This is a genomic window from Treponema sp. UBA753 (genome assembly GCF_002297325.1).
Lineage (GTDB): Bacteria > Spirochaetota > Spirochaetia > Treponematales > Treponemataceae > Treponema_D.
In genome coordinates this window covers 1-57,461 of record NZ_DBKJ01000049.1, presented here as the reverse complement: position 1 = coordinate 57,461, position 57,461 = coordinate 1, and the positions used below count along the sequence as shown (strand labels likewise).

The 57,461-nt window shown below is 38.4% G+C and carries 47 protein-coding genes, 1 tRNA gene and 1 pseudogene; 27 read left to right on the top strand and 22 right to left on the bottom strand.

Features of this window, described 5'->3' with window-relative positions:
- Nucleotides 1-107: 107 nt before the first annotated feature.
- The 6 genes from B4C08_RS04215 to B4C08_RS04190 all read right to left on the bottom strand — a co-directional run bounded on the left by B4C08_RS04215 (nucleotide 108) and on the right by B4C08_RS04190 (nucleotide 4,706).
- The gene (locus B4C08_RS04215; protein WP_296663256.1) at nucleotides 108-1,343 is read right to left on the bottom strand and encodes a glycoside hydrolase family 53 protein; all 1,236 of its coding nucleotides are present in this window, start codon (nucleotides 1,341-1,343) and stop codon (nucleotides 108-110) included.
- Nucleotides 1,344-1,444: 101 nt separating this feature from the next.
- Nucleotides 1,445-1,621 carry a hypothetical protein gene (locus tag B4C08_RS04210; RefSeq protein ID WP_296663253.1) on the bottom strand — a complete coding sequence of 59 codons (177 nt, stop codon included), beginning with the start codon at nucleotides 1,619-1,621 and terminating at the stop codon, nucleotides 1,445-1,447.
- Between the two features lie 83 nt (nucleotides 1,622-1,704).
- A complete protein-coding gene (locus B4C08_RS04205) occupies nucleotides 1,705-1,995 on the bottom strand; it encodes a hypothetical protein (RefSeq protein ID WP_296663251.1) in 291 nt (96 codons plus the stop codon).
- 290 nt (nucleotides 1,996-2,285) lie between these two features.
- Complete coding sequence (locus B4C08_RS04200; RefSeq protein WP_296663248.1) at nucleotides 2,286-2,786, bottom strand: carbohydrate binding domain-containing protein; 501 nt, start codon at nucleotides 2,784-2,786, stop codon at nucleotides 2,286-2,288.
- 181 nt (nucleotides 2,787-2,967) lie between these two features.
- Complete coding sequence (locus tag B4C08_RS04195) at nucleotides 2,968-3,408, bottom strand: YkgJ family cysteine cluster protein (protein ID WP_296663246.1); 441 nt, start codon at nucleotides 3,406-3,408, stop codon at nucleotides 2,968-2,970.
- A 14-nt stretch (nucleotides 3,409-3,422) separates the two neighbouring features.
- Nucleotides 3,423-4,706 (bottom strand): deoxyguanosinetriphosphate triphosphohydrolase family protein, encoded by a 1,284-nt coding sequence (locus tag B4C08_RS04190; RefSeq protein ID WP_296663243.1) that lies wholly within the window; start codon nucleotides 4,704-4,706, stop codon nucleotides 3,423-3,425.
- A 77-nt stretch (nucleotides 4,707-4,783) separates the two neighbouring features.
- Here B4C08_RS04190 and B4C08_RS04185 point away from each other — a divergent pair, with 77 nt between their 5' ends.
- On the top strand, nucleotides 4,784-5,407 hold the full coding sequence (locus B4C08_RS04185; protein ID WP_296663240.1) for a 5-formyltetrahydrofolate cyclo-ligase: 624 nt from the start codon (nucleotides 4,784-4,786) through the stop codon (nucleotides 5,405-5,407).
- Here the strand turns inward: B4C08_RS04185 and B4C08_RS04180 are convergent.
- Nucleotides 5,383-8,148 carry an insulinase family protein gene (locus B4C08_RS04180; RefSeq protein WP_296663237.1) on the bottom strand — a complete coding sequence of 922 codons (2,766 nt, stop codon included), beginning with the start codon at nucleotides 8,146-8,148 and terminating at the stop codon, nucleotides 5,383-5,385. The two genes, B4C08_RS04185 and B4C08_RS04180, sit on opposite strands and share 25 nt — an antisense overlap.
- 83 nt (nucleotides 8,149-8,231) lie before the next feature.
- Here B4C08_RS04180 and B4C08_RS04175 point away from each other — a divergent pair, with 83 nt between their 5' ends.
- The 18 genes and pseudogenes from B4C08_RS04175 (at nucleotide 8,232) to B4C08_RS04090 (ending at nucleotide 29,325) form a co-directional block, all read left to right on the top strand.
- Nucleotides 8,232-10,460 carry a DUF4954 family protein gene (locus tag B4C08_RS04175; RefSeq protein WP_296663234.1) on the top strand — a complete coding sequence of 743 codons (2,229 nt, stop codon included), beginning with the start codon at nucleotides 8,232-8,234 and terminating at the stop codon, nucleotides 10,458-10,460.
- 234 nt (nucleotides 10,461-10,694) lie between these two features.
- Complete coding sequence (locus B4C08_RS04170) at nucleotides 10,695-12,377, top strand: 2-isopropylmalate synthase (RefSeq protein ID WP_296663231.1); 1,683 nt, start codon at nucleotides 10,695-10,697, stop codon at nucleotides 12,375-12,377.
- A gap of 108 nt (nucleotides 12,378-12,485) precedes the next feature.
- Entirely contained in the window at nucleotides 12,486-13,907 is a 1,422-nt protein-coding gene (locus B4C08_RS04165; RefSeq protein WP_296663228.1) for an ABC transporter permease, read from the top strand.
- Nucleotides 13,907-15,193 (top strand): ABC transporter permease, encoded by a 1,287-nt coding sequence (locus tag B4C08_RS04160; protein WP_296663225.1) that lies wholly within the window; start codon nucleotides 13,907-13,909, stop codon nucleotides 15,191-15,193. Before B4C08_RS04165 ends, B4C08_RS04160 begins: the two co-directional genes overlap by 1 nt.
- A 49-nt stretch (nucleotides 15,194-15,242) precedes the next feature.
- Nucleotides 15,243-16,031 (top strand): outer membrane lipoprotein-sorting protein, encoded by a 789-nt coding sequence (locus tag B4C08_RS04155; RefSeq protein ID WP_296663222.1) that lies wholly within the window; start codon nucleotides 15,243-15,245, stop codon nucleotides 16,029-16,031.
- Nucleotide 16,032: 1 nt separating this feature from the next.
- Entirely contained in the window at nucleotides 16,033-17,328 is a 1,296-nt protein-coding gene (locus B4C08_RS04150; RefSeq protein WP_296663220.1) for a hypothetical protein, read from the top strand.
- A 103-nt stretch (nucleotides 17,329-17,431) separates the two neighbouring features.
- A complete protein-coding gene (locus B4C08_RS04145) occupies nucleotides 17,432-17,770 on the top strand; it encodes a hypothetical protein (RefSeq protein ID WP_295798419.1) in 339 nt (112 codons plus the stop codon).
- Between the two features lie 58 nt (nucleotides 17,771-17,828).
- Entirely contained in the window at nucleotides 17,829-18,356 is a 528-nt protein-coding gene (locus B4C08_RS04140) for a hypothetical protein (protein WP_296663217.1), read from the top strand.
- A 99-nt stretch (nucleotides 18,357-18,455) separates the two neighbouring features.
- Nucleotides 18,456-19,496 carry an aldose epimerase family protein gene (locus B4C08_RS04135; RefSeq protein WP_296663212.1) on the top strand — a complete coding sequence of 347 codons (1,041 nt, stop codon included), beginning with the start codon at nucleotides 18,456-18,458 and terminating at the stop codon, nucleotides 19,494-19,496.
- Nucleotides 19,497-19,532: 36 nt separating this feature from the next.
- A pseudogene (locus B4C08_RS04130) lies at nucleotides 19,533-20,138 on the top strand (V-type ATP synthase subunit E); the annotation flags it as partial.
- A 131-nt stretch (nucleotides 20,139-20,269) separates the two neighbouring features.
- Nucleotides 20,270-20,818 carry a DUF2764 family protein gene (locus tag B4C08_RS04125; RefSeq protein ID WP_296663209.1) on the top strand — a complete coding sequence of 183 codons (549 nt, stop codon included), beginning with the start codon at nucleotides 20,270-20,272 and terminating at the stop codon, nucleotides 20,816-20,818.
- On the top strand, nucleotides 20,815-22,584 hold the full coding sequence (locus tag B4C08_RS04120; RefSeq protein ID WP_296663206.1) for a V-type ATP synthase subunit A: 1,770 nt from the start codon (nucleotides 20,815-20,817) through the stop codon (nucleotides 22,582-22,584). Before B4C08_RS04125 ends, B4C08_RS04120 begins: the two co-directional genes overlap by 4 nt.
- Complete coding sequence (locus B4C08_RS04115) at nucleotides 22,584-23,879, top strand: V-type ATP synthase subunit B (protein WP_296663203.1); 1,296 nt, start codon at nucleotides 22,584-22,586, stop codon at nucleotides 23,877-23,879. The genes B4C08_RS04120 and B4C08_RS04115 overlap by 1 nt, the downstream gene beginning before the upstream one ends.
- A 24-nt stretch (nucleotides 23,880-23,903) precedes the next feature.
- Complete coding sequence (locus B4C08_RS04110; RefSeq protein WP_273466703.1) at nucleotides 23,904-24,515, top strand: V-type ATP synthase subunit D; 612 nt, start codon at nucleotides 23,904-23,906, stop codon at nucleotides 24,513-24,515.
- Nucleotides 24,515-26,446: a V-type ATP synthase subunit I gene (locus tag B4C08_RS04105; protein WP_296663200.1), complete on the top strand. Its 1,932-nt coding sequence runs from the start codon at nucleotides 24,515-24,517 to the stop codon at nucleotides 26,444-26,446. Before B4C08_RS04110 ends, B4C08_RS04105 begins: the two co-directional genes overlap by 1 nt.
- A 70-nt stretch (nucleotides 26,447-26,516) precedes the next feature.
- A complete protein-coding gene (locus B4C08_RS04100; RefSeq protein WP_295799227.1) occupies nucleotides 26,517-26,939 on the top strand; it encodes a V-type ATP synthase subunit K in 423 nt (140 codons plus the stop codon).
- A gap of 168 nt (nucleotides 26,940-27,107) precedes the next feature.
- On the top strand, nucleotides 27,108-28,205 hold the full coding sequence (ispG, locus tag B4C08_RS04095; protein ID WP_296663197.1) for a flavodoxin-dependent (E)-4-hydroxy-3-methylbut-2-enyl-diphosphate synthase: 1,098 nt from the start codon (nucleotides 27,108-27,110) through the stop codon (nucleotides 28,203-28,205).
- Nucleotides 28,206-28,209: 4 nt separating this feature from the next.
- On the top strand, nucleotides 28,210-29,325 hold the full coding sequence (locus tag B4C08_RS04090) for a tetratricopeptide repeat protein (RefSeq protein WP_296663194.1): 1,116 nt from the start codon (nucleotides 28,210-28,212) through the stop codon (nucleotides 29,323-29,325).
- Between the two features lies 1 nt (nucleotide 29,326).
- Here the strand turns inward: B4C08_RS04090 and B4C08_RS04085 are convergent, their stop codons facing one another.
- From B4C08_RS04085 to B4C08_RS04025, 13 genes are all read right to left on the bottom strand, one after another.
- Nucleotides 29,327-30,946 (bottom strand): hypothetical protein, encoded by a 1,620-nt coding sequence (locus tag B4C08_RS04085; RefSeq protein ID WP_296663192.1) that lies wholly within the window; start codon nucleotides 30,944-30,946, stop codon nucleotides 29,327-29,329.
- A gap of 3 nt (nucleotides 30,947-30,949) precedes the next feature.
- Nucleotides 30,950-32,389 carry an undecaprenyl-phosphate galactose phosphotransferase WbaP gene (gene wbaP, locus B4C08_RS04080; RefSeq protein WP_296091711.1) on the bottom strand — a complete coding sequence of 480 codons (1,440 nt, stop codon included), beginning with the start codon at nucleotides 32,387-32,389 and terminating at the stop codon, nucleotides 30,950-30,952.
- Between the two features lie 59 nt (nucleotides 32,390-32,448).
- Nucleotides 32,449-33,480 carry a glycosyltransferase family 4 protein gene (locus tag B4C08_RS04075; RefSeq protein ID WP_296663189.1) on the bottom strand — a complete coding sequence of 344 codons (1,032 nt, stop codon included), beginning with the start codon at nucleotides 33,478-33,480 and terminating at the stop codon, nucleotides 32,449-32,451.
- Entirely contained in the window at nucleotides 33,477-34,127 is a 651-nt protein-coding gene (rdgB, locus tag B4C08_RS04070; protein WP_296663186.1) for an RdgB/HAM1 family non-canonical purine NTP pyrophosphatase, read from the bottom strand. Before rdgB ends, B4C08_RS04075 begins: the two co-directional genes overlap by 4 nt.
- A 60-nt stretch (nucleotides 34,128-34,187) precedes the next feature.
- Nucleotides 34,188-35,102: a hypothetical protein gene (locus B4C08_RS04065; RefSeq protein ID WP_296663183.1), complete on the bottom strand. Its 915-nt coding sequence runs from the start codon at nucleotides 35,100-35,102 to the stop codon at nucleotides 34,188-34,190.
- Between the two features lie 352 nt (nucleotides 35,103-35,454).
- Nucleotides 35,455-36,438, bottom strand: a complete 984-nt coding sequence (locus tag B4C08_RS04060; RefSeq protein WP_296663180.1) for a DHH family phosphoesterase — start codon at nucleotides 36,436-36,438, stop codon at nucleotides 35,455-35,457.
- A 95-nt stretch (nucleotides 36,439-36,533) separates the two neighbouring features.
- Nucleotides 36,534-36,977, bottom strand: a complete 444-nt coding sequence (locus B4C08_RS04055; protein ID WP_296663177.1) for a hypothetical protein — start codon at nucleotides 36,975-36,977, stop codon at nucleotides 36,534-36,536.
- Nucleotides 36,978-36,999: 22 nt separating this feature from the next.
- The gene (gene argF / locus B4C08_RS04050) at nucleotides 37,000-37,950 is read right to left on the bottom strand and encodes an ornithine carbamoyltransferase (protein WP_296663174.1); all 951 of its coding nucleotides are present in this window, start codon (nucleotides 37,948-37,950) and stop codon (nucleotides 37,000-37,002) included.
- Nucleotides 37,951-38,135: 185 nt separating this feature from the next.
- A tRNA-Met gene (locus tag B4C08_RS04045) sits at nucleotides 38,136-38,208 on the bottom strand.
- 105 nt (nucleotides 38,209-38,313) lie between these two features.
- Entirely contained in the window at nucleotides 38,314-39,279 is a 966-nt protein-coding gene (locus B4C08_RS04040; RefSeq protein ID WP_296663171.1) for an Rpn family recombination-promoting nuclease/putative transposase, read from the bottom strand.
- A gap of 178 nt (nucleotides 39,280-39,457) precedes the next feature.
- Nucleotides 39,458-42,049 carry a helicase-related protein gene (locus B4C08_RS04035; RefSeq protein ID WP_296663167.1) on the bottom strand — a complete coding sequence of 864 codons (2,592 nt, stop codon included), beginning with the start codon at nucleotides 42,047-42,049 and terminating at the stop codon, nucleotides 39,458-39,460.
- On the bottom strand, nucleotides 42,040-43,218 hold the full coding sequence (locus tag B4C08_RS04030; protein WP_296663164.1) for a CapA family protein: 1,179 nt from the start codon (nucleotides 43,216-43,218) through the stop codon (nucleotides 42,040-42,042). The genes B4C08_RS04035 and B4C08_RS04030 overlap by 10 nt, the downstream gene beginning before the upstream one ends.
- A gap of 52 nt (nucleotides 43,219-43,270) precedes the next feature.
- Nucleotides 43,271-44,110: a DNA/RNA non-specific endonuclease gene (locus B4C08_RS04025; protein WP_296663161.1), complete on the bottom strand. Its 840-nt coding sequence runs from the start codon at nucleotides 44,108-44,110 to the stop codon at nucleotides 43,271-43,273.
- 410 nt (nucleotides 44,111-44,520) lie between these two features.
- Between B4C08_RS04025 and galT the strand changes: the two genes are divergently transcribed.
- From galT to B4C08_RS04010, 3 genes are read left to right on the top strand one after another with little or no spacing between them, the layout of a single operon-like run.
- On the top strand, nucleotides 44,521-46,029 hold the full coding sequence (galT, locus tag B4C08_RS04020; RefSeq protein WP_296663158.1) for a UDP-glucose--hexose-1-phosphate uridylyltransferase: 1,509 nt from the start codon (nucleotides 44,521-44,523) through the stop codon (nucleotides 46,027-46,029).
- A 41-nt stretch (nucleotides 46,030-46,070) separates the two neighbouring features.
- On the top strand, nucleotides 46,071-47,108 hold the full coding sequence (gene asnA / locus B4C08_RS04015) for an aspartate--ammonia ligase (protein ID WP_295797512.1): 1,038 nt from the start codon (nucleotides 46,071-46,073) through the stop codon (nucleotides 47,106-47,108).
- Nucleotides 47,095-48,093 (top strand): hypothetical protein, encoded by a 999-nt coding sequence (locus B4C08_RS04010; protein WP_296663155.1) that lies wholly within the window; start codon nucleotides 47,095-47,097, stop codon nucleotides 48,091-48,093. The genes asnA and B4C08_RS04010 overlap by 14 nt, the downstream gene beginning before the upstream one ends.
- Nucleotides 48,094-48,105: 12 nt before the next feature.
- Here B4C08_RS04010 and B4C08_RS04005 read toward each other — a convergent pair whose 3' ends face one another.
- Both B4C08_RS04005 and B4C08_RS04000 read right to left on the bottom strand, forming a co-directional pair.
- Nucleotides 48,106-48,675, bottom strand: a complete 570-nt coding sequence (locus B4C08_RS04005) for a manganese efflux pump MntP family protein (RefSeq protein WP_296663153.1) — start codon at nucleotides 48,673-48,675, stop codon at nucleotides 48,106-48,108.
- Between the two features lie 292 nt (nucleotides 48,676-48,967).
- Nucleotides 48,968-50,455 carry a Do family serine endopeptidase gene (locus B4C08_RS04000; RefSeq protein WP_296663150.1) on the bottom strand — a complete coding sequence of 496 codons (1,488 nt, stop codon included), beginning with the start codon at nucleotides 50,453-50,455 and terminating at the stop codon, nucleotides 48,968-48,970.
- 151 nt (nucleotides 50,456-50,606) lie between these two features.
- Here B4C08_RS04000 and B4C08_RS03995 point away from each other — a divergent pair, with 151 nt between their 5' ends.
- From B4C08_RS03995 to B4C08_RS03975, 5 genes are all read left to right on the top strand, one after another.
- Nucleotides 50,607-51,881 (top strand): flagellar motor switch protein FliG, encoded by a 1,275-nt coding sequence (locus B4C08_RS03995; RefSeq protein ID WP_296663148.1) that lies wholly within the window; start codon nucleotides 50,607-50,609, stop codon nucleotides 51,879-51,881.
- Entirely contained in the window at nucleotides 51,878-54,862 is a 2,985-nt protein-coding gene (locus tag B4C08_RS03990) for an insulinase family protein (RefSeq protein ID WP_296663144.1), read from the top strand. Before B4C08_RS03995 ends, B4C08_RS03990 begins: the two co-directional genes overlap by 4 nt.
- Nucleotides 54,863-54,900: 38 nt before the next feature.
- Nucleotides 54,901-55,122: a hypothetical protein gene (locus B4C08_RS03985; protein WP_295797493.1), complete on the top strand. Its 222-nt coding sequence runs from the start codon at nucleotides 54,901-54,903 to the stop codon at nucleotides 55,120-55,122.
- Between the two features lie 120 nt (nucleotides 55,123-55,242).
- Nucleotides 55,243-56,424, top strand: coding sequence for a hypothetical protein (locus B4C08_RS03980; protein WP_296663141.1), 1,182 nt, complete (start codon nucleotides 55,243-55,245; stop codon nucleotides 56,422-56,424).
- 60 nt (nucleotides 56,425-56,484) lie between these two features.
- Nucleotides 56,485-57,461 (top strand): Clp protease N-terminal domain-containing protein (locus tag B4C08_RS03975; protein WP_296663138.1); only part of this gene is annotated, 977 nt, incomplete at its 3' end.

Here is a 57,461-nt window from a genome sequence, read left to right as displayed (position 1 = left end):
AAAATTTAAAACTCGAAATTGAGCCTAACAATAAAAAAAAGAGAGTGTGAAGTCCTTTCTGTAAATTCAGTAAAAAAAATCCGGATGTTCCTCCGGCAATGGCAATGTCATTCTATTAAAAACACATTCAGGCTTTCTAGGGCTTTTCCTTTAAGATCGAAGAGAGTCTGGTTTTCCCAAGTGTCTTGGATTTTTGAATTTGGAATCCAGTCGCCGCCCCAGTAGAAGACTCCGCAGCCTCCTGCATTGGAAGTGGCTTCCATTATTGCTTTTACAACTGTTGCTTGGTTTTGCGCAGAAGCTTGAACACATTTTTTTCCGCTGTAAGTCTGTGTCTTTAAATTCTTGAGCTGTGTGCTTTTGGAGTCCACAAGATTCTTTGCAGCTTGTATTCCGGCAGGTTCGTACCATACTATGTTGTTTGTGCTGTCTCCATAGGCTTCCATTGACCATGCCCATGAAGTTTCTGCAACTAGAACTTGCTTTTTGTAAGTCTTTTTTAAGTATGCTATGTTTTCGCGCAGCTGCTTTAATGTTCCGTGCTCTTCAAAAGGGTAGTAGCTTAAGCCTATGTAGTCGTAGTCTATGCCTTTTAGGTTTTGCAGGTTTTTGAACCACCAGTCAAAGTTGTCTCCTTTGCTGCTTGCAAGATGAATCATTTTTTTTATGCTTGAATCAATTTCTGAAACTGCGCTGGATGCGGACTGCAAAACTTTTAGGAGATTTTTGTTTCCTTGTGTGTGCTCTGTCCAAGAGTAGCAGTCAATGCTGGAAGTTGTTGTTCCGTCTGATTTTGTAAGAAACATTCCAGAATTTATTTCGTTTCCAATCTGAACCAAATCTGGCGCGCAGTCTTCGCTTTTTAAGTCTGTAAGAATTTTCTTTGTATACTCGCTGACTTTGCTGCAAAGTTCTTCTATGCTTGAAACGTTGTCCCATTCAGCGGGAAGACTTTGTTTTGCAGGATCTGCCCAATTGTCTGAATAATGAAAGTCAAGCAGGAAGTTCAAGCCGTGTTGCTTTATGCGCTTTGCCATTGCGAGTGTGCGCTCGTAGTTATTTTGTCCCGGAGTTGTGTTTTGAGGCGCATTCCAGATTCTAAGGCGAATCCAGTTTACTCCGTGCGCTTTTAGAATTTTAAATATGTCTTCTTTTGTTCCGTTTTCATTGTAGAAACTGCTTCCGTATTCTTCTAGTTGTGAAACCATGGACGCATCGAATCCGCGCATGAAGTCTGAGCTAAGACAGAGAGTTTCATCTGCGCTTTCGGAAGGAGCTGAACAGGCTAGTGATAAAAATAAAACCAGTGCTATAAAAACTGAAAAAATACTTTTGAACTTCATTTTTTACCTCTAAAGTGTTTGTGATTATAGATTCAAACTGAAGTTGCTTCAATGGATTCCCCGGTCAAGCCGGGGAATGACATGGGAATGAAAAATCTGCTTTACTCGTAGAAAACTGTTACTGTGCCTGTTAGACCTTCAAGAGCTGCAATAAATATACCATTCTTTTTATATAAGTTAATTTCTGTTGAGTCTGTTGTTGTGTAAGTTACATTATTGTTATCCCATGTGCCTTTGTCTGAAATTTTTACTTCATTACTCCAAGATGTATCAGTCATAATACTAATCCACCAACTTGATTCAGAACCAGAATATGTTAATTCTGATAACTTTATAGTAATGGATGAAATTGTTTTATTTTCTAAATTACTTTTTGTAACAAGTTCTTTTGGTTCTCCGTCAAATGTAATACTGTTTTCACTTCCAGAATCACCAGATTCCTCTGCTTCTCCTTCAATATAGAATACTGAAACGCTGGCTGTTGCGCTGTTTGTTCCTGCGATGTAGATTCCATTTGCTTTGTATGCGGCGATTGCTGCTGCGTCTGTGATTGTCGCAAGGTAAAGTGAGTTTGTTCCTTCGCCTGACTGCCATTCAAGTTTTGCTTCATTGCTCCAGGAAACGTCAGAGCAGGCCGTGAACCACCAGTCATCGCTTCCTGAATAGTTTACGTTTATTACTTTTATTGTAAGTGATTTTATGCTTAGGTCTGCAAGTTTTTCAGCTGAAACTATTTGCGCTGGTGTTTCCGCATTGAATATTACGCTTTCGCTGTATATTTTTGTTCCATATGAGCTTTCGTCATCATCATCGCTGCTTGAGCTTCCGTTGCTGCAGGAAATGAGTGCCCCCCCCCAGAAGAATTGTAAGGGCTGAAAAAAATACCGCAGTTAAAATGTTTTTCTTTATAGATTTCATAGTCTGTTTCCTTGTTAAAAAAAATTAGTTGAGCTTTACAAGCTCTATGTCGTCAAAATTTCCCCAGTTTTCTTTATTCGCGTCAACAAAAATTCCAATTTCGACTTCTCCGTTTTGGACTGGAATTTCAATTGAATATTGCTTCCACTTTTTCCAGCCAGTGTTTTTTATCTGCGCTGAAATTTCTTTTTGGGAATTGTCAAATCCTCGGGCAAAAAGTTTTATTGTGTTTTCGCCGCCGCCGCCCATCGACCACACAGAAAGCTTGTAAGTTCCGTTGGAAAGTCCTGTAACTTTTTTCTCGAGTGAAGCCGTGAATGCTGTTTTTTTCCAGTAGTGGTAGCTCCATTCGCCTGAATGCGCATTTCCTTTGTTTTTTTCAGCATAGCAGTCTGCGCTGTCTCCTGTTAAGTTCCAGGTGCTTAAATTTCCGCTTTCAAAGGAACTGTCGTTTAAAAAATTCTGAGCAAAGGAAAGTTCTGCTGCGAAAAAGAGCGTCAGAATGGCAGTAAGTGTTTTTTTCATTTTTCCTCCTATAAAAAAATGAAGTTGAAGTTGTGAAGTGAGTGCACTAGGAACAGTTTGATTGAGTAATTGTGCACGGTTTGTTTACACGTGTTGATATAAAAAGTGTAAATCCACTTTTTTGTGCTGTCAAGAAAAATTTTCAATTTTTTTTGCAATTTTTTTAGTGTTGGCTGGTAGGTTAAGTTGTAATCAGATGTTTTTTGTTTTCTTCATATAATTTTAACTGGATGTATGCTTCTTCTTGCGGAATCTCATTGCCTTTATTTATTCCAGGACAGAAAACTTTTTCAGCTTTCCAAGAGGATTTGGTCTCTAGGATTTTTGTCCAAAAAGGGTAGGTTCTGCATTGAACCGGACGCGCGTTGTATGCTTCGCAGCCTTTTTCCTTGTTCCAGAAAATACATTCAGTTTTGTTTTTGTCTTTTAGGCACAAGTATGTTTTTCCGTCTGCATTTTCTAACTTGCGGCAGTAGACTTTTGTGAATTGTTCTTCTGTGAGTTCAGCCCATTTGCAAAGTTTTTCAAGATCTTTTCTGCTTAAAAAAACAACTCCGCCTTCAAGACAGCAGCAGTTTTTGCATTGCGCGCATTTGAATTTTAAATTTTCTGTGTATGCCATTTTATTTTTATGCTCTAAAATGAAATTATTTCTTCAAAAACTTTTATTGCGTACTGGTCGGTCATTCCGCTTATGTATTCGACAATGCACTTTTCCCAGCTTTCGTTGTCGTTTACATCGAACACTTCTTTTGTCTTGTACCGCATGATTTCTTTTTTTTGCGGATTGTAGTTTGTGTATTTTACAAGCCAGTCCGAAAAAGTTTTTTGAAGTTCCGGGGAATAGCGCAGGACATTTTCAACTCGTCTGTTCTGGGCGTAAACTTGAATTTTTATAAGCGTTCTGTAAATGCACGAAAGCACGTTTTCCGCATAACGCTGAAATTCCAAAAGCCGCCAGTTGCTGTAAATGTTTGCAAGGCTGAATCTTTTAAGTTCATGTATAAATTTAAAATACGGCTCGCTGAAGCAAATTCCGTTTTCTGGGGAACTTTGCGCGCACAAGTCTACAATCATGTCGTTTATTAAAACTGTTGTGTTTACGGCTCTGCCTGATCTGAATGCTCCATTTGTTGTATGCAGGGAATATTTTTTGTTTGGACCAAGACCGAGCGTTGCGCCTACAATTTCGCGTAGCTGCCTGTATGCTGCCATGTCCAAAATATGGTATGACCGTGCGTCTTCTATGTCTCTGCCAAGAAATGCTATTTTGTCGCTTGTTTTTACAATGCATCCTTCCCAAGTGAATGGCTGCACAATTCCCGGCCGCTTTATTGAATACAAGTCAATTGCTTCTTCTCGCGGCTTGAGTCCTTGTTGGTCAATTTCTCCGCAGTGGCAAATAAGTCCGTCGCGCACTGCATAAGTCAAGTCAAGGTTTTTTGAAATTCCGTCGGGATCTTGAAGTGTTTCTATAAAGTCTGCAAAAAAAAGGCTATTGCGTTCATGCCAAAATTTCTTTGGAGCGTTTTTTCCTTCCTTCTGATTTTTTATGAGAGAATTTAAAATATCTTCTCCCGTGTGGCCAAACGGAGCGTGCCCTATGTCGTGTCCAATTGCAATTGCTTCCGTCAGTTCTTGGTTCAGTCCCAAGTATTTTGCAATTGTTGCGCTTACACTGGCAACGTGATTTACGTGTTCAATTCTTGTGCAGATATGGTCATTTTGTGGAGCGTAAAAAACTTGTGTCTTGTGCTTTAAGCGGCGATATGCTTCGCAGTGAAGAAGCCTTGTGTAGTCGCGCTCAAATTCTGATCTTATGTCGTTTCCGCGGTTGTAAAGTGTGTTTTCTCGTTTTATGCATTGCTGCCACTTTTGATTTTTTTCATCGGTTTTTACAGAAGCAAAAGAATCTTTCATAAAAAAAGTTTATATTTTATTTTGGATTTTTACAAGAAAACTGGACTTTTTATGTTTAAATAGTTTAATATTTTGGCATGACAAAAAATGAACTTAGAAAGTTTTTGAAAACTGAATTGGCTACAGTAAGCGCAGATGAAAAGTTTGCCGCGTCAAAAAAAGCATGCGACTTGCTTTTTAAATTTGTCTTGAAAAATAATTTTGATATTATACTTTCTTATATAGATTTAAAAAATGAAATTTCTCCACAAGAAATGAACTGCGCGCTTATGATGAAAAATAAAATCGTTGCAGTTCCAAAAGTTGTTCCTAAAACTCAAAAGATGAATTTCTACATTCTTGACAATTCAATAAAAATTCTTAAACAGCTTGAAACTGGAGCATTTGGAATTAGCGAGCCGATTGAAAAAAAACAAAACTTGTTCAATGTTGAAAACTTTGCGCAAAAGAAAATATGCGTTGTTGTTCCGGGCGTGGCTTTTGGAAAAAATGGACAGAGGCTTGGGCATGGAATGGGGTTTTACGATATTTACCTTTCTAGTTTAAAAAAGAAGTGCGCCCAGAATAATTGTGAGCTTTTTCTAGCTGGATTTTGCTTCGATTTTCAGATTAAGGAAAATATCCCTGTTGATGAAAATGATACTTTTATGGATTCAGTTTTTTCAGATAGAAAATGCTATTTCTTTGAGTCCGCGGAATAAACTTTCATCAATGGCTCTTCTGGAAAATATTTTTCCATTGCATCTAAAAAGTCTTGCGGCGTAGAATTTTCAATGTAAAGATAATTTGTCAAGTACTGTTCTTTTTTCTGAAACATGGCCATGGCTTTTGCTGTTCCGCTGTTGGTTTGTGTTGCGGAAAGATTTTTTTGCTTCCACTGAATTTTTATTTTTTCGCAAGCCCATTTCTTGAGTTCTTCTTCAGAAAGTTCTTTGATGAGCTTTTTTCTTGCAATTTTGTAAGCGTCAAAAAATATTCCTGTCCTTTTTAGTTTGTCTGCTTGAATTATTCCGACTGGAATTTTTATTGAAGCTTCTTCTGTCTTGCATAAAATTTCGTTTCCAAGAACAGACTGAATTTCTGTGCACAGCGTTGAAAGCAGCGAGTTGAAAATTTCTACATCTTCATCTGTGTTGTCTGGCGAGTTAAAATAAATCTGAGCTGGGTCAAAAAAGTTTTTTGTTGGAACAAGTCTTGGAGATTCTTTGGGCGCAAGTTTCGCAGGAAGATTTGTTGTGTAAATGTGCTTGAGTTGAACCTTTCTTTCTTTGTTTTTGAATGAAGGCTTTGGAATTTCTTGTGTTTTTCGCTCGGACTGTTCTTTTAGAATTTCAAATGTGCCTTGGCAATATTTTATGGCGTTATCAAATTCAATATCGCCGCAAATTACTATCGAATACAATGAAGCGTCCAAAAGCTTTGTGTATTCTAAAAGCAATGCTTGGTACGACGATGAGCTGCGTTCTTTTTCATCTATTTTAAAAAGTTTGCTGAATGGAGTTGAGCGGTAAAGATATGAGAGTGCATTTGATTTCATTTGAAAGCCCAAATCTGCATTTTTCATACGCTGTTCATATTCTTCTTCTCTAAAAAGCAAATCAGCTTGAACTGGAGAAACTGTTTCATAAATCAGTGCGTTTGAAATTTTTTTGAGTGCATTTTCTAGTTCTTCTTTAAATACTTCAAATGAAATGTAAGAAGTCTCTTCGTTTGTTTGACTTGCTATTTTTTCTATTTTAGAGTTTTTTGCAAGTGCAGAAATTAAAACAGCTCTTAAATTTTTTTCTGATTCTGGAGATGCCGATTTTCCACCTGAAATTGAAATGCAAACCGCGACAGTTTTTGAGTTTGGATTTTCTTTAACTGAAACAGGAATTCCGTTTTTTAATTCTTGGTGTTTTATGGTTTCTATATTGTTAAAATAAAAGAAATCTGCTGGCCTTATTTCTATCGTTGGGTTTTTGTCTGCTTTGGATTTTTCAAGTGCTGTTTGCATTTCTTGCTTTGCTTTTTTTGCAAGAAGCTCATTTGTATACCAGGAAGCGTTTTCTTGTGTTACAAGTTCGTATCCGTTTTCGTCAAATGATTTTTTGTTTTTTTTATAAACAGTGTTGTTTACGAGCAAAAAAATATAAGGCTCTTCTTTTGAAATTGTTTTAAAAATATTCTCCGATGTTTCATTTTTTACTTGAAAAACGGATTTTTTAAAGTTCTGATAAAAAGTTTCAGGTGATTCAAATTTATTCATTGCCCAGAATTCTGCAAGTTTGGAAATTAAATTGCTGGAATTTCCTGCAAGCTCTTGGTATTTTTTTATTATTTCATCTTGAGCAAGTTCTATTTCATCTTCGGTAAGACTTGCGCATTCTGCTGTTCCAGCTAAAAAACTCTGCGCTTGGTCTGCAATGTTTTTTTCTTTCGGAGGCTCTTCGATTAATGCTTGCAAAATAAATCTTGTGTTTCCATTTTTTATTGCAGAGGCTGCTGTTATAAAATCTGCGCTTCTTATGTTTAGTTCTGGAATTTGTGGAACTGTTGTTTTGTATTTTGATTTTTCATTGTTGAAAGCGCATGATAAAATATCTGCCTGGCTTTGAGAAAGTGAAGTGTATTGAACAACAATCTGCGTAAGTTCTGGTGAAAACTCATTTGCTGCAAGAACAAATTTTTTACTTTTGCTTTGCTGCGAATCTTCAGTTTTGAGTTTTTTAAAGGCTGAATCTGTGCTTTTTGAATTCCAGTCTTTAAATGCTTCTTGAGAAATTTCTAGCACTTTTTTTTCTGTTGTATTTCCTGTGATAAAAAGCGCGCTGTTGTATGGTGTGTAAAATTCTTTCAAGATAAAATTATATAAAATTGCTCTTGCTTGTTTTGCATTGTAGCCTGAAAAAATTGCCGGGTAAATTCCAGAGTCGTGTTTCCATGGCTCTTCGTAAAAAATACGCGAGTCAATTGCGCTGTTTATAAATCCTGTTGTGCTTTTTGAATATGCAAGGCTTTCTTTTTTCATTTGCGCTAGCTCATATTCAATGTCTTTGTCGCTGAAATTTGGTAAATAGGCGCATTGTGCAATTTGCTCTAAATAAAGCTTTAAATTTTCAGGCGGAACTTTTGCTTTAAATATAGAAGAATCCGCGTTGCATTCTGACTGCATTGAAAACGCTTTTAATATTTCTTTTGCTTTTCCGGATTTTGAAAAAAGCCTTGTGTACAATGGAAAAAATCCTGCAGTGGATGAAGTTTGACTTGAAAAGCCTGCTTTTACAACAAGCTCAACATTTAAAAGCGCGCTTGTTTCGTCAGGGATTATAAAAACTGTGAGTCCGTTTTGAAGTGTTGAAATACTGAGTACCGGCTTGTTTCCCTTTGCTGATTCGGCTTGGGAAAAAACAAACTCAATGCAGAAAAAAAATGCGGCGCATAAAAAATACTTTTTTATCATGGTTTTATTATAACATTCATGCTTGCTTTTTCCAATTGAAATATTTCTTGGCTTTTCTTAACTTGTCGTATATAATAGAATTTATGCTAAAAATAACTCCGGCTTCTAAAATAGATAATTTAAAAAAAATAAATCCTGATTTTATAAAAGGAAAGCGAAATCCTACATCTGAAGAAATTGCAATTCTGGAAAAAAATGGAAACTCTTCATCCGATCCTGAATGGAAAAATTTTTTTGTAAGTTCTGAATATGGAAAATTTAATCCATCTCAAATTCGGCAAAGCGATTTTTCTGGAACTGTTATTATTGGAGAACTTTTCGATTCTGAAATTTCGTTCCATGATTTAAAGTTGCGGACAGGAATTTACAGTTCAAATTTAAAGAATGTTTGCATTGGTGATAACTGCGCTGTTCAAAATGTAAGGTATCTTGAAAATTACAAAATCGGATCACGTGTAATTCTCTTCAATATAATGGAAATGTCCTGCACGGAGCATTCAAAGTTTGGAGAAGGGCTTTTAAAGGAAGGTGAACCTGAGTTAAATAGGATATGGATTGGTGTTGGCAACGAAAATAACCGACGTGCAGTTCTTCCTTTTTCTGATATGATTCCGGCTGACGCTTTTTTATGGTCAAGATTCCGTGAAGACAAAGAACTTATGCAGCGTTTTGTTGAGCTCACTGAATTTGAAAAATCAAAAGAGCTTGGAACTTATGGAATTGTAGAAGATGATGTTGTCATTAAAAATTCAACGCTTTTAAAAGATGTAAAAGTCTGTTCATGCGCTTACATAAAAGGCGCTCTTAAACTTAAAAATATTACCATTCTTTCTTCGGAGGACGAGCCTAGCCAGATTGGAGAAGGCGTGGAGATGGTCAATGGAATAATGGGCTTTGGAAGCCATGTTTTTTATCAGGCTATAGCAGTCCGTTTTGTCATTGGAAGAAACTGCCACCTGAAATATGGCGCGCGTCTTTTAAATTCTGTGCTTGGAGACAATTCCACTGTTTCATGCTGCGAGCTTTTAAATAACTTGATTTTTCCTTTCCATGAGCAGCATCACAATTCTTCGTTCTTGATTGCTTCAACTGTAATGGGGCAGAGCAATATAGCTTCGGCTGCGACAATTGGCTCTAACCACAATTCAAGAAGCCCTGACTGCGAAATGATTGCTGGCCGCGGATTCTGGCCTGGACTTTGCTCGGATTTTAAGTTTGATTCAAAATTCGCTTCATTTGTTCTTGCTTCAAAAGGAAGCTATGTAAATGAACTGAATATAACTTATCCATTTTCTTTGGTTGCTCCAAGCTACGAAGACTGTACTGTTCACATTATTCCTGCTTACTGGTTTTTGTATAATATGTTTGCAATTGTCCGCAATAAATATAAGTTTCAGGCGCGTGACAAAAGATTTATAAAAGTTCAGCATATTGAAACGAATCCGCTTGCCCCGGATACTGTGCAGGAAATTATTTTTTCTGTTAACAGGCTTGTTGAGCTTACTTCAAGATATTTAAAGCTTCCGTCTGATGACTGCCGGAAGATGACAAAGGAAAATTCCAATCCTGAGCTTCTTGAAAAATTCCGGGAGTTGGCAAAGTCTGCAAAAGATTCGGCATCTCTTCTTCAGATTGCCAAAGATTATCTTCACCAGAATCCAGACTCCAAATTTCTTCTTACTGATGACCGCTGCCAGAAAAAATTTGGAGCGATTATTTACAAGCCTGCGCAAGGCTACAAGGAATACCGCCGTGTTTTAAAATATTTTGCGGCTGAATGCTTGATGGAATACGTTTTAAAAAACAACCGCGAAAGTCTTTGCATGGTTGATTTTGAAACGATTGAAGAAATTCCGCTTTACACGAAATGGTTCAACGTTGGCGGCCAGTTGATTCCGGAAGAAAAGGTTGAAGAGCTTTTTGCAAAAATAAAATCACGCTGCATAAACAATTGGCAGCAAGTTCACGCTTACTACGATGAGTGCCAAAAAAACTATACAGACTATAAGGCACGCTATTCAGTTTACATAATAGAATTTCTTTATTCCAAGAAAATCACAGAATTTAATTCGGATGACTTTGAAGATATTTTGCAGGATGTTGCTTTTGTTGCAATGAATATGCTTGAGTCTTCAATTTCTATACGTGAAAAAGATTTTACAGATTATTTCCGTTCTATAACATTTAGAAATGAAGAGGAAAAAAATGCTGTGCTTGGAACTTTGTGTGATGATGAGTTTCTTAAGAAACTTAAGGCATCAACTGAGGATTTTATAAACTCGCTGAATAAGCTTTTTGTGCTTATGCATTGAGTTTTGTTTTAGTCAATATTTGTAAATTTTTTCATTCTCTTGACATCGTTATGCGCTTTGCTGTAAAGTCTATTTATATGAAAAAAGCACTTCTTCTACTAGCACTAGATTTCTCTTTTGTTTGCCGAGCTGACGGTTGCTAGTAAGTTGCTTATATTGTAAATTACAGACCTGTCGTTTGGCGGCAGGTCTTTTTTTATATTAAAACGTTTTTTTATAAAACAAGGGGTATTTATGAATGCAAGTATGAATCCAAACGGAAAGTATGCGCGCGTTGGCGACATTGACCTTCCGAACAGAAAATGGCCTTCAAGCAAAATAACCAAGGCTCCTGTCTGGTGTTCTGTTGATTTAAGAGATGGAAATCAGGCTCTTGTAAATCCAATGGGAATTGATACAAAGCTTGCATTTTTTGACTTGCTTGTAAAGCTTGGATTCAAGGAAATTGAAGTTGGATTTCCTGCTTCAAGCGACACTGAATATGAATTTATTCGCCGTCTTATTGAAGAAAACCACATCCCTGATGATGTTACGATTCAGGTTTTGTGCCAGGCGCGAGAGGCTCTTGTAAAGAAAACTATGGAATCTCTTAAAGGTTGCAAACAGGCGATTTTTCATATTTATAATTCAACTTCACCGGCGCAGAGAAAATATACTTTCAATAAATCCAAGGAAGAAATCAAGCAGATTGCGGTTGACGGCGTAAAGTGCATAAAGTCCTGCCTTTCCGATGAGGACAGAAAAAGAATCCGTCTTGAATATTCTCCAGAAAGTTTTTCGCATACTGAAATTGACTATGCAGTTGAAGTTTGCGAGGCTGTAAAAAATGAGTGGGGCTGTTCTGCGGATAACAAGATAATTATGAATCTTCCGACAACTGTTGAATGTTACACACCAAACGTTTATGCGGATGCGATTGAATATTTTTCAGAGCATATTTCAGACCGAGAAAATATAATTATAAGCACGCATTGCCACAACGACCGGGGAACTGGTGTTGCTTCATGTGAGCTTGCTTTGCTTGCCGGAGCAGACAGAGTTGAAGGCTGCCTTTTTGGAAACGGAGAGCGGACTGGAAACCTTGACATCGTGAATGTTGCATTGAATATGTACAGCCAAGGAATAGATCCTCAGCTTGACTTTCATGACATTCAGAGTGTCGGCGAGCTTTATACAAAGTTTACAGAAATGGAAATAAATCCGCGCAGTCCTTATGTTGGCGAGCTTGTGTTTACTGCGTTCAGCGGAAGCCATCAGGACGCAATCAGAAAAGGTATGGCAGCACGTACAAAAATGCCTAAAAACGCAATTTGGGATGTTCCTTACATTCTCATTGATCCGCACGATATTGGAAGGCAGTATGAGGGAATTATCAGAATCAACAGCCAGTCTGGAAAAGGAGGTGCGGCTTACATTCTTGAGCAGGAGTACGGAATTTGTCTTCCAAAGGCAATGCACCCTGCTCTTGGCGAGCTGATAAAGAAAGCTGCCGATGAATCCCAGCGTGAACTTGACAAATCTGAAATCTACAATCTTTTTGTTAAACATTGGCTTGAAGCGAAAGGAAATCTTTCGATTGTTGATTTGGCTGAAACTCATCTTGAAGGCAAAGAAAATTCAGAATCTACTTCTTGCCGCGCTGTTGTTGAATGGAAAGGAAAACGCTATTCAATCGGAAAAACTGGAAACGGACCTCTTGATGCATTTGCGGGCGCGCTTTCTGAAATTCCGGCTCCTAAATTCAGCATAACGGCATTCCATGAGCATAGCATTGGAACAGGAAATGATACTTCTGCAGTCGCCTATGTCCAGATTACGTGCGAAGATGGCAACCAGTACTGGGGAGCTGGAAAATCAACTAACGTTGGACGCGCCGGTGTTGATGCTGTTGTAAGCGCCTTGAATCAGATAAAATAGATTTTAGAGAACTCAAAAACTTTTCTTCATTGAATTGCATAGAAAAATCTGTTATAATACAGTCGCTCTTATTTTGGGGCGGCTGTAATTTTTTTTCTGGGACTGAAAATGCTTTTTTATTTGGCTTTTAAGAATATTGTATCAAGAAAAAGCTCGTTTGTTATTGTTCTTTTTATTGCGTTTGCCATTATGCTTATGGCTGTTATAAATTCAGTTTTTGATAGCACTGAAAACGGAATTGAAAAAGTTTTTTCCAAAAGCTTTACAGGCGATCTTGCGATTTTTCCTAAAAGCGATATTCCGATGAGCCTTTTTGGGGATGAAACTCCAGTAACGGGAACTCTTACAAAAATAAATGCGCTTGTTCCTTTCAATGAAATTTCCGATTGCCTGAATTCAATTCCCGAAATAGAAAAAAGTGTTCCGCAAGTAACAGGAACAGCCGCTTTGGAATTTAACGGGGAAAGAACGCCCGTCTGGATTTTTGGAGTTCCTGCCGCAAAGTATTTTGAATGCATGTCTTCTATAAAAATTCTTGAAGGCTCTCCATTTCCAGATTCTGAAAGAGGCGTGATGCTTTCAAAAAAATATGCGCAGGAAATGAATATTTCTATTGGAGACACAGTCCAATTTCTTGTTGTTGACGGTCCTACTTTTAGAATCCGTGCTGCAAAACTTTCCTGCATTTATGAATATCCTGTTGAGAATTCCACGCTGGACAGAATTGTTCTTGCCGATGCTTTTACAGTCCGTTCGCTTATGGATATGTCTGAATCTGTCGCGGACACTTCATTTATCGGAGAAGAAAAAACAGATTTGCTTGAAAGCGATTTGGATATAGAATCTCTTTTTGATGATGCGGAAGATGTAGGCGCAGTTGTTGTTGAAAATCCGTTTGAAAAAATTCAGCCTGCCTTGGAAGAGCAAAAAACGATTGACAGTTCTTCATGGAACTATATGGTTTGCTCGCTTGCTCAAGGTGAAAATCCAAAAAAGGCAATAAGAAATTTAAATAGAATTTTTAAGAAGAATTCCTGGCCAGTGCGTGCTGTTGCTTGGAGAACTGCCGCCGGAAGCACGGCTTTGTATCTTTACTGGATGCGGGTAATTTTTAATGCGGGCGTAATTGTTATTCTTGTGGCAGGATTTATAATCATAAACAATACGCTTGTTGTAAATGTCCTGAACCGAACGCAGGAAATTGGAACTTTAAGAGCGCAGGGAGCTTCAAGAGCTTTTGTTTCGCTTCAGTGCATGACCGAAACTTTTATGCTTACAATAACGGCTGGAATTTTGGGCTGCATTTTGGGAACTGTATGCACAGCCGCATTGTCTTCCATGAATATTGAATTTAAAAATGTTTTTCTGATTCAACTTTTTGGAACTGACCATCTTGTTGTTTCTACATCATTTTCAATTATGTGTAAGTCGATGATTCTTTCTGTTTTACTTGGGCTTTTGGGCTGGATTTATCCTGTTAGAACCGCTTTAAAAGTTAATCCTGTTCAGGCTATGCAGGGGGCAGTCTAATGAATTATGTTAAGCTTTCGGTTCGCTCATTGCTTTTAAGGTGGCGTCAGTACATTTCTCTTTTTTTTGTTTGCGCTATTGGGGCTGGAGTTTCACTTTTTTCTTTTTTTCTAATAAACGGAATGTTGCATTCTCTTTCTACGAAGGCTGAAATTTATTACGGTGGAAACTATCAATTCTTAGGCGGAAGAAGCAATTTGGAATTTTATGACTGCCGGGAATTTGTTGAAAAACTTTCTGATGTTTTTCCAGCTGAAACTGTTATTTCCCCAAGATTTGATTTTGATGCGGATTCCGCTTCTTTTTATTATGAAGGCGTTGAAGTCCGTCAGCGTGTAATAAAAGGTGTTGACTTTGAAAAAGAAAAAATTCTATTTTCAAAATTCAATTATGTGCAGGGAAGTGCAGACGGAATTGCAGGAACAAATGGCGTTCTGGTTTCAGAAAAAATTGCATCCATGCTGGAAGTTTCAACTGGAGATTCTATAACCTTTATGCTTAGAACAGGTCCCGGCTACATAAATACTGTTCAGATTGTTGTAAAAGGCATTTTCAAAGATTCAAGCGTATTTGGAACTTACACTTCTTATATTGATATTGATTTTCTGCGGAAGGCTTATTGCTCTCCGGAATTTTATGCAAATAGAATTGGAATATTTTTCCCTGATTCACTGCCATCTTCAAAAGACACTTTAAAATATCAGTCTCTTCTTGAAAAAAAATTCAATATGTACAAGCTGGTTAATGATAAGTATGACTTTTATGAGCCGCTTTTAGCCGGGGAATTTAGCGAGCCGATTTACGCGTTTATAGTTCTGGACGCAAACATGGAAGATTTGGGTGTTATAATTGACGCAATGAAAATAATAACTTCTCTTGTAATTGCGGCTCTTGTAATAATAATTGTTGTTGGAATCAGCAGCACTTACAAAGTTATTGTAATGAAGCGCATAAATGAAATTGGAATTTACAAGGCAATTGGAATGGAGCGCGGCTCTGTGATTTTGCTTTTGCTTAGCGAAGCTCTTGTGCTTTTAATTTCCGGCTGTGTATGCGGCTGGGGATTTTGTTTGCTCTTGGAATTTATTGTAAGACAATTCAATTTTTCTTTTATTCCTGCGTTTGATATGTTTTTGACGAACGGATATATTGTTCCAATGAATTCTTTTGGCGGTGCAATGCTGATTTTTGCAGTTATAATTTTTACTACAATTTCTGCAATCTTGTTTTCGCTAAGAACCGCTATAAGAATTACTCCGGTCCAGGCATTGACTGTAACAGAATGAATTTTTGCTTGTTAATAATTAAAAAGTTAAGATATTTTATGGATGTGCTATGAAAAATTTTAAGAAAATTGTCAGCTTTGTTTTTTTTGTTTCTGCAGGAATTTCTGCTTTTTCATTTTCCCATGATGAGCTTTTAAAGCAGGCGCAGGAAAATACAGCTTTTTACGGAACTGACTTTAAAGGATTTTATTCAGTTGTTCAGGAAAAGCCTGGCGAAGGAAAAAATGCTACAGAGGCAATTATGTATCGTAGGGACAGCGAGGCAAAATGGACAATTCTTGTTACAGGTCCTGCAAAAGACAAGGGAAAAGGTTATCTTCAGTATGACAACAATATTTGGTTCTACGATCCTGCTGACCACAGATTCACATTTACAAGTGCACGGGACAAATTTCAGAATACAAATGCGAACAATTCAGACTTTGCGCCGCAGTTTTATTACAGGGATTATTCAATAGAAAGTTCTTCAGAAGTAATGCTTGGAAAACTTGAATGCGTAATGTTTGTTCTAAAGGCAAAAGTTCAAAATGTGGATTATCCTGAATTACGTCTTTGGGTTACAAAAAATGACGGGCTTGTGCGCAAAAAGGAAGATTACAGCCTTTCAGGGCAAAAACTTAGAACAACTGCTATTCCTTCATATCAGATAGTTCAGACTTCAAATAAAAATTATTATATTCCTGTAAAAATGCTTATCACGGACAATTTGCGCGGAAAGAAAATCGGTGAAAAAACTCAGTTCGAGCGCACGCAGATTACGATTACAAATATAACTTTTGATCGTCTGGAAAATTCTGTTTATACAAAGCCTTATCTTGAAATGATGAGTGAAAAGTAAAATGAAGCGGATTTTTTTTATAGCGGCGATTTGCTTTTGCATTTCGGTTGCTTTTTCTCAGGCGGAAGACGATATTTCGTTTGATGACGATTTGCTTTTTTCAGATTCAGAAGACATTGTTGTTGAGCAGTCCGATGCGTCGGAATTTGTTTCTTCCAAGCAGTCGGTGAAAATTGGAACTTCTGAATATTTTATTCCTTTGAAATTTACAGGCCATTTTGAGTCTGACTTTGGATACTACGGAACCAAGCATAATCAGAATTCTGAAAATGATGAATTTAAAAATTCAGTTTATTTTGACTTGGCGAATTATATTTATTTTATGGCGCGTCTTGACAAAACACTTTCTGTGCGCGGAACAACCAGCGTAAAATTTCCGCCCAAAAAAGATGCCATAAAACTTGACGAGCTTTATTTTGACTATTTGATTTGGGATAGAATTTATATTACGGCAGGAAAAAAAGCGACCGCCTGGGGATATACAAGACTTTTCAGCGGAGAAAACGCATATAGCCTTTATACAGATACTGACTATGACAAGCTTACCGAAGAAGAAAAGGAGCAAATACGGCAGGAAATTGAAAAGCAAGGTTATCTTTACACAAATATTTTAAGCGACAGTTCTGATGCTGTTTCCGGACTTTTGCGCATTCCTTTTTGGACTGGAACTTTGTCTGGAATTATTTTATACGGCGGAACTTCAACGCAGCCTGCATTTGAAGACATTTCGGCGGCTGGCTCTCTTGAAATGACATTTTTTCATACGACTTTTAATATTTTCGGAAGAAAAAATCCAAAGCTAGAAACAGGCTCAACACCGGTAACTGTCGGCGCAGAAGCAAAACGGACCATTTTTGGAACAGACCTTTATGTTCAGGGAATCGGAAAACTTACAGATGACCACCGTGATATTTCAAAGTATGTTTTTACGGGCGGATTTTATCATTTGTGGGACGGACATGATCCGAATTTTGGCTTGAATTTTGAATTTCAGGATTCTTATAACAAAGAACTTGAAAAAAACAGCTGCCGCATTTACCTTGATCTGGGTTTAAAACGGCTTGGAAAAAATAAAGACATGAAGCTTGGCTTGCAGTGGCAGCATATTATAAAAAGTGAAACAGAAGACGATAAAAGCGGCCTTGTAAAATTTGGTTTTATAAAATCAGGGCTTTTCCCGAACGCGGAATGGAACACAGGAATTGAAGTGCGCTATCATCAGCTTGATGCAAACTATGAAAATAAAATTTACATGATCCGGCTTGGAAGTTCAATTCAAGTAAAAATGGACTATTAAACTGTGTTTGTGTTGATTTTCTGCGGAAATATATATAATATTATTTTATAGAATATTTCTGTTTTTTTTTCAGATTTTCTACATTATAAAATGCGAGGTGCTTATGGCTGTTCAGCCTATAGATCTTTCTACCATTTATTCTCAGATGGATAAGATTGGGCAGTTTAATGCTTCGCAAGTCCAGAATGCAAGCATGGCGAATAGGCAGCATCTGGAAAAAACAGCCCAACAGCAAACTCAAAAAGCCCAGACTGTTACAGAAACTTCACAAAGCGAGGATTCTGCAAAAATCAAGGCTGATGTGAGTCAGGGCGGAGGCGCTGGACAAGGACTTTTGCAGGGAGATGGAAAATCCGCAAAGCAAGAGCCGGAAATTAAAAAGCCTACTGTCTATGAAATAAAAGATCCAAATCTTGGACAGCATATTGATATTACAAGTTGAAAAAAAAATGCCGTTTGCGTTGACCATTGCTGTTTTTATAATATTTTTCAATATACTCATGTGGGTTGTCTTTTTTAAGAAGTTTAACACTTTTTTTTCCACAGATAAAATTATTGAAGAGACTAATGAAAAGGCAAAAGAAATTATCAAAAGCATAAATTTCAACGCAGGAAGAAGCATTGATTTAATAGAAGATAAAATTAAGCAGCTTAAGGCTATTTCTGCGGAAGCCGAACGAAAAATCGGAATGTTAAAAAAAGAGCTTTCTCTTGCTGAAAAATCAAAATCATTTCAAAAAAAACTGGATTCGGCTTCAAAAAATTCTTTTATGCAAGGCGACTTGTTTTTTACAGAAAAGGCAAAAAATGAGCTTGGAATAAAAAATTTGCCTAAGCCGGAAGTTGAAGTTAGAAAAATTCCTGTAGTTGAGCCTGAGCTTTTTATGGCTGAAAACCCAATTGTTCCTAAAAAGGACTTTAAAGCTCAGGTTTTGGAACTTCGCGCCCTTGGAATTCCATCAGAAGAAATTGCAAGAAAAACAGGCAGAAGCATTCAGGAAGTAAAACTTGTAATCGAGTTTTCTTGATTTTTTTTTGTACTTTTTACGGACTTGTTTTAATAAATATTTTCTCAAAACAGCTTTTTTTTCTTGAACTTTGAAAAGAATCAGAGTATATTTTTATCTATGAGTAATTTGAAATTTAAAAAGGTCAAATTTGGAACTTTGTATGATGGAAGAAAAGTTCATTTGTACACAGTTTCAAACGGCTCTATGAGCTTTTCTGTTATAGATTATGGATGCACAATTACAAGCATTCTTTTACCTGCAAAAGACGGAAAAAAAGTTGATGTTCTTTTGGGCTGTTCAACTCTGGAAGGCTATGCTTCTAGTGGAAGTTGCTTTGGAACTGTAGTTGGTCGCTTTGCAAACAGAATCGGCGGCGCATCTTTTTCTCTCAATGGAAAAACTTACCAGCTTGATAAAAATGACGGTGAAAACTGTCTTCACGGCGGATTTGACCGATACGAAAAGAAGCTGTGGTCTGCAAAAAAAATCCGTACTGACAAAGGACTTGGAATTGAATTTTCAAGAGTAAGTTTGGCAGGCGAGCAAAATATGCCTGGCAATTTAAAAATAAAAGTTACCTACACATTAAATGAAGATAATGAGCTTACTTTGGATTATTCTGCCAAGACAGATGCTCCGACTCCAGTAAACCTTACAAACCATGCCTATTTCAATTTGAAAGGCTATGATGGCGGTTCTATTGAAGATCAGGAACTCAAGATGGATTGTTCAAAATTTGTTGAAGTTGACGAGCATCTCATTCCGTCTGGAAAACTTTGTTCTGTTGATGAAAAAAAAGCTTTTGATTTTAGAGTTCCAAAGCTTATCGGCAAAGATATGAAAGAAACTGGCTCTGGATATGATCACGCTTATTGCATAGATTCGCACAATGGAAGTTTAGTTGAATTTGCCGTGTTAAAAGATCCTGCTAGCGGACGTACAATGACTGTTTCTACAACGTTGCCTGCCTGCCAGATTTATACAGCAAATTTCATTGATGGATTTGGAAAGAACGGTTATCCTTTAAAATCTCATGATGCTGTTTGCATGGAGACCGAGGCTTATCCTGACGCTCCGAACCATGAGAATTTTCCAAGCTGCATAGTAACTCCAGAAAAGCCGTACCATGAAACTACGGTTTATAAATTTGGTTTTTAGTTTTCAGCAATTATAGAAAAATATAAAGAGGTTGTGATGGACATTCAATTACAGGAATTAATCGAAAAAATCAAAAAGGACGGTGTTTCTAGTGCCGAATCTGCCGCCCGCAAGATTATTGCCGATGCGGAAAAAAAAGCCGCTTCAATTGTAAGCGATGCTGAAGTAAAAGCTGACAGCATAATAAAAACTGCAAAGGCTGAAACAGAACGCATGGAAAAGGCCAGCGAAGATGCTATTGCTCAGGCTGGACGAAACCTTATCATTTCATTCCGTGATGGAATAAACAAGGAGCTTTCTGCTATTGTAAATTCCGAAACAGAAAAAGCAATGGATAAGGATTTGCTCAAAAAATTGATTCCTGAAACTGTAAAAGCTTGGTCTGCCAATCCAGATGCGGATAATATTTCTGTTCTTTTGCCTGCAAAGGATTTAAAAGTTCTTGAAGCAAGCCTTAAAACTGCATTAAAAGCAAAAATTTCAAAAGGTCTTGTAATAAAAAGCGACGCCTCTCTTTCAGCAGGTTTTAGAATTGGATCGAAGAATGGCTCTGCATTTTATGATTTCAGCGCGGAAGAAGTTGCGGCTTTGTTCAGTGCCTATTTGAATCCAAAAACAACAGAAATTATGAAAAAGGCGGCTGCAGGAATTGCAGAGGAAGAGCCAAAGCCTGTTGTAATAGAAGAAAAGAAACCAGCGGCTTCAAAAGCTAAGAAAACTGTTGCAAAGCCGGCGGCAAAATCACGTGCAAAAACTACAAAGGAAACAAAATAGTGGAACATCTCTATTATTTGGTTGCCCAGCTTCCGGCAATTTCTGTAAATGATGACAGTTCTCAAAAACTTCCGCTTACAGTTGGATATTTCAAGGATTTGTGCAGCCGTTTTATGTCTGAAAAATCTGCGAAGCTTGCTGAAAAACTTACGCTGGAACCTCCTGTTGAACCTGTTTCGACAGGTTCCGTATTCCTTGATGAATGGTACGCAAAAGAAAGATGCCTTCGACTTGCATTGGCCCAAATCAGGGCTTTAAAAATGAAGAAAGATATAAAGGATCTTCCTTCTGCAAGTGATGGTGAATCTGTTCAGGCCGCGCGGACTGCTACTGGAATGGACAGTCCTTTGGCAGCGGAACAGTATCTGAATCAGTACCGTCTTGGAATTTTGGATCGGATTGCGCCTATGGACAGTTTTTCGGCTGATGCGGTCTATAGCTATGGACTAAAACTGATGCTTGCCGAGCGGATGAAGAAGTTTAACAAGGATGAGGGCTTGGCTTCTTACCACAAAATTTATGATGAAATTCTTGGAGAAAAGAAATGACTGATACAAAAGGCAAAGTTGTTGCTGTCAATGGAAACATGGTTTCTGTTGAATTCGATGGAAAGGTATCTCTCAATGAAGTAGGCTACGTTAAAGTTGGCGGAAAAAGCCTGAAAGGAGAGGTAATCCGTATCCGCGGAAATACAGCGCAGATGCAGATTTATGAAATGACAAATGGTATTTCAACAGATTGTTCTGTAGAATTTACTGGAGATTTGCTTAGCGTTGAAGTTGGCCCTGGTCTTTTAGGTCAGGTTTATGATGGATTGCAGAATCCGCTTCCTCTTCTTGCTGAAAAATCCGGCTACTTTCTTGAGCGCGGTGTTTATCTTCCTGCTCTTGATGAAAATAAAAAATGGGAATTTACTCCTACTGCAAAAGAAGGCGACAAAGTTTTTGCAGGAGACAGCATAGGATCTGTTCCAGAAGGACCTTTTACTCATAAAATTCTTATTCCTTTTGGATTCCTTGGAACTTATACAATCAAAAAAATTGCAAAAGCTGGTGAATATAAAATTCATGATACCATTGCAACTCTTGCTGATGAAAAAGGAAAATCTATAAATATTAGCATGAGCTTTAAATGGCCTGTAAAGCGAGCCGTAAATTGCTATGCAGAACGTCTTAGTCCAGATGAGCCTATGGTTACAAAAGTCCGCCTGATTGATACATTTTTCCCTGTTGCAAAAGGTGGAACATATTGTATTCCAGGTCCGTTTGGCGCTGGAAAAACTGTTCTTCAGCACACAACAAGCCGCAATGCCGATGTTGACATTGTAATTATAGCTGCTTGCGGAGAACGCGCTGGTGAAGTTGTAGAGACTCTTACAGAATTTCCGGAGCTTAAGGATCCTCGCACTGGACGTTCTCTTATGGAGCGCACAATCATAATTTGCAATACATCTTCTATGCCTGTTGCTTCCCGCGAAGCTTCGTGCTACACAGGCGTTACTCTTGCAGAATATTACCGTCAGATGGGACTTAATGTTCTTCTTCTTGCGGATTCTACTTCAAGATGGGCGCAGGCTATGCGTGAAATGTCTGGCCGCTTGGAAGAAATCCCTGGTGAAGAGGCTTTCCCTGCATATTTGGAGTCAACAATCGCTTCTTTCTATGAACGTGCGGGAATTGTAAAGCTTCGCGATGGAAATGTCGGTTCTGTTACAATTGGTGGAACTGTTTCTCCTGCAGGTGGAAACTTTGAAGAGCCTGTAACTCAGGCAACATTGAAAGTTGTTGGCGCATTCCATGGTCTTAGCCGAGAACGTTCCGATGCGCGCCGTTATCCTTCTATTGATCCTCTTGATTCTTGGTCAAAGTACAAATCTACAATTGGACACAATCTTGTTGAATTTGCTCGTAATGTCTATAAAAGAGGCGCAGAAGTCAACCAAATGATGAAAGTTGTTGGCGAAGAAGGAACAAGCCTTTCAGATTTTGTTATTTACTTGAAGAGTGAATTTCTTGATGCCGTCTATATGCAGCAGGATAGCTTTGATGAAATTGAAGGCGCATCTTCTGTAGAACGTCAGAAATACGTTTTCAATAAAATTGTTGAAATTCTTGGATCTGACTTTGACTTTGAAGAGAAAGACGATGCCCGCAATTTCTTTAATACTTTGCGCCAGAATTTCATTGATATGAACTATAAGGAATTCAAGAGCGCAGACTTTACAAAAGCTGAAAAAGTCATAGAAAGTACTTTGGCTTCAAAAAATGCGCAGGTATCTAACGAGGCAAAGAAGCTTCTCAAGGACGGTGAATAATGAATAAAGTATATAGCAAAATTGAAAGCATAAACGGAAGCGTTATTACTGTAAAAGCAAAAGGTGTAAAGCTTAATGAGCTTGCTGAAATAAACACAAGGTTTGGAAAATCCCTTGCTGAAGTAAATAAGATTGATGGCGAAACTGTTTCGTTGCAGGTTTTTGCGGGCGGACGCGGTGTTGCTACAAATGACCAGATCCGCTTTTTGGGACACGAAATGCGTGTTTCTTTTAGTGAAAATTTGCTTGGTCGCATTTTCAACGGTTCAGCAGAACCAAGAGATCATGGACCTGCATTGACTGAAAATCTTGTTGCAATCGGAGGACCTTCTGTAAACCCTGCAAAACGTATTAATCCAAATAGAATGATGCGTACAAACATTCCAATGATTGATGTTTTCAATACTTTGGTTGTTAGTCAGAAAATTCCGATTTTCTCAATTTCCGGTGAGCCTTACAACCAACTTTTGGCTCGTATTGCTATGCAGGCTCAGGCTGATGTTATTGTTCTTGGCGGAATGGGCTTGAAATACGATGACTATCTTTACTTTAAAAAAACATTGGAAGAAGGCGGCGCATTGAGCAAAACTGTAATGTTTGTTCATACTGCTGCTGACCCAACTGTTGAATGCATTAAAATTCCGGATCTTTCGCTTGCTGTTGCAGAGCAGTTTGCGCTTCAGGGAAAGGACGTTCTTGTTCTTCTTACAGACATGACAAACTTCGCTGATTCAATGAAGGAAATCGCAATTACTCAGGAGCAAGTTCCTTCTAACCGTGGTTATCCAGGAGACTTGTATTCTCAGCTTGCCAGCCGTTACGAAAAGGCTGTTGACTTTGCTGATTCAGGCTCTATAACGGTTTTGGCTGTTACAACAATGCCTGGCGATGACGTTACTCACCCTGTTCCTGACAACACTGGATATATTACAGAAGGTCAGTATTATCTTAAGGGCGGACACATTGAGCCTTTTGGTTCTCTTTCTCGCTTAAAGCAGCAGGTTAACAGCAAAACACGCAAAGATCACCGTTCTCTTATGGATGCGATGATTCGTCTTTATTCCCAGTACAAAGATACTCTTGAAAAAAAGTCAATGGGCTTTATTATGAGTGCTTGGGACGAAAAGCTTTTGAAATATGGAGAGCTTTTTGAATCAGAGATGATGGATCTTACGGTAAACATTCCTCTTGAAGAAGCCTTGGACAATGGATGGAAAATTCTTGCGGAATGTTTTGACAAGGCGGAAACTGGCTTGAAGTCTGAATTGATAGAGCAGTTCTGGCCAAAAAACTAAACCTGAATATTAAGGATTTATTTTATGGCAAAATTAAAACTGACTAAAAACGAGCAAAAGACTCAAAAAGATGCGCTTAAAATGTATCAGCGTTATCTTCCGACTCTTACGCTTAAAAAGCAGCAACTGCAGTCAGAAATCCGCGCCATAGACGAAAAAGCAAAATCTGTCAGGGCTGAAAAAAAGGCTTTGGAAGAGGATTTTGAAAAATGGATTTCGGTTTTCGGTGAAAAAGATGCCTTTAAGCCTGATATGGTTACTGTAAAAAACATCAAAAAGGGCTGGGGCAATATTGCCGGTGTAAAGATTCCTGTTTATGAAGGCGCAGATTTTGGACGTGGCGACTATAATCTTTATTCAACACCGCTTTGGATTGATATGGCTGCGGATAGAATGGAAAAAGCCCTTGAGCTTGATTTGGAGGCGGAAGTTCTGGATGAGCAAGTAAGGCTTTTAGCAAAAGAACTTCGTACAACAACTCAGCGTGTAAATCTGTTTGAAAAAGTAAAAATTCCTGAAACAAAAGCTAATATCAAGCGCATAGGAATTTTTCTTGGAGACGAACAGGTCAATGCGGTTGTACGCTCAAAAATTTCCAAGAAAAAACTTCAGGCTGATGCTAAGGAGGCTGAATAATGGCTATTGTGCAGATGAAAAAAGTCTCTTTGGTTATTCTTGATTCAACAAGAAAGGCTTCTTTAAAGCAGCTTAGAAAAGCTGGAGTTTTGCATTTGGAAGCTGTGGAAGGCTCTAGTCCAACCCTTTCTGCTTACAAAGAATCGGCTGCGGAAACTGATAAAGCTATTTCTATTCTTGATGAAATAAAAGAGCCAAAAAAGTCTTCTGCTTTGATTCAGGAAAAACTGGATAAAGATGCTGCCCGGGAAAAAGTAAAGGAAATAATATCTTTAAGTGATAGAAAAAAGACACTTTTTGATTTGATTTCCCAAAATAAAAATGAGCTTGCTCGGCTTGAAAAATGGGGTGACGTTAATCCTGAAGAATTCAAGGCTTTTGCAGAAAAAGGAATTTTCCTATATATGTATGAAATTCCTTCTGAAAAGTACCAGTTGATTGGAGAGGATTGCAAAACTGTTCTTGTAAATTCCTTGAACAAAGTTTCTAGGTTTTTGCTGAAATCAGAAGTACAACTTGAAGAGCGTCCTGCTGGTCTTCCTGCTGAAGCTTATGCTGTTCCTTTGCCTGAATCTTCTACTCGCCAGATGAAGAAAAACATCGTAGATGACGAGCATGAAATTGAAGCCATCAATAAGAAGATTTTTGCAGAGAAAAAATTCCGAACTGCTTTGCTTGATTATAAAAAGAAGCTTGCCTCTGATATTGAATTTGAGAATTTGTACAGCGGCATGGAATCAGAATCTTCAAATGAAACTTCCGATGATGAAGAGACAAAGCTTGCATGGCTTACAGGATATGTTCCAGTTGACTCAATGAAAAGTTTCAAATCTGTATGTGCAGAAAACGGCTGGGCATTTGTGGCTTCTGATCCTGCGGATGATGATCCTGTTCCGACAAAGTTAAAGAACAATAAGCTTGTGGAACTTATTTATCCGCTTACAAATTTTCTTGATGTTACGCCGGGCTACCATGAATATGACATTTCGGGCTGGTTCTTGCTTTTCTTCTGCATTTTCTTTGCGATGATTTTTGGCGATGCAGGATATGGAGCATTAATCTGTGCGCTTTCAATTGGACTTATGGCTAAAGGCGCAAAAAATGGAAAGGCATTTTCATCTGTAAACGTGCTTGTCTTTTTGCTTGGATTCAGTACAATGTGCTGGGGTGTTTTGACTTGCACTTGGTTTGGAATAGATTCAACAAGACTTCCAAAATGGATGGTGAATTTGTCTTTTGCACCAATTTCACCCGCAAAAGTGGGATCTGATGTTTCTAATACTAACCAGCAGATTTTCTGTTTTATCCTTGCTATTATTCAGCTTAGCATTGCCCATATAAAAGGAATTCTTCGTTACAGAAAATCCTTAAAGTGCCTTGGAGAACTTGGCTCTTTGCTTGAGCTTTGGGGAATGTACTACGTTGTAATGGACATGGTTGTTGATGCTGTAAAATATCCGCTTGGAATTACAGAAGAAACTTTGTATTTCTTTGGAATCGGCTGGCTTCCAATTCCTTATGTTGCGCTTGGTGTGCTTTTCTTTGGATTTATTTTGAATTTTGTATTTTCAAATTATGACGGAAGTATTAAGGATTCGATTTTTGAAAGTCTAAAGAACATTATCAGTGTGCTTTTGGGAATTGTAAATGTTTTCAGCGACATTGTCTCTTATATACGTTTGTGGGCAGTTGCGCTTGCAGGTGCGGCTATAAGCAGTACGATAAATACAATGGCTGGTCCTATGCTTGGCAAGTTGATTATGGTTGGTTTTGGCGTTATTCTTTTGTGCTTTGGCCATGGACTGAATATTGTGCTGAACCTTTTGTCTGTTATTGTTCACGGTGTGCGTCTGAATACTCTTGAATTCAGTCAGCATCTTGGAATGTCATGGAGCGGAACAAAATATTCTCCGTTCCGTGAAGAAAAATAAAATTTGAATTACGGCAGTTTTCTGCCTAAAAAATTAGATTAACAACGCAAATTTGCGTAAAGGAGTATTTATGAACTGGGGAATGATTGGTGCTGGTGTTGTAATGGGAATTGCTGCGATTGGAAGCGCAATCGGTATTGGAATTGCAGGTCAGGGAGCAATTGGAGCTTGGAAAAGGTGCTACTTGAACAATAAGCCTGCGCCTTTCCTTTTGGTTGTTTTTGCAGGTGCTCCGCTTACACAGACAATTTACGGTTTCCTTCTTATGAACACAATGAGAACTTCTTCAGCTGATCCTTTGTTCCTTCTTGGACTTGGAATTGCTTGCGGTCTTTCAATGTGCATGTCTGCTGTTGCTCAGGGAAAAGCTGGCGCTGCTGGTTCTGATGCTTTGGCGGAAACAGGAAAAGGATTTGCACAGTACATTATGGTTGTAGGTCTTTGCGAAACAATCGCTTTGTTCTCTATGGTATTCGGAATGATTGTTTGCTAAAATTTTTCATTCTATAGAAACTAAAATGCCCGGGGCTTGATTGCTTCCGGGCTTTTTTTTGTTCAGGAATTTATGCTAAATTGTAAAAACGCCTGCTTCAAGATTCTGAGCAAACTTATAAAAAATAAATGCTTTTACACAAGTCTCCAATATGATATAATAGATTCTATGGAAGAAAATTTTAAAATCCCGCGTGTAATTCAAATCGGTGGAAATAACGGAACAAAAAAAATATATATTGGCGGAAAAAATCCTGTTACAGTTCAGACAATGTGGAAAGAGCCAATAACTGAAATTGACAAAACCGGTCTGGATTCAGTTATAAAGCGCATTGACAATTTGAAATCACTTGGATGCGATATTATTCGTTTTGCTGTTCCTGACATGGAAAGCGCGCGTTCTTTGTGCAAAATTGCCGAGAACACGGATGTTCCGCTTGTTGCTGATATTCATTTTGACTATAGGCTTGCATTGGAGTGCTTAAAGGGGAATATTTCTGTAATAAGAATCAATCCTGGAAATATAGGAAGCTTTGACAAGACAAAAGCTGTTGTAGAGGCTTGCAAAGAAAAAGGCACGGCCATAAGAATTGGTGTGAACACAGGATCTTTGCCAAAAGACTTGGAAAAAAAAGTTGAAAGTTCAGAAATTACGAGGGCTCAAGCTTTGGCGGAAACTGCATTAAGGGAATCTGAAGTTTTTGAGTCGCTTAAATTTGAAAATTTTGCAGTCAGCATGAAAGCTTCGTCTGTTCAGGAAACAATTGATGCAAATGAAACCTTTGCTCGTCACTCAGATATTCCTTTGCATATTGGAGTAACAGAGGCAGGTCCTTTGATTACTGGCGTTGTGAAATCCACACTGGCATTTTCTCATCTTTTAAATGAAGGCATTGGCTCTACAATCCGTGTCAGCCTATCATCTTCCCCAGAGAATGAAGTTATTGCAGGAAGGGAAATTCTGCATGAATGCGGACTTAGAAATGGCGGCGTTACCTTGATAAGCTGTCCTAGATGCGGACGTTTGGGCTTTGATGTCCATGGCTTTATGGAGCGATGGCAGAACAAATTGCTTGCACTTGATAAAAATATTACGGTTGCGGTAATGGGCTGCATTGTTAATGGACCTGGTGAAGGTAAGCACGCTGATTTAGGAATTGCTGGCGGCGGCGGAAAGTGCATAATTTTCAAAAAAGGAAAAATAGTGCAAACAATTGATGAAAAAGATGCCGATATAGAATTTAAAAAGGTCTTGGAGAATCTTTAATTCAATGAGAAAGTTTGCTATAAAATTTATTGCTGTTTTTTCGTTTGCTTTGTTTTTTTGCTTTGATATTTTTGCCGCTCCTAAAAAGCCTCAAAAGGGGCAGGAAGATTGGAGGGCATTGCAAAAGTCCAAAGATTTTTTTGAAAAAAATGACTTTGGAACTGCTGTAAAATTTGCAGAGCAAGCAAAGTTTATACGTTCTCAAAATGCCCAGTGGCAAACTTATATTCTTGATGAAACTTTAAAAAATTCAAGAGTCCGACGGGCGGGAGATTCAATTGAACGTGTTTCCCAAGTTTTAAATGAATTGAAATTTACAGAAGCCTCAAAAATTGTTTCAATGCATATTGAAAAACATGGCGCAGATTTTTTCAACGGAAGCTATTCAAAATTGATTGAGTTTATTTCAGTTTATGCGCACTATCCAGAGGCTGATTTTCTTCTTGGAAAAATTTATAAGCTTGAAGGTGAGTATTCTGTTGCCTTGGATTATATGAAAGATGCTTATGATTATTCAGTGAATCTTGATATTCCAATGGAAAAATATGATTTGCTTTATGAACTTGCCGAGCTTTCTTATGACTTGGGAAACAAAGATGATTATGAAAAATATCTTCTTGTTATTGCAAGCGATGATTCTGTTTTTACGAATTCTAGCTATATAGATGCGCTCCTTCATATTGTTAATTCTGATTCTTCTGACAGTCTTGAAAAATTTTTTCTTTTGTACCGCGCAGAAGATGCAACAGGGCTAAAAGCATTTGTTAAACTCGGCAAACTGTATATGTCAGAAGCTGAAACTGACAAGGCGTTGAAATTTAATGCTTTTGCAGGAATTTTGGCTGTAACAAAAATTGAATCCGTTTTAATGCAAAGAATAAACGGCTTTAAATATTTAAATTTTAAGACACTTCTTGCGGAATCTTCCAACTACAGCGATATTGTGGAGTGGGGCATAAAAAACGATGTGTGGGAATTGTTTTGTGATCTTGCGGACTCTGCTGCTAATTCTGGAAGAATTGTTTTTTCACGTTCTCTCTTTGAGTCTCTTTCAGAATCAGCACCTGTTGAATATTGGAAATCTTACGCTTCAGAAAAAATTGTAAAAGCTGAAAATTGAATTAGAATTGAAGTCCTAAACCAAAATACGCTTCCCAAGCCTTTCCTTTTCTCCATGAGCTGTCAAAGTCCATGCGTCCATTGAGAATCTTTTTGGAAAGGTCTACGCCAAGACTTGCGCGCACAACAAAACTCTTCCATTTTTCAGGATAAACAAGGGCTTCAAGACCGCCCGTATAGATTCCTTCTTTGTAGTTCAAGTTTGAGCCAGTGCCTCTGTTTTTTATCAATGCGGCATCAAAGAATGGGCTTAGCTGAAATTCAAAGTTCAGGTACTTGAAAATTTTATGTGGTAAAAATGCAATTGCTTTTACAGCTTTAGGCTTTGTGTCATAACTTCCAAACAATGCATAGCTCCAGTCAAGCCAACGGACGGTAACAATGTGAATCGGCATATCAAAGTTGAAAACTATCGCAGCTGGAGTTTTTAATGCGTAGTTATCTGCGTCAACTTCGTAGTCATCAAATTCCTGTTTGTCTGGCGCGCCTCTTAAGTATTCGCCGATTGAAAAATTTGTGTTATAGCCTGCAAATCCGTTTGCATTGATTGCAAAGCCAACATATTTGAAACTTTTGAATAATTTTAAATTTGCTTCAACTGATGGAACTACTTTCTCATCGATTGTATCTGCTGTTATGTCCCAGCCCATGTATTGAGATGCAGAAAATGAATATCCAGTTCTAAAGTTGTTTACGCCCACCCAGTTTATATTACTGAAACTTATTGTTTGCCCCGGTTTTATCATCGGTGTTTGGTTCAAGTCGTCATTGCTTTTGTTGATTCCGTTTCTATCCCAGTTATACGTAAAATTTATAGAAGGCGTATAAGTAACTTCTGTTGTGTTTCCTATGTAACCAATTGAAAATGGAACTGAAATTGTCGCATTTTCTACAAAGTAAAGTTCATCGTCATATTTTTCATAGTCAAGATTTTTTATTATTGACTGTGAAAATTCAAATTTAATTTTATGCTGACCGATTGGAACTACAACGGCAATTCCTGTTGTGTAGTCGTATTCCGGAGCGTTGTCTCCTATTGTCCAATTGAAATCAAAAGAATTGCTCCAAGTGTTTTCGGTAATTCCAATGTCAAAAGGATAATCATAGCTAAAATTGAATCCTGTTGTTACTTTTGAATAATTGTCTGGCTCGTCATCATCTCCAAAGTTCAAATTCAAATCAACATTCAGATCATTCATAAGTCCTAGAAAGTTATTGTCTTTGAGCTTGAGCTTGATTTCTATTCCTGAGTTCGTGTCTAAAGCCGGCTTTGGAAAAATCAGCATTGAATGGGAATCTTTAAAAGTATACTGCGCTTCAATAAGATTTATTCCGTCGTCTGTTGTTTCCGCTATGTTGTATGAATATTCAATGTCTGTAAGAAGCCTTGTGTTTTCTATATTCTGATATATGTCATGAAGATATTCTTCAAGTTCTTCCTGAGATGTAAAAACTCTTTTGTAGTTTATATCTGAGATATTTTTTCTTAACGCAGACTCTTTTGTTTTTCCTTTTGAAATAAAGTCAACTTTTTTTATTTGAAAAAGTTCTTCCTGTGCAAAAACTGCTGATGCGCAATAAAGCACAACGAAGACAAGTATTTTTTTTAAATTTTTAAGCATAAATCAATAGGCTCCTTTGCCTTTTATTACAACTCCGACTGTTTTTATCAAAATCCAAATGTCAAGCCACACAGACCAGTTTTGGATATAATAAGTGTCTAAATTGATTCTTTCCTCGTAGCCAGTGTCGCTTCGTCCTGAAATCTGCCACATTCCGCTTAATCCAGGCTTTACAGAAAGCACATAGTCTGAATATTTTCCGTATTTTATGAGTTCAGGCTCTGTAACTGGGCGCGGGCCGACTAAGGACATTTCTCCGACAAAAATATTCCAAAGCTGCGGAATTTCATCAAGACTGGTTTTTCTAAGGAATTTTCCAAGCTTTGTTACACGCGGATCATCTGTGAATTTTCTGTCTTTTTCCCATTCCGCGGCTCTTACAGGATCATTTTCAAGAATTTCCTTTAACTTTTTGTCTGCGTCAATGCACATTGAACGGAATTTCCAGCATTTTAAAACTGAATGATTTTTTCCGACTCTTTTATGTCCGTAGAAAACTGGTCCTGGCGAACTTATTTTTACTGCGATTGCAATAATTAACGTAAGCGGAAGCAAAATCGGCGCAACGCAAATGCAGGCAAGAATATCGATTGCTCTTTTTAAAAACAAGGAACTTTTTTTTGTAAGATAGTTTGTTGAAGAGAACGCAAGAATTCCGCCGAAATCTTTCATGTGCAAAGACATTGTTGTGTTCAACTGCTCTCTTGGCACACGGATTAAATATCTGTAATTTGTCTGAAGTTCTTCAAGGTTTTTATTGAATCCGCATAGAATCCCGACTTTTATGTTGATTTTTTTTAAAACTGCGGAAATTTCAGCAGACTGCTCAACAATTTTTATTCCAAGAAATTCATCTTTGTGAATGACTGAGTCCGTTACAATGAGAATCGGTCTATAGCCAAGATATTTTTTTTTCAAAAGCCGCTCTACGATTAAATTTGCCCTGTCATCTTTGTTGTAAACTACCGCTGGAACTCCCCACCATGAGAATTTTGCAAAATATCTTCTGCTTAATTCTCTTCCAAGCGGAAGTAAAATTGTTGCAAACGGCCATGAAAGCACAAGTGCTACTGCAATTGGAATAAGGTCTTTTGTGGACTTTATAGTTGTAAGCGCAAAAGCTTCTCCAATAAGAATGAAAAATGATGAAAGTGAAAATCTTCTTACTTCGTCTTCTGGAGCTAAAAGAATTCCTGGGTAAAGTCCATTTAAATAGAAAACAATGAAAACTGCTGGCAAGAAAACTGAATATTTCAAAAAAGATCTGAAATTTATACAGGAAGGGTCGAACGCATTTACAATAAAAAATCCAATGCAGATTGAAAGCATAAAAAGCAATGCATCTATAAAGCCAAGTGAGACACCAGAAACGAATGAACTTGTGTGCCTATATTGAGATTTTAAGTATTTTTCTAATTCGTCTGCGTTGATACTAGAAATCATAAGTCTATCTAATATAAAGGAAAAAAGCGAAATTGTCTATTGTTACACATAAAAACGCATTATTTTCTAGTTATTTCACTTAAAATCAAAGATGCTGTTTTTTTATAGGAATATTTTTCAGGAATTTCTCCAAGCGGACTTTCATCGCAAAAAGTTCTTTGCATTTTTTCGCATAAATCATTGCTGTTTCCGCTTTCAAAAAAGACAACTGGAAATCCATCATAAATTTCCTTGAAAACTGGAATGTCAGAAATAACGGCTTTTGTTCCGCAGTAAAGTGCTTGCAACGGCGGAATTCCAAATCCTTCATAAAGCGATGGCTGAATTAAGAATTTTGCCTGGCTTAAAAGCAACAGCAATTTTTCATTTTCAACAAATCCAGTGAATTCAATTGAATTAGAATATTTTGAATTCAGCTCGCTGATTTTTTCTGAAATGCTGTTGTCCTTTGTTCTGAAATTGTCCTGAGAGCCAACGATTAAAAGTTTTGGCTTTTCCGCAATGTTTTCAAGCTGATAAAACTTTTCAAAAGCCTCAAGCAGAACAGAAAGTCCTTTATGCTTTTTTATGTTTCCGATAAAAATTATGGAGTTGTCCTTTTTCACATTTGAACATTTTTTTTCCATATAACTTGGAAGACCGTTGTAGACAACCGAAATTTTTTTCTTGCATTTTAGAACTTTTTCAATTCTTTCCTTGCTGAAATTTGAAACTGTAAAAATTTCCTTGGATTTTCTTATAGCGCGTTTATAGAAAAATTTTCTTGCAATAACTCCAGCTTTTCCGCAGAGTCCTTTTACATCAAGAAAAACGATGTCATGGATTGTTGAAAAAACAGGAATTTTTATTCCGCCCGGAATATTGCAATATGGCGAAAAATAAACATCGCACAAATTTATTTTTTTTAAAAGTTCTTTCGGAAATAGAAACATTTCTTTCAGTGAAAAAGTTTTTACATTGCAAGGAGTACTTTCTTTTGTGCCGAATAAAAACAATTCGTTTTCGCTGCTCTTCAAATATGGAAGAATTTCGTCTAAAAAAGTTCCGATTCCGCTTTTTCCGCTCATTCGGCAGTCAACTGCAATTTTCATTTTCCCTCGTCGCAAATAATATTTTCTGCTATTTTTTTTATGAGGCGTGAAGCTTTTCCGCGGTGGCTTATCGCATTTTTTTGTTCTGCTGTAAGTTCTGCGGCAGTCTTTCCGAGTTCAGGAAGATAGAAAATCGGGTCGTATCCGAATCCGCCAGTTCCTCTTGCATCTTCAAGTTTCTCAACAATTTCACCTTCCATTGTTTCCTGCACAACAAAAAGCCTGTCATTTCCCATGTAAAGAACCATTGAGCAAGTGTAATGCGCTGTCCGCTTTTGAAATTTTCCAGAGGAAATTGAATCTGTTATTTGCTGAATTAAAAATTTATTCTGATCTTCCTGAGGAATTTTCTTTCCATCAGGTTTTCCTTTCATAAAATCCGGTCCTGCATAACGCGAAGAAAAAATTCCTGGAGCACCGTTCAGTGCATCTGCGCAAATTCCAGAATCGTCAGCAAGAACAGGGGAGCGCACAATTTCCCACAAGGCTTTTGCTTTTATAAGGCTGTTCTCGTAAAAAGTCAAGCCGGTCTCTTCTGGATCAAAGTCAATTCCCTCGTCCTTTGGAATTACAATTGTATGCTCTGGAAAAAGCTCCGAGACTTCACGTTTTTTATTAAAATTTCCGGTTGCAAGATAAATTTTCATTCCAAAAGAATAGCATTTTAAATGCTTGTTGTCGAGAGAATGGCAGTTTTCTGTAGTTTTCTATTCGTCTCCGTTGAAAATTTCCTTTGCCTTTGAGACAAGGAAAGCAACATGGCGCGGACTCATTGAAAGAAGCCTGCCAACCGTTATGTTTGTGGGAACAGGAATTTGCCTTGAAAGTTCTTCAATCGATTTTCGCCATCTTTGGTCATGCGAGTTGAATTTTTGCAGTTCGTATTCAGTACATGCTGATTCTTTTTGCGCTTCTCTTTGTTTTTGCATTGAAAATTTCTTTCTATGATAATATGCAAAATTTCGTCTTTTAAATAAATTATGAAAACGCATTTCCTTTTTTTCAATTGATTCTTTTGCGCTCATAATCATTTTTCTAAGTTTTTCCTTGCTGCATCCTGTGGCGGCGGAAACTTTTTCAACAAGCGGATCCGTAATGCTGTAACAAGATTTTAGCGCAAGAACAAGACAGAGTTCTTTTGTAAAACTTTCGCTGATTTTTGTTTTTCTTTCAGAATGCCTTGAACAAGCCGAATATTCAAGATTTTTCTTTGCAACTTTGTAAAGTTCTTCTGTTGTCATTTCATTTTCAAAATAAATTTCTTCATTCTCAAGAATGAAACTAGATTCTTCGACAACTAAAGTTTCGCAAAAAGATTTTTTTTCGTTTGCCAAGAACTGTTTCCTTTTTCGCCAAAAAGCCGATGCCTGCAAAACTCCATAAATGTAAGTGGAAAAATCGCTTATTTTTGGATTGTACTTTTTTAGGATATGGATGAAATGTTCTGCCATATAAACAAGAAAATCTGAAAAATCATCCTCGCTCATGCTTGCAAGTCCCAGTTCAAATTTCCGCCTGAACATAAATTCCAAAAGCAAATTCTTTGCTTCCTCTTCACTTGTCTTTTTTTCGCTGAAATCCTTCCAGATTTTTCTTACTTCCGCCGTAGTTTTTTCACTCATAATTTCTCCTATAAAAAGTCAATGAGGAAATTCCAATTTCCGATTTGACTTTTTAAGCATATTCGCAATGAAATGAGAATATGCAGTTGATAAGGAAGTTTGCGACGCAAACTTGTGAAAGAAAAATAGCAATATTTATGCCAAGTGAAATTACGTGAAATTTGCGTGTTTTGCTTGATTTTTTGCTATTTTATAGCTGAAAAAATAACTAGCGGCTGTAAGTTTTTTCAAAATATAACAGGATTTTTGTTATTTTCTGTTATTTGATAAAAAAATATTGCAGAAAAACTAACAAAAAAGCCTCCATTTCTGGAAGCTTTTTCTTTTGTCTTATTATCTTATGGAAGAAAAATTAAAGCACTTTTGAGAATTCTTTTAGGATTAAAGGCAACAATGTTTCAATTTTTCCTTCTGTGCTCGCTCCGGCAGCATTTTTGTGTCCGCCGCCGCCGAATTTAGAAGCAATTGCGCTAACGTCGCATTTTTCCTTTGAACGGAATCCCAGTGTGCATGAAAATTCTGTTTCTTGCCGAATGAACAAAATAGCCTCTACATTTTCAACTTCAAGCATGAGCGCGTAAAAAGCATCGCTGTCCCGGCCGTCTTGCCCGAATTTTCTTGTATCGTCCATTGTTTCAAAAGTTACAACAAGTTTTCCGTTGAAATGCCGTTCCGCATGGTCTAGCATAATTCCCAGAAGTTTTCTTGTGTTCCATTGCTTTCCGCCTGTCATTTCTTGATAAATTTTTCTTGGGTTTGCGCCGGATTCAACAAGCCTTGCCGTTCCCTTGAAAACTTCTGCGCTGTCTTCTGTAAGATACTTGAAAAATCCTGTGTCAGTCGCCATTCCAAAGAAAAAAATATCCGCCTGTTCTTTCGAAGGTTTTCCGACAATCGCTTCAAAAAGCTGCTGGACAAGGCAAGCTGCCGCCGGTGAAGTCGGGTCTATTATGTTGTCTGAATTTTTTACATCGGCTGTTTTGTGGTGGTCGATTATAAATGTGCTGAATCCTTTTAAATCTCCATCAATATCGCCGAGCCTTGAAAGTTCCGAACAGTCCGCGATTATAAGTCCGCATGAATTTCTTTCGTTCTGCGTCATAAAGGGCAGTGCATTTTTAAATTTTGGCGCGAATTTCTTTATTTCGTTTCTTTTAAAAGGTCCGGCGTTAAGCATTATGTAAGGCTTGTTGAATTTGTCCAGAATAAATGAAAGTCCTATGCAGCTTGAAATGCAGTCGCCGTCCGGTTCTTTGTGTCCTGCAATAATGAAACTCTCATGGGAATCTAAAAAACTTTTAAATTTTGAAATTTGGTCTTTTGAAATAAGAATCATATTTTTCCTGCCTGAAATTAAAAAAGACCTGACCCTGAAATTTCCAGAATCAAGTCTCCTTACTAAAAAATGTGTTTTTCTACTTGCTAATTTTTCTAGTAGTCAAGAGTAAGCGAGTCTGCGTCAGTTCCGTCAATCTGCATTCCGCTAGGTGCAATTGCCCAAAGTGAATTGAAACGGTTTGTAGGAGCTGTAATCCATACTTTTAGGAATTCACCGTTTTGGCTTATTACAGTCATGTATGGAGAAAGACCTTTTGGCATAGTTCTGAAATTGAGCTTTCTAGCTCCGTCTTCATTTTTGAACCATTTTTTTGGAAGAACCGCAGTTCCGATGTCTATGCCCTGTTTTTCGTAAAGCACAACATAAGCGTCTTTCTGGTCATAAATTTTGAAGATTCTTACATTCTGATAAGAAATTGTAGATACATTGTCTCCGTGATTCCATACAGGCTGCTTTGTCTGCTCGTTGTTTTCCTGTGAAACTACTGGCAACATAACTGCAAGAGCAAGAACTGCCGCGGCAAAAAACTTCTTCATGAATTCCTCCGAATTTATTCTATTATATAAGCGCGAGCATAATGGCTTTTATGGTATGCTTTCTGTTTTCCGCCTGATCCCAAACCTTGCTTGCGCTGCTTTCGAAGACTTCTTCTGTAACTTCCTGTTCTTTTACAGCAGGGAGGCAGTGCAGGAATATAGTTTCAGGCTTGCCAGTTGCTTCCATAAGCGCCTTGTTCACTTGGTATGGCTGAAGCAATTTTACGCGCTCTTCTTTAAGCGATTCTTCACCCATGGAAACCCAAACATCAGTATAAAGGCAATCTGCATTTTTGACAACTGAAATTTTATCAGAAACAGTTATAGTTGCTCCAGATTCCTTTGCAAATGGCGCGCAGATTTTTAGTATTTCATTATCAGGCGAAAGTTCTTTTGGCGCAAATACGCTGAAATTAATTCCGAACTTAGAACAAATCAGCATAAGAGAACGAGCCATATTGTTTCGTCCATCTCCGCAGAAGCAAAGTGAAAGTCCTTTTAAATGCCCAAAATTTTCCTTTAGCGTCATAATATCTGCAAGAACCTGAGTAGGGTGGAAGTCGTCTGTAAGTCCGTTTATAACAGGAATCCCTGAATATTTTGCAAGGTCTTCAACATGGGACTGCTTGAATCCGCGGAATTCTATCGCGCTGAACATTCTTCCAAGAACTCTCGCTGTGTCCTGCACGCTTTCTTTTCCGCCGAGCTGAATATCGTCAGTTGACATGAATACAGGATGGCCGCCTTCTTCGCCGAATGAAGTTTCAAATGAAGATCTTGTGCGTGTTGAGCGTTTTTCAAAAATGAGCGCGATTGTTTTCCCTAAAAATCTCTGGTGGACTTCGCCTGCATGGGATTCTTTTTTTACTTGAAAGGCCCAGTCTAAAATCTGGCTGATTTCCTCTGGCTTCCAGTCTATCCAGTTTAAAAGGCTTCTTCCTTTGAAAGGGCTTTTGAATTTTTCTGCCTTCATCTTGCTTCCTCCATTTTGAATTATGATTATAAGATTAATTGTGTATAAAATCAACTGTTTATGCAAAATGGTACAGTTTTTATGTATATTTATACATCTTTTATTCTATGCTGAAACAGATTGCGCTAAGCTGTTTTTAGCCCAAATAAAAAAAGCACCTCAGAAAACTGAAGTGCTTAATTCTATAGTGGCAATAGGGATCGAACCTATGACACATGGAATATGAGTCCATTGCTCTACCGACTGGGCTATGCCACCACGAATGAACAGAATATAGCACGCCACTAAAAATATGTCAATACCAGTTTTTAAATTTTATCAACTTTTGTAAAAGTTAAGTAAAATATCTATCATTTATGCATTTTAAAATGCTTCTGATTCTTTTTTTAGTTCTAGTACTTGTTTTAATGGAAGTCCTGTGGCTTTTACTATATTTTCGATAGAAAGATTCATCTCTATAAGTTTTTTTGCAGTTAAAGTCGAATTTTTAGCAATAGTTTCTTTTGCAATATTTTGTGCCATGTCCTTAGCCATGTTTTTTGCAATATCTTGAGCCATGTTTTTTGCAATATCTTGAGCCATGTTCTTTGCAATATCTTGAGCAATATCCTTAGCCATGTCTTTTGCAAGTTCCTTGGCTATTTCTTTTGCTTTTTCATTGGACTGAATGGCCATTTCCTGTTCCCATGTCATAAACCTGTGCCTCCACTGCGCGTTTGTTTTTACACGCTCGACCAGCGCGGAGAGCCTGTCTGTGAAACCGGAGCTAGGCTCTTTTCCGCAGAGATACTTGAAAAATGCTCTCAGCTCCTCGGACTTCATTGTATCATACTTTTTCGCGTTGAAAAAGACATTTACTGTTCCGTCGTCCATCAGAAAGTCCTTGTCCTCGTCGGCGCGGTATCGGAATGTGTACACTGGAAATCCTTTTCCGAACGCGTCTCCCAAGCACAGAAAAATAACGTAGCTCTCATTAAGCACGTCATAGCCGGAGCCGTGCTGCACATTGTCAACGTCCATCAGCCCCTGATAATACCGCGCCCGCTTTGCCAGGGAAGTGCTGCGCGTGGTCTGAATCTCTATGTCGAACGAGCGTCCGTTTCCGTCCTTGACATAGACATCGAATCTTATTCCGCGCGAGATGAAGTCGGTTTTAAGTGATTTTTCTGCGGCAGGCTTTTCGATTCTGTCGATTTTTATGTTGAGGAGAATCTCAATGAGATGCCTGCAGACTTCCGGATTGTCCTCAAGGACTTTGCAGAAGATGAAGTTGTCGGCGAGTGTGAGCCGCTCCCATTTTTGGGCTGGTGTAAGTTCATGTCTTTGCATTTTTCCTTCCTGTTTTTGTTGAAGTTTTCTATGATAACTATTTATTGCCGAAAAAATGCAAAAACTGCACGGTTTTGAAGAGTTTTTATGAACAGCAGGAGTTTGTTAAGGTTTTATGATTAAAAAAATAATCCCATGATTTTTCATGGGATTTATAAAAAGTAAAAATTTTCAATATTTACTTATACATTCCGTCTAAAAGTCTGTAAAGCATATTGATTTTTTCTTTTCTTGAAATATCAAGTTCTGAATCTTTTGTGTCGTCAATGAGTTTTTCAAGAGAAGCAAGGCTTTCATTAAGCGCAGTTGTAAATCCTCTTGAAACCTTGAACCAGTAAGTTCCGTTTCCGTCCGTGAACAGGCAGACAAATCCAAGTTCCTTTGAAGCTGATTTTGCAACTGTAATGCGCATCGCAAAGTCAATGTTTTTTATTAGCTGCTCAAGTCCGCCGTTTTCAAAGATGTTTATGTTCAGCTTGCGTGGCCATGACTTTTCATCAAGCGGATTCAAGTTGAGCGTTTTTGCAATCTTCATTATGACTTCCATTTTTTCGCCGGAAAGAAGCTTGAATCCGCCCTTCATAAGAATTATGCCTTTCATTCCTGCAATGTTGTTCAAAAGGCTTTCGTTTGTTTCCTTTGAAATTGCGCTTTTAAATTCGTTCCACGGAAGAAGCAGTGTCTTTTTGCCTTTGATTTTTTTGCATTCGAATGATTCTCCTCCGAACGAAACTGCGTTTTCGTCTTTTTTCTTGTCTTCTTTTTTCGCGCTTTTTTTGCTTTCCTGTTTTTCTTTTTTCTTTGAGTCTTTTGAGACTTTTGAGGCTTGGGCTTTTTCTGCTCTGTCCTTTTCTTTTTCCGCGCGGATTTTGTTTAGCTTTTCTTCAAGTCCCGGACTTATCTGCTCAAGGATTTTTTTTGTTAGCGGCGAAACACTCATTGCGAACATTCTGCTTGTTCTAACAATTTCTCCGGCTACAATATAAATTGGATTCGCCTTGAACATCGAGGAGCCGGGATGGATTGAAATGTGGTCCTGCGTAAGGCTTCTGTAATTTTCTCTTCCTTCGCGCACACATACAAACTGAATCATTCCGCAACCAATGCAGCAAAGGTAGTCTTCCATGTTTCCGTTGCGCAAGACTGGAAGCTGAAGCTTTTGCGACACGATTTCTTCAAGCTGAATTTTTATGTTCTGGATTTCAGCCATTACGCGCTCGTCAAGGTAATTTTTTTTGCAGAACGCTTCCTTGTTTTTCATTTCTGAATAAGTCCTGAACATTTTTACGTAGGCAACAAAGTCTCCCTGCATGTCTCTAAATGAATGGTGTGCTTGCCGTGCATCCATTTCTTCTCCAACGGGAAGCACAAACGGAGACTGCGCGCTTAAGAATGAAGATGCAATCAAAACTTCTTCCATTACATTTGGATAACGCATTATGCTTTCTACAATTATTCGGCTTATGCGAGGCTCAAGCGGGAACTGAACCATGAGCTTTCCTATGCTGGAAAGGGAGCCGTCTTTTTCAAGCGCACCAAGCATATTCAATGTGTTCACAGCTCCAACAAGTCCTTCGTGTCCGGGAGGAGAAATAAAATCGAACTTTTCAAATTCTGTTATTCCAAGCTCCGCCATGCGCAGAACAACTTCACTCAAGTCTGTTCTGTAAATTTCTTCTGTTGTGTATTCCTGCCTGCTTTCAAAATCCTTGCGTGAATAAAGTCTGTAACAAGTTCCTTCGCAGGTGCGTCCGGCTCTTCCTCTTCTCTGGCTGCAGCTTGCTCGGCTTACTGGAGTTTCCACAAGACTTGAAGTAAATGTCTTTGGACTGTAGAAATTCAACTTTGCAAGCCCTGAATCGATTACAGTTGTAATTCCGTTTATTGTAATAGAGGTTTCAGCAATGTTTGTGCTAAGAACAACTTTCTTTTTTCCGAATGGAGCGTTGTCAAAAACCCGTTCCTGCTCTTCTTTTGGAAGCCTTCCGTAAAGCGGAACAATGTGGATTCTGTTTCTGAATGTGGAATTGTAAAGACGCTGCATACAGTCCTTGATTATTTTTTCGCCCGGAAGGAACACAAGAATGTCGCCTGTTTCCTTGTTGTCTAGCACACGGTCGATTGTCTTTTCTATTTTGCCAAGGATTGCTTCAACTCCGGCTTCTGTTGTTGTGGTCGGCTTGGATTCAGGCGGATCGTAAACCATCGCCACAGGAAATGTCTGTGTTTCAATATTTATGATAGGGCAGTTGCCAAAATATCTGCTGAAATTTTCTGCATTCATTGTGGCGGAACTTACTATTACTTTAAAGTCGTGGCGCACCGCAAGAATTCTTTTTAAAAGTCCAAGCGCAAAGTCTATGTTCAAGCTGCGTTCATGCGCTTCGTCCACCATGATAACAGAATACTTGCTCATGTAAGGATCTAGCTTCATTTCCTGCAAAAGAATTCCGTCTGTCATTATTTTTATTTTTGTTGTAGGATCGGTCTTGTCTTCAAAGCGTACTTTGTATCCAACAAGCCCTGGATATTTTGTCTTGAGCTGCTTTGCAATGAATTCGCTTACACTTAACGCCGCGATTCTTCTTGGCTGGGTTACGGCGATTGTTCCTGTCTGCGAATATCCGGCCTCGTGCAGTATAACTGGAAGCTGCGTGGTTTTTCCAGAGCCGGTCGGACTTTGTACTATTATAACCTGATTGTTTTTTAACGCTTCAAGGATTCTTTCTTTCTGCTCATATACAGGAAGGTTTTTGTAGTTTATTGACATCTAGTTTTTCCTTTTATTTGTTCCATAAGTCTTTTTCGTTCTGAAAGATACGGTTTCCATTTTGAAGTTTCTTCCAGTGTATTTAGAAATTCATCATTCAGCTTTTTTATGACGAAATATTTCTCATCTGTAATCAGCGTCGTAACAAGAACTGGATTCACCCAGGAAATTTTAGGTTTGCCACAATCTTTTTCAAATGCAACTTGCGAAATATAGCCGTCCCCGGTGTATTCTCTTCTGTTGGCCGGATTCGAAAATTCAGGATTTCTTCTTTGCCCGCTGATAGTGTTTCCCATTGCATAGAAAATAATTTTCCTAGGAACTCCATCGTAAGTTATAAGCTCCCAGTCTTTTGCAACGTGCGGATGGTTTATCCAAAGAACGTCAACGCCAGAATCAATAAGTGCATGATAAAATTTTTTTTGATTTTCAGCAATGGTCAGAACATATTCTTCTTCCGCACAGTGAAAACTTAGAATCAGCAAGTCGCATTCAGCCTTTTTCTGCTTTATAAGCTCAAGGAATTTCTCTCGCTCTTTTTTTGTGGGCTTAAGAAAATCAAAGTATTCCATATCGAGCCACTGGTTCGCAAGCTCTGTTACCGCGGCAAAAAGAATTTTCCATCCGTCTTTTTCAATCGGAATGAACTGTATTTGCTCTCCTTTGTTTTTTTTGATTCCGGCAAAATAAAGCTCCTTGTTCTGTGCGTTTAGCTGGTTCTGCTTTTTTTCAAAGTACTTTCTGGTTGACTCAAGCCCCGCTTTTCCAAAGTCATTGCAGTGGTTATTTACAAGGCTGAACACATTGAATCCAGCTTCTATTGCGGCGTCTGCATATTTTTCTTTTACACTGAACCTTGGATATGAAGAATATTCTTTTTTGTTGTCCACGGAAGTTTCAAGGTTCGCAAATGAAAAGTCAGCTTGCTTTACAATGTCTTCAATTTCCGTGTAAATGTCTTGGAAGTTTCCCCTTGTGTTTTCGGAATGCGCCATTATGTCGCCTGCAAAAGTAAGCAAAAGTTTTCCGTCCAGAAAGTTTTGAGATGTAACAAGTTCGTCTTCCTTTATTTCAAATTCATTTACTTTAGGCTCTTCTACTTTTGAGGATTCGCATGAAGCAAACAGCAGCCCCGCTAGAAAGATTGCGGTAATAAACACTCTTTTCATTGATAGAAATTATATAGTCAACCTCTGAAAATTGCAATTTTTATCGTTGTTATCAGTCTTGGATTATTAGGTTCAATTTAGTGTCATTATCGGGTTTGACCCGATAATCTTGTGTAAACATATTTTCTGTCTGGCTTTCAACTTCTTCTTCAATTGAATCTTCTAGCGCGCTGAAAAAATCTATGGATGTTCTTTCTTCAACTTCGTTTACGCAGACTTTGTACGAAAAAATGTCATGCTCGCTCTTTTCGTTTGGAATTATAAAGCCTATTGACTGCCAGTTTCCGCTCTTGTCTTTTGCAAGAAGGACTTTGTAAAAATATTCGGGGACACGGACTTTGCTTTGTCCTATGGATTTGTATTCCTCTGGCTGTTTTTCAAGGACCGGGCCTGTCGCTACAATCAGAAAGTCCAAGCTTTGCGCGTATTTTCTTACTTGGGCTTCAATCTCTTTCCAAATTCCCCTGTTGAACTGCGGAACTTGCGGTGTCATGTTGCTCATTAAAAAGCTTTCGTTTTCGCTCTGTTCGCTCCAAGCCATGTCTGCTGCCGGCGCAAGGTGTCCTCTGTCATATCCGCTTGCCTTGTAGTCTGAAAGTTTCGCGCTTCCTGTTGAAATATTCTTGTCTTCGGTGAATTTGTTTGTCCGCCGCGCATTTTTTATGAGCTTTTCCTGCGTGAGCGTGTAGCTTACCCATTCAGCGTCCTTGTAGCTGTTCCTAAAGCAAAGTGAAAACCCTGAATATCTGTGGACTTCGTGGTCGCCTGTGTTTTCGCCGCAAGAAGTGGCATGGCATAGCGGAATTTCTAGTTCTGATATTTCCTGCGAAAAAACAGCCGCTACAATCAAAATGTGCAAGGCTGCAAGAATTGTTTTATGCTTAAAGTTCATACAGAAAAGCTATTTTAGTTCTAAAAGCGTGTATGTCAACTGTTTTCAATAAGTAAACATTGTAAAAAACATAAATGACTGCACTTTCAGCGGAAAAACATAATTGGCTAGGGTTGCAATTTTCTTTGTATGCCATGCGGCAAAAAAAAACAGCAAATTACTCCAATTCTGCATTTTCGCTTCCGTTCCGGCATTTATTTACTTTGAATGTCGAATTTTCTTGTCATTGCCATTTTTATATTTTCCTGTCATTATCGAGCTTGACCCGATAATCTTGTAAAAATTTGCAACAGATTGCCGTGTCAAGCACGTCAATGACAAATAAGACAACTGTTTTTTTTGTGCAACTGATTGCGCACCTTGGTGAAAGTCTGTTTGACAGCTGGGGAAAATCATTTTAAAATCGCAGTATGAATATTTACGAATCTATTAATTCCCTTGCAGGCTATGGTCTTGCAACTGGTCTTATCAAAAAAGAAGATGTTGTTTATACAAAGAACCGTTTGCTTGAGCTTTTTGCTCTTGATGGATTTGAAAACGAGCAGCAGGCGGAATTTGTGCCTTCCGTGGAACTTTGCGAGCTTGAAAATATTCTAAAAAGCCTCTTGGACTATGCTGTGGAAAAAAAGTTCATAGAAGACAGCATTGTCTACCGCGACTTGTTCGACACAAAGATTATGTCCTGCCTTGTTGCACGTCCTTCAGAAGTTCAGGCGGAATTCAATTTGCTTTATAAAAAATCCGCAAAGGATGCGACCGACTGGTACTATAAATTCAGCCAGGACACAGACTATATCCGCCGCTACAGAGTTTGCAAGGACTTAAAATGGAAGGCAAGCACCGAATACGGCGACATCGACATTACAATCAATCTTTCAAAGCCTGAAAAAGACCCAAAGGCAATCGCTGCCGCACGCAATGCAAAGCAGGGTGGTTATCCAGCCTGTCTTTTGTGCAAGGAAAACGAAGGTTATGCAGGACGCGTAAACCATGCCGCGCGCCAGACCCACAGAATTATTCCTGTTGAGCTTAACGGAAGAATGTTCGGGCTTCAGTATTCGCCTTATGTTTACTACAACGAGCACTGCATTGTCTTTAGCTACGAGCATGAGCCAATGAAAATCTGCCCTCAAACTTTCCGCTATCTTTTTGACTTTGTAAAGCTTTTTCCGCACTACATAATCGGAAGCAATGCCGACTTGCCGATTGTTGGCGGCTCAATTCTTTCTCATAACCATTTTCAGGGCGGAAACTACGAGTTCCCTATGGCAAAAGCTCCTGTTGAAGAAAAATTCACAGTTGCGGGCTTTGATGACGTTGACTGCGGAATTGTAAAATGGCCTATGAGCGTAATCCGCTTGGACGGAAATGATTCTGAAAAAGTTTGTCTTCTTGCCGATAGAATTCTTGAAAAATGGAGAGCGTATTCAGACGAGGCCTCTTTTATTTTTGCTGAAACTGACGGTGAAAAGCACAATACAATCACGCCGATTGCCCGCATGAAAAACGGAAAATTCGAGCTTGATTTGGTTTTGCGCAACAATATAACTACAGCCGAACATCCGCTTGGTGTGTTCCATCCGCACGCAGAGCTTCACCACATAAAAAAGGAAAATATCGGGCTGATTGAAGTTATGGGACTTGCAGTTCTTCCGTCAAGGTTAAAAAAAGAACTTGCCGGCTTGGAAGATGTCATTTTGAGCGGAACAGACTTTAGCGCAGATGAAGTTCTTGGAAAGCATTACGACTGGGTAAAATCTTTTGTTCCAAAGTACAGCAGCATAACAAAAGGCAATGTTGGCAAAATTCTTCAGGATGAAGTTGGAATTGTATTTGCAAAAGTTCTTGAAGACGCCGGCGTTTACAAAAGAAATCCAGAAGGTAAAAAAGCATTTGAAAAATTTATAAAATCGTTGTAGTATGTGGAGATTCTAAAATAAGTTCATGTACGGAGACTAAAATGCCTGATTTGTATATTCCAGAAAATTACAAGCCTTTGCTTAGCGTAAAGGAAACTGAAAAAGCTATTGTTTTGCTGAAGGATTTTTTTCAGCTTGCGCTTTCCACGGAGCTTGGGCTTACAAGAGTTACAGCTCCTTTGTTTGTAAAATCAGGCACTGGAATAAACGATGATTTGAACGGAGTTGAGCGACCTGTAAAGTTCCCTGTGAAAGACATGGGAGATGCCCAAATGGAAATTGTTCATTCGCTTGCAAAATGGAAGCGTCTGAAAGTTTCTGAGCTTGGACTTGGCTGCGGATTTGGAATCTACACAGACATGAATGCTATCCGCGCGGACGAAACTTTGGACAATCTTCATTCGCTTTATGTTGACCAGTGGGACTGGGAAATGCACATCGATGAAAACGACAGAAATGTAATGTTCCTGCGCGAGTCTGTTGAGCGGATTTACAGAGTTCTTAAGCAGACTGAATTTTTTGTCTATGACAGATACGAAGAAATTACTCCTATTCTTCCGCCGAAAATTACTTTTGTATATTCAGATGATTTATACAGACTTTATCCAAAACTTACTCCAAAAGAGCGTGAAAACGAATTCTGCAAAAAACACGGAGCAATTTTTGTAATAGGAATTGGCGGAAAACTTCCGGATGGCTCAATCCATGACGGACGCGCTCCAGATTATGACGACTGGATTACAGAAAGTGGCGACGGACACACAGGACTTAACGGAGACCTTTTGGTCTGGAATCCTGTTTTGAATCAGGCAATGGAACTTTCTTCAATGGGAATAAGAGTTTCCAAGGAATCTTTGGTTGCCCAGCTAAAGGAACGAGGTTGTCCGGAACGTGCGGAACTTGATTTCCATAAAAAGCTTTTGAGCGGTTCTCTCGTGCAGACAATGGGCGGCGGAATCGGACAGTCGCGCTTGTGCATGTACTTTTTGCGCAAAGCCCATATCGGGGAAACTCAGGTCAGCATTTGGCCGGATTCCATGATAGATGAATGTGAGAAGCACGGAATTGCAATCCTCTAAGGCGTCTCTTTCTGTCTTTTCAATAAAAAAAATATTTGAAACTCTTTCGGAATTTCAAAGGCAAGGAATCACAGAACTTTCTGTTTCTGACAGTCAGTTTTCGCATGATAAAAACGGAATTCTTCGCCTTATAAGCCAGATAAAAAAGTTCTGCCCGGAGCTTTTTGTTTCAATTTTGGTTTCCCCTGAAATTCTTGACAAAACGCTTGTGCAGGAATTTGAAGAAATATATTGTTCCTTGGAAATTCCTTTTTACGGAACAGAAAAAAACGGCGCGCTTTTATTCGACAAGAAATTTTATTCGCAGAAGGCTCGGCTTTTAAATGAAGCGGGGCTTGTGTTTGGCTTTAACATGGACTGGGGAATGAAAACTGGCGACACTTTCAAAAATTTCCGCAGCCGCCTTGATTTTGCAGTTTCACTTTATCCAAACCACATTGATTTTCCGCAGATAGAAGAAAAGCCGTACCGCGAGCCAAAACCGACTGGAATTTATTCTTCTAAAGACCTTGATTTTTCCAGAGGAATGGCGTTTGCCTGCAAGACATTTTATTCAGCGGGAAGGGCAGTTCCTTGGTTTTTCAGTGTTATAAATGCGCTTAAAATAGAAGCCTCTTCATTTTTTTCTGACTTTGAGGAATTTCAGCTTTGCAGCAACTGCTCGTTTGAAACTGGGTTTGACCCGGAACTTGCAGGACACAAAGCGATTGAAAAACTTCAGCTTTTATTTTTAAAGCAAAAGTTTGAAGAAAAAAACAAAATGCATCTTTTTGCCGCTGTAAAAGATATTGTAAGATTAAACGGAGCTTTTAGCCGCCTTGCATGTGAAAATGAAGAAAGCGTTGTTGAAACTTCTTACAATCCAGACGACTTGCTTTCTCCTTGTTCAATGAATATTGCGGATTTTTGCGAAAATGTCACGATGGAAAGCTGCTCTTTAAAAGTTTTTGAGTCGGCGGAAGGTCCTGATTATAAAATCCTTTAGTGCAATCTTTAATTATAAAATCCCAAGGTGATTTAAAAGAATTTTTATTCCTATTAAAATTAAAATTATTCCGCCTGCAATTTCTGCCTTTTTTTCGTATTTGTTTCCGAATACGCTTCCAATTTTTACTCCGGCTGCGGAAAAACAGAATGTTATTGAGCAGATAAAAAGGCTTGCAAGGATTATTTCTTTCCAATTGTCAAGCAAAAGGCCGAATGTTATTCCGACTGCAAGCGCGTCTATGCTTGTGGCGACTGCCATTACAAACATTGTTTTTAAAGCAAATGAATTGTCAACTTTTTCACATTCGCTAGAGAATGATTCTCGGATCATGTTTGCGCCAATTACGGCTAAAAGAAGAAATGCAATCCAATGATCAAAGTTTTCTATATAATATTTAAATCTTGAGCCTAGAATCCAACCCAAAAACGGCATCAAAGCCTGAAATCCGCCGAACCAGGCACCGGCAATGCACATTTCTTTGGCTGAAATTTTTTTTGCTGCAAGTCCCTTGCAAATTGAAACTGCAAAGGCATCCATGCTTAATCCTACAGCCAAAATAAACAATTCCAATACAGACATGGCGGATATTATATTTGTGAAAGAAAGTTGTGTAAAGGTAATTTAATTTTTCAGTTGCCTTGTAAAAAAAACAAGCCCCAGCACCCGCTGGAGCTTGAAAAAGGAGTTCTTATGAAGAAAGTAAGAGGTCTCTTGTCTTTCAATAATAACAACATAAATCTCTTGTTTTGGTTACATTTATTTTGCAAAAAAATAATCAAAAAAAAATAACTTTTTCAGAAAAGCTGTCTTTACAAAAACAAAAAATGCCGCGGCAGGCGCGACATTTTTAAGCAAGAAGAATTTTTTTGCTTTACTTTCCGATTTTGTATCTTGCTGTTGTTACAACGTGTCCGTTGCTATACACATCGTACCATATTTCTTTCTTTGAATTTGTGTCTAAAGCCGCATAGAATTCTTCAAGGCTTGAAACCTTCTTGTCGTTTACAGCACAGATGATATCTCCTTCCTGAAGCCTTAATGCTGCGGCAGGGGATTTTTCAAACACTCTTGCAACAACTATGCCTTCAACTTTTTCTTTTTCAATATTGAGGCGTTTTCTTAAATCTGAAGTAAGCGGAGAAGCTACAAATCCAGGCCAGAGCTTTGTGTCGTTTGCAGAAACTTCTTCGTTGCGCTCATCAATCTTTACAGAAATTTCTTTTGTTGCTTTTCCGCGCAGAACTTTTATAGTTGTTGTTTTTCCTGCTGGAATGCCCCCGATTTCGCGGATAAGCTGGTCTACGGATTTTATATCGTGTCCGTTCAGCCCGATTATAAAGTCGCCTGGAAGAATTCCGCCTTTGTACGCAGGTCCGTCAAGGAATACTTGGCTTGCAAGTGCACCCTGCTGTTTTTTGTCTATTCCAAGCTGCTCTTTGTATTCATCTGTAGTTTCAACGAGGCTTATTCCGACCCAGCCGTAAGTTATTTTTCCTTTGTCAATGAACTGGTTTATTGATTCCTTTATATTGTTGATTGGAATTGAAAATCCAAGTCCCTGTGAGCCGCCGGAATTTGAAGCAATCCAGGTGTTTATACCGATTACTTCACCAAAAATATTTACAAGCGGACCGCCTGAATTTCCCTGGTTGATTGCCGCATCAGTCTGGATAAAGTCACTGATTGAGCCGATTTGTCCGCCGCTTCTGCCTGTTGCGCTTACAATTCCCTGTGTTACAGAAGCAAAATATCCAAGAGGACTTCCAAGTGCAAGAACAATGTCTCCCTGATGAATTGTGTTGCTGTCTCCAAGCTTTGCAATTGTAATTGACTTGTCGCTGCTTTCAAATGAAACAAGGGCAATGTCCATGCGTTCATCTTTTCCAACGAGTTTTCCTTCAAATTCGCGCTCATCGTTAAGCTTGACTTTTATTGAAGTGGCGTTTCCTACAACATGGTTGTTTGTAAGAACATAAACCGTGTTTCCTGTTCTTCTTACGATTACACCAGAGCCAAGCGCAGACTGCTCAAGCTCTTTTGTTCCGTCTCCTTCTTCTTCATCGCGTGGAAGACCAAAGAAAAATGGAAGATCCTTAAATGGGGAAAATGTTTTTACTTTTGTAGTTTCTTTTACATCAACTTCTACAACAGCCGGAAGCACTTGGGAAGTTATGGAACGGAATGAATCCTGCAAAGCCTGAGTAACTGCCAATGAGTCCTGCGGAATTTGCGCAGCTGGTGTTTCTGCAAAAGCAACGCTTGCTGAGCCTTTGTTCACTTTGCATGAAAGCGAAAATATTCCGGCTGCCATTACTGCGGCTCCGGCTATGTACGCAATCTTCTTCACTAAGTTTTTCATATTAAACTAAAACCTCCTGATTTTTGAAGTTTTCTATGCTAAAAATTTCTTTACTAAAATAATAAACAAATTTTGCAAAGAGTTACATAGTTTTCAAAAAAAATATTGTATTCAAATTGAAAAAAATCATATCATAAATTAAAATGTTCCTATGAATTTACAAGATTACAGGCTTAACGCTTATTCAGCTGGAGCCAGTCAGAATAAAAAACTTGTCCATAAGCCGGTTTTTGAAAATGTCAATTCAGCAATAGACAGAATTGAAAAGCAGAACAAAGAGAATGCGGAAAGGCAAAATATAGAGCAGGCAAAAATCGCGGCAAAAACTGGAACTTGGTTTGAAAAGAAAAAATCAGCGACATCAGATGATGTAAAAGACGCGGCAAAAAATCTTACGAGCGGCGGACTTGTAAAGATTCCGGCTTCTTCAACAGAAAAAGATAATATATATAGAAGAGTTGCAAAATTCCTTGTGATAGTTGGAATTGATGAGGCTGCGAAAATTCTTCCGCATTTGACAGAAGAGCAGACAGAAAAAATAATTCCAGAAATCGCTTCAATTCAAAAAATCACGCCGGAAGAGTCAGCTTCGATTCTTGAGGAATTTGAATCTCTTGTTGAAAAGGCTAGGGAAGAAGGCGGACTTGAGACTGCGCGGAATATTTTGACCAAGGCTTACGGTTCTGAAAAAGCTGAGGATATGCTCAAAAAATCTGTGAAGTATCCGGACGGAAAGCCTTTTGACTATCTTTCGGATGCGAATGCTGAGCGAATTAAAGTTTTGATTGATGGAGAATCTGATGCTGTAAAGTCGCTTGTTCTTTCGCAGATTGAGCCTAAAAAAGCTGCAAAAGTAATAAATTTAATGGACGTTGATGACAAAAAAAAGATTGTCCTGCGTCTTGCAAAAATGAAGCCTGTTGCTCCGGAAGTTCTTGCTGAAATTGACAAGAGCCTGCACGAAAAGCTTCTTACCCAAAACACAGAAAATTCGCAGAACATGGACGGACGCGGAGTGCTTGCCCAGATTTTAAAGAGAATGAATCCTTCTGCGGAAAATTCAATTATCAATACATTGAGCGAGCAGGATCCAGAGCTTGGCGAAGATTTGCGCAAACGGCTTTTTACAGAAGAAGATGTTATTGGTTCAGATGACAGATTTATTCAGAATTATCTTCATGACATGGAAGACCGCGACATTGCAATTTTGATTTATGGAAAGAATGATGCGTTTAGAGAAAAAATTCTTTCAAATGTTTCCAAGAACAGAAGACGCGTTGTTCTTGATGAAGAAAGCATGATTCATCATTTGACAAAATCCGACAGCGAAAAAATAACTTCATCGTTTTATTCCGTTCTTAGACGCGCTTGGGAAAACGGAGATTTGCGTGTTTTAGGAAGAGATGAAGGCGAGGTTTATGTATGAAAAAAAATGATGTTTACAAAGACTTTGAAGTTTTGGATGTTTTTAAAATTCCATATTACGATTCAGAAGGAATTTTTTTGCGGCATAAAAAATCCGGCTTGGAAGTTTTTCATATTCTGAACAACGATGAAGAAAATCTTTTTGCATTTGCCTTTAGAACTCCTTGCAAAGACAGCACTGGAGTTGCGCATATTATTGAGCACAGCGTTTTGTGCGGCTCAAAAAAGTTTCCGATAAAAGATCCGTTTCTTCAGCTTAGAAACCAGAGCATAAATACATATCTTAACGCTTACACCGCAAAAGACAGAACTGTTTTTCCTGCAAGCTCTCTTATAAAAACTGATTATTTTAATTTGATGTCTGTCTATGCGGACGCTGTTTTTTTTCCGATTTTAAATGTTGAAACTTTTTTGCAGGAAGGCTGGCGAATTGAAACTGACCAAAACGGAAATCCTGTAATTCAGGGAGTTGTCTTTAACGAGATGAAAGGAAACTATTCGTCTTTTAATTCTGTTGCGACCGACGCGGTTTTAAATGCTTCTGTTCTTGGCACTGGATATGAAAAAGATTCCGGCGGCGATCCTTTGGAAATTCCAACTTTGTCTTATGAGCAGTTTAAAGAGTTTCACAAAAAATATTACTGCGCGGCAAATTGTCTTGTGTTTTTATACGGAAACATTCCAACAGAAGAACAGCTGGATTTTCTTAACGAAAATGTAATTAAAAACATAAAATCTTCTGGCAAAAAATATTCATTTGATTCTGAAAATTCTTTTGTAAAAATGAAAAAACGGATTGACGCTTTTGGTCCTGCAGAGGATTCAAAAAACACAATGGCCTTGGTTTGGAAAATCGGAGATTCCGCGGAAAAGGAAAATCTTTTTTCACTTCCAATGGAAATAAGTTTTTTGTCTGAGCTTCTTTTGGGAAACGATTCTGCGCCAGTTATAAAACTTTTGCTGAATAAGTTTAAAGGCTGCGATATTGCGCCGCAAACAGGATGCAGCATAAGCTCAAGATTTTTTTCCATAGCAGTCGGCATGAACGGACTTAAGCCGGAAGAGGCTCAGGAATTTCAAAACTGCATTGATGATTCTATGAAGTTGCTTGCTGAAAATGGAATAAAAGAAGAAGACATTGAGCGCAGTTTTATGAGCTTTGATTTTTCAATAAGAGAAGTAAAAAGATCTCCGTCTCATGGTCCGTATTCCCTTGTTCTTCTTAAGCGTGTTTTGCGTTCCTGGACTTACGGAGCAGATCCAAAAGACGCGCTTGCTTTTATTGAATCTTTTGAGCAGATAAAGAAAAAAATAAAAGACGAGCCAGAATATTTAAAAAATCTTATACAGAAATTTTTTGTTGAAAATAAAAATAAAACTTTGGTAACAGTTTCGCCGTCTGAAAAATGGAGCCTTGATAGAGCCGAAAAAGAAAAAAAACTTGCATCTTGCCTTTATAAAAAAATCGGGAAAGAGAATGTTTTTCTTTTACTTGAAAAACTTCATGCTTTTCAATCCAGTGTGGAAAATGAAAATTTGATTCCTGCTGTTAATATTGAAGAGCTTGAAAATCCTGCTGAAAAAATTGAAACCCGAAAAACTTCGTGCGAAAAAATTCCTTTCTATATAAATCAAGAAGCCTGCAACGGAATTGTCTACGCTTCTGTTTCTTTTCCTATTGACCGCCTTGAGCCTGCGGACTACAAATTTCTTCCTTTGCTTTCTAGCTGCATTTCAGGGCTTGGAACAAAAAAAAGATCTTGGGAAGAAACAATTTCTTATTCCGACAGGATCATGGGAGATTTTGGAGCTTATATACGAAGCGCGAAAGTTCCAGAATATTCCAAAAAACTTGCCGCAGAAAATCCGCTTATAATTGGGCGTGAGTGGCTTGTTATTCATTTTAAGTTTATAGAAGAAAAATCCGCGCAAGCCTTTGACTTTGCAAGCGAAATTATTTCTTCAATTGATTTTTCAGACAAATCTAGGCTTAAGACAATTGTAAACGGCTTGTGCTCCAGTTTAAATGCGTCTGTTGTTCCTGGCGGACATTATTTTGCAATGCTTAGGTCCTGCAGGCTTTTAAACCGTTCGTGTGCTGTTCAAGAAATTAAGGACGGCCTTACTTCTGTTTTTGCGATAAATGAAATAAAAAAAATGAAACTTTCTGAAATTTCTGAAAGGCTTGAGACGATTTATAAAAAAATAATTTCAAGCGGTTCTCTTTTTCATGTAACAGCCGGAACTTCAGGAATTGCTGCGGCTAAAAAAGGATTTGCTTTTCTTGCAAAAAATCTTTGCCTTGAATTTCCAAAGCCAAAGAAAAAAAATTCCGACAAAGAATTTTTTAAGCAGACTGAACTTTCTGGAAAAATTTACTGCGAGAAAAATCCTTGTGTGGATGAAGTTTTTGTTGTGCCGGGAAACACAGGCTTTGCTTCTGCCGCTGTAAAAAGTTCTGGAGAAAAAGGAAAAGAAATCATGGCGGACACAGTTTTTTCACATCTGCTTGAAACTTCCGACTTGTGGAAGCAGATTAGAACTAGCGGCGGAGCATACGGTGTTTTTCTTTCTGTTCAAAGTTCAAGCGGCGCAACTTGCTTTGCCACATACCGCGACCCAAAGCCTTTTGATTCTCTTGAATATTTTGAAGAAAAGCTTCCGCTTCTTGAAAAAGATGAATTCTCTTTTGACGACATAAAAAAAGCCATTGCCGGAGTTTATTCAGACGAAATTGAGCCGTACACACCTGCTATGAGAGGCGGAACTGGACTTATGAGATGCCTTTATGGAATTTCTCTTTCTCTTGATAAAATCAGAATAAAAAATTTGCTGAACCTCAAAAAGAACGACATTGAAAAATCAGTCTGCCGTTACAAGGATGCTGTTTTATGCGGAAGAAAAGTTGCAATCTGTGGAAAAGACATGATTTCTGATAAAATTAAAAAAATAAGTGGAAAAATAATAAGAATTTCACTATAATAATAAAATATTATCTGCTTTAAAAATGAAGGAAAAAAATGACCAACAAAAACGTAGAAGAATTAACAAGATTGATGAGACAACTTGTTTCTGATGTTCAGGGCGCGCCTTTCCCTAGCGAAAAAATTGAACCGGAGCTTTACTCAATTTGGTATGAGCACGTTCAGCGCGGCGCGCAAAACTGCTTTGAATTCTTGGAGCAGCACTTTCCGCTAGACAATTCTGAATTCAAAGATTCTCTAAAGAAAATATTTAAATAAACACTGCTTCCTGCCGAAAATAAACCTAAGGTAATCTTTGTAAAATATTTATTTAAGTTTGCTAGAAAATGCCGTGCTTTTTTTAGTGCTGGCTGTGTCTTGTTTTTGGTGGGAAGATATATGGCTGCAAAAAAAATTTGCCGTAATGAAAAACTGCAATTAAAAGGTTCCCTTAGAAAAAATGGTTTTGACCGCTGGAGGCTTGTTACAAACGCTGTAAGTTCAGTTTCCGGCGAAGAAAAAACTTTCTTCATTGAATTTTACGCTGTGAACCCCGCCTTGTCTCCCAAAGAATGCGTGCTTGGATTTAAAAACCGTTTTAACAAGTCTACAGAAGATTTTCAGTACGTTTTGGCAGGCTCTGAAACTGCAAAGAATTTCACTTCTCAAACTTATGTTTCACCTTCATTTTTTATGATAAAAGCTGGAGTTCTTTCTTTAAGCACAAGCCAGATGAATTCTTATTTTCCGTCCGAAATCTTATCTGCAAAAAAAAGCGAATATATAATTTCAGCCAAGCAGGAAGAATTGCCAGCCTGCATTTTGGCGCATGACTATACTTCGGGCGCAATAAAAGTTACAGACGAAGATTTGCGTGCGCATCCGGAATATATGGGAAGTTCTGGCACTATGTCTTGGAATTTAAAGTTTTCACGGAGCATTTCGTTTTCTTCAGACTACAGAACAAAAGACATAAACTGGGCTGTTCTTGGCGGCAAGACTGATTTTTCCGGCACAATAATTTTCAACAATGAAGAGTACAATGTGAATCCGCGGAATTCTTTTGGATATTATGATAAAAACTGGGGCAGGGATTTTTCTTCTCCGTATTTCCATTTAAGCTCTTCGAATTTTACAAGTGAAATTTCTGGGCGGCTTTTGGACGCTTCTGTTTTTGCGGTTCAGGGCGAATACAAGAATAAAGTTTCAGTGCTTGTTTCAATTGAAGGAAAAAATATTGAATTTCATGCAAACAAGCTGAAAAAAAATCAGATAAGCTATGACTGCCAGGAAATGAATGGAACAGAAGATGAAGGCTTAAAGCTGCATTGGTCTGTTAGCGTTCACGACAGGCGTTATGTAATTGACATTGATATTTTCTGCAACACAAAGGAAATGTCTCTGCGCGATTTTGAAAGTCCTGCTGGCGGAAGGAAGGTTATGCGGATTCTTGCAAGCGGCTCTGGAACTGGAAAATTCAAGCTGTATAAAAAAATGAAGAAAAATCTTGAGCTTTTGGAACAGGCTGACATCTCCAAGTGCATCTGCGAATACGGCAATCTTGAAACCGCAGAAAAATAATCCTTAAAAAAATTTGCTTTTTAGTTCGGAAATTTGTATATTCCTTTTTAGAGGAAATTTATGAACTACGAACAGATGACATTAAAAATGCAAGATGCGCTGCAAAGCGCAAGCAGCTTGGCCCAGCAAAGAGACCACAGCGAAATAGGCAATGAGCATCTTTTGTATGCCATGCTTAATCAAAAAGACGGAATGATTCCTCCGTTAGTTGAACGGATTGGACTTCAGCCTTCTTCTTTGCAAACAAATCTTGAAAACTTATTGGACAAATATCCTGTTGTGAAAGGCCAGACGCAAATGTCTTTGTCTTCAAGTGCGCAGAAAGTTCTTGCCAAGGCAGAAAAGGAAATGGCTTCTTTAAAAGACCAGTTTCTTTCTACTGAGCACGTTTTTCTTGCGATGATTCAGGCAGACGACAATGTTGGCGAGCTTTTGAGAAAATCAGGCTGCGACAGGAATACAGTTCTTGAAGCCCTGAAGTCCGTTCGCGGAAACCAAAGTGTTGATTCCCAGGATCCGGAAAGCAAGATGCGTTCTTTGGAAAAATACTGCACGGATTTAACTGCGCGCGCCCGTCAGGACAAGATTGACCCGGTTATCGGCCGTGATGAAGAAATCCGCCGGGTAATGCAGGTTTTGTGCCGCCGAACAAAGAACAATCCGGTTCTGATTGGTGAGCCTGGCGTTGGTAAGACTGCGATTGTTGAAGGTCTTGCACGCCGAATTGCAAGCGGAGATGTGCCTGAAAGTCTTAAAAACAAGCGTCTTCTTTCCCTTGATATGGGAAGCCTTGTTGCCGGTGCAAAGTTCCGCGGTGAATTTGAAGAGAGGCTAAAAGCTGTAATCACTGAAGTTACAAAGTCTGAAGGACAGATAATTTTGTTCATCGATGAGCTTCACACGATTGTTGGGGCTGGCGCAAGCGAAGGTTCAATGGACGCTTCAAACTTGCTAAAGCCAGCGTTGAGCCGTGGGGAAATTCACGTTATTGGTGCTACAACTCTTGACGAATACCGCAAGTACATTGAAAAAGACGC

Bases quoted from the DNA above. Each gene is read 5' to 3' on its own strand.
- B4C08_RS04110 (WP_273466703.1), top strand. From the start codon at position 23,904: ATGGCAAAATTAAAACTGACTAAAAACGAGCAAAAGACTCAAAAAGAT.
- ispG (WP_296663197.1), top strand. From the start codon at position 27,108: ATGGAAGAAAATTTTAAAATCCCGCGTGTAATTCAAATCGGTGGAAAT.
- B4C08_RS04025 (WP_296663161.1), bottom strand. From the start codon at position 44,110: ATGAACTTTAAGCATAAAACAATTCTTGCAGCCTTGCACATTTTGATT.
- B4C08_RS04120 (WP_296663206.1), top strand. From the start codon at position 20,815: ATGACTGATACAAAAGGCAAAGTTGTTGCTGTCAATGGAAACATGGTT.
- B4C08_RS03980 (WP_296663141.1), top strand. From the start codon at position 55,243: ATGGCTGCAAAAAAAATTTGCCGTAATGAAAAACTGCAATTAAAAGGT.
- B4C08_RS04005 (WP_296663153.1), bottom strand. From the start codon at position 48,675: ATGTCTGTATTGGAATTGTTTATTTTGGCTGTAGGATTAAGCATGGAT.
- asnA (WP_295797512.1), top strand. From the start codon at position 46,071: ATGCCTGATTTGTATATTCCAGAAAATTACAAGCCTTTGCTTAGCGTA.
- B4C08_RS04090 (WP_296663194.1), top strand. From the start codon at position 28,210: ATGAGAAAGTTTGCTATAAAATTTATTGCTGTTTTTTCGTTTGCTTTG.
- galT (WP_296663158.1), top strand. From the start codon at position 44,521: ATGAATATTTACGAATCTATTAATTCCCTTGCAGGCTATGGTCTTGCA.
- B4C08_RS04195 (WP_296663246.1), bottom strand. From the start codon at position 3,408: ATGGCATACACAGAAAATTTAAAATTCAAATGCGCGCAATGCAAAAAC.
- B4C08_RS04105 (WP_296663200.1), top strand. From the start codon at position 24,515: ATGGCTATTGTGCAGATGAAAAAAGTCTCTTTGGTTATTCTTGATTCA.
- B4C08_RS04065 (WP_296663183.1), bottom strand. From the start codon at position 35,102: ATGAGTGAAAAAACTACGGCGGAAGTAAGAAAAATCTGGAAGGATTTC.
- B4C08_RS04165 (WP_296663228.1), top strand. From the start codon at position 12,486: ATGCTTTTTTATTTGGCTTTTAAGAATATTGTATCAAGAAAAAGCTCG.
- B4C08_RS04145 (WP_295798419.1), top strand. From the start codon at position 17,432: ATGGCTGTTCAGCCTATAGATCTTTCTACCATTTATTCTCAGATGGAT.
- B4C08_RS03985 (WP_295797493.1), top strand. From the start codon at position 54,901: ATGACCAACAAAAACGTAGAAGAATTAACAAGATTGATGAGACAACTT.
- B4C08_RS04040 (WP_296663171.1), bottom strand. From the start codon at position 39,279: ATGCAAAGACATGAACTTACACCAGCCCAAAAATGGGAGCGGCTCACA.
- B4C08_RS04035 (WP_296663167.1), bottom strand. From the start codon at position 42,049: ATGTCAATAAACTACAAAAACCTTCCTGTATATGAGCAGAAAGAAAGA.
- B4C08_RS04030 (WP_296663164.1), bottom strand. From the start codon at position 43,218: ATGAAAAGAGTGTTTATTACCGCAATCTTTCTAGCGGGGCTGCTGTTT.
- B4C08_RS04155 (WP_296663222.1), top strand. From the start codon at position 15,243: ATGAAAAATTTTAAGAAAATTGTCAGCTTTGTTTTTTTTGTTTCTGCA.
- B4C08_RS03995 (WP_296663148.1), top strand. From the start codon at position 50,607: ATGAATTTACAAGATTACAGGCTTAACGCTTATTCAGCTGGAGCCAGT.
- B4C08_RS04190 (WP_296663243.1), bottom strand. From the start codon at position 4,706: ATGAAAGATTCTTTTGCTTCTGTAAAAACCGATGAAAAAAATCAAAAG.
- B4C08_RS04200 (WP_296663248.1), bottom strand. From the start codon at position 2,786: ATGAAAAAAACACTTACTGCCATTCTGACGCTCTTTTTCGCAGCAGAA.
- wbaP (WP_296091711.1), bottom strand. From the start codon at position 32,389: ATGATTTCTAGTATCAACGCAGACGAATTAGAAAAATACTTAAAATCT.
- B4C08_RS04085 (WP_296663192.1), bottom strand. From the start codon at position 30,946: ATGCTTAAAAATTTAAAAAAAATACTTGTCTTCGTTGTGCTTTATTGC.
- B4C08_RS04205 (WP_296663251.1), bottom strand. From the start codon at position 1,995: ATGACTGGTGGTTCACGGCCTGCTCTGACGTTTCCTGGAGCAATGAAG.
- B4C08_RS04180 (WP_296663237.1), bottom strand. From the start codon at position 8,148: ATGATAAAAAAGTATTTTTTATGCGCCGCATTTTTTTTCTGCATTGAG.
- B4C08_RS04150 (WP_296663220.1), top strand. From the start codon at position 16,033: ATGAAGCGGATTTTTTTTATAGCGGCGATTTGCTTTTGCATTTCGGTT.
- B4C08_RS04140 (WP_296663217.1), top strand. From the start codon at position 17,829: ATGTGGGTTGTCTTTTTTAAGAAGTTTAACACTTTTTTTTCCACAGAT.
- B4C08_RS04185 (WP_296663240.1), top strand. From the start codon at position 4,784: ATGACAAAAAATGAACTTAGAAAGTTTTTGAAAACTGAATTGGCTACA.
- B4C08_RS04055 (WP_296663177.1), bottom strand. From the start codon at position 36,977: ATGAAGAAGTTTTTTGCCGCGGCAGTTCTTGCTCTTGCAGTTATGTTG.
- B4C08_RS04000 (WP_296663150.1), bottom strand. From the start codon at position 50,455: ATGAAAAACTTAGTGAAGAAGATTGCGTACATAGCCGGAGCCGCAGTA.
- B4C08_RS04100 (WP_295799227.1), top strand. From the start codon at position 26,517: ATGAACTGGGGAATGATTGGTGCTGGTGTTGTAATGGGAATTGCTGCG.
- B4C08_RS04170 (WP_296663231.1), top strand. From the start codon at position 10,695: ATGAATGCAAGTATGAATCCAAACGGAAAGTATGCGCGCGTTGGCGAC.
- B4C08_RS04210 (WP_296663253.1), bottom strand. From the start codon at position 1,621: ATGACTGATACATCTTGGAGTAATGAAGTAAAAATTTCAGACAAAGGC.
- B4C08_RS04075 (WP_296663189.1), bottom strand. From the start codon at position 33,480: ATGAAAATTGCAGTTGACTGCCGAATGAGCGGAAAAAGCGGAATCGGA.
- B4C08_RS04160 (WP_296663225.1), top strand. From the start codon at position 13,907: ATGAATTATGTTAAGCTTTCGGTTCGCTCATTGCTTTTAAGGTGGCGT.
- B4C08_RS04135 (WP_296663212.1), top strand. From the start codon at position 18,456: ATGAGTAATTTGAAATTTAAAAAGGTCAAATTTGGAACTTTGTATGAT.
- B4C08_RS04175 (WP_296663234.1), top strand. From the start codon at position 8,232: ATGCTAAAAATAACTCCGGCTTCTAAAATAGATAATTTAAAAAAAATA.
- B4C08_RS04060 (WP_296663180.1), bottom strand. From the start codon at position 36,438: ATGATTCTTATTTCAAAAGACCAAATTTCAAAATTTAAAAGTTTTTTA.
- B4C08_RS03990 (WP_296663144.1), top strand. From the start codon at position 51,878: ATGAAAAAAAATGATGTTTACAAAGACTTTGAAGTTTTGGATGTTTTT.
- argF (WP_296663174.1), bottom strand. From the start codon at position 37,950: ATGAAGGCAGAAAAATTCAAAAGCCCTTTCAAAGGAAGAAGCCTTTTA.
- rdgB (WP_296663186.1), bottom strand. From the start codon at position 34,127: ATGAAAATTTATCTTGCAACCGGAAATTTTAATAAAAAACGTGAAGTC.
- B4C08_RS04215 (WP_296663256.1), bottom strand. From the start codon at position 1,343: ATGAAGTTCAAAAGTATTTTTTCAGTTTTTATAGCACTGGTTTTATTT.
- B4C08_RS04115 (WP_296663203.1), top strand. From the start codon at position 22,584: ATGAATAAAGTATATAGCAAAATTGAAAGCATAAACGGAAGCGTTATT.